The 55,991-nt window shown below is 62.0% G+C and carries 55 protein-coding genes, 1 tRNA gene and 1 pseudogene (1 of these 57 running past the window's edge); 31 read left to right on the forward strand and 26 right to left on the reverse strand.

Going from position 1 to position 55,991, the window contains the following annotated elements:
- The first annotated feature begins 320 nt into the window (after positions 1–320).
- The 5 genes from cysG to ABI_RS03615 are packed head-to-tail and all read left to right on the forward strand — an operon-like array spanning position 321 to position 4,936.
- Positions 321–1,703 carry a siroheme synthase CysG gene (gene cysG / locus ABI_RS03595; RefSeq protein ID WP_006271473.1) on the forward strand — a complete coding sequence of 461 codons (1,383 nt, stop codon included), beginning with the start codon at positions 321–323 and terminating at the stop codon, positions 1,701–1,703.
- Complete coding sequence (locus ABI_RS03600) at positions 1,700–2,017, forward strand: DUF2849 domain-containing protein (protein WP_006271474.1); 318 nt, start codon at positions 1,700–1,702, stop codon at positions 2,015–2,017. The genes cysG and ABI_RS03600 overlap by 4 nt, the downstream gene beginning before the upstream one ends.
- A 13-nt stretch (positions 2,018–2,030) precedes the next feature.
- Positions 2,031–3,674, forward strand: a complete 1,644-nt coding sequence (locus tag ABI_RS03605) for a nitrite/sulfite reductase (RefSeq protein ID WP_006271475.1) — start codon at positions 2,031–2,033, stop codon at positions 3,672–3,674.
- Positions 3,661–4,176, forward strand: a complete 516-nt coding sequence (locus ABI_RS03610) for a DUF934 domain-containing protein (protein ID WP_040308544.1) — start codon at positions 3,661–3,663, stop codon at positions 4,174–4,176. Before ABI_RS03605 ends, ABI_RS03610 begins: the two co-directional genes overlap by 14 nt.
- 16 nt (positions 4,177–4,192) lie before the next feature.
- The gene (locus ABI_RS03615; RefSeq protein ID WP_006271477.1) at positions 4,193–4,936 is read left to right on the forward strand and encodes a phosphoadenylyl-sulfate reductase; all 744 of its coding nucleotides are present in this window, start codon (positions 4,193–4,195) and stop codon (positions 4,934–4,936) included.
- A gap of 130 nt (positions 4,937–5,066) precedes the next feature.
- Here ABI_RS03615 and ABI_RS03620 read toward each other — a convergent pair whose 3' ends face one another.
- Complete coding sequence (locus ABI_RS03620) at positions 5,067–6,083, reverse strand: alpha/beta hydrolase (RefSeq protein WP_006271478.1); 1,017 nt, start codon at positions 6,081–6,083, stop codon at positions 5,067–5,069.
- A gap of 150 nt (positions 6,084–6,233) precedes the next feature.
- On the opposite strand from ABI_RS03620, the gene ABI_RS03625 reads away from it, so the two are divergent.
- The 3 genes from ABI_RS03625 to ABI_RS03635 all read left to right on the forward strand — a co-directional run bounded on the left by ABI_RS03625 (position 6,234) and on the right by ABI_RS03635 (position 8,639).
- Complete coding sequence (locus ABI_RS03625; protein WP_245531291.1) at positions 6,234–7,463, forward strand: multidrug effflux MFS transporter; 1,230 nt, start codon at positions 6,234–6,236, stop codon at positions 7,461–7,463.
- 248 nt (positions 7,464–7,711) lie between these two features.
- Entirely contained in the window at positions 7,712–8,065 is a 354-nt protein-coding gene (locus tag ABI_RS03630; RefSeq protein WP_040308890.1) for a PadR family transcriptional regulator, read from the forward strand.
- A gap of 4 nt (positions 8,066–8,069) precedes the next feature.
- The gene (locus tag ABI_RS03635) at positions 8,070–8,639 is read left to right on the forward strand and encodes an HAAS signaling domain-containing protein (RefSeq protein WP_006271481.1); all 570 of its coding nucleotides are present in this window, start codon (positions 8,070–8,072) and stop codon (positions 8,637–8,639) included.
- A gap of 1 nt (position 8,640) precedes the next feature.
- Here ABI_RS03635 and ABI_RS03640 read toward each other — a convergent pair whose 3' ends face one another.
- The 7 genes from ABI_RS03640 to ABI_RS03665 all read right to left on the reverse strand — a co-directional run bounded on the left by ABI_RS03640 (position 8,641) and on the right by ABI_RS03665 (position 13,321).
- Positions 8,641–9,054 carry a metallopeptidase family protein gene (locus ABI_RS03640; protein ID WP_006271482.1) on the reverse strand — a complete coding sequence of 138 codons (414 nt, stop codon included), beginning with the start codon at positions 9,052–9,054 and terminating at the stop codon, positions 8,641–8,643.
- Positions 9,051–9,224: a hypothetical protein gene (locus ABI_RS25525; protein WP_006271483.1), complete on the reverse strand. Its 174-nt coding sequence runs from the start codon at positions 9,222–9,224 to the stop codon at positions 9,051–9,053. Before ABI_RS25525 ends, ABI_RS03640 begins: the two co-directional genes overlap by 4 nt.
- Positions 9,224–9,796, reverse strand: coding sequence for an ATPase (locus ABI_RS03645; protein ID WP_006271484.1), 573 nt, complete (start codon positions 9,794–9,796; stop codon positions 9,224–9,226). The genes ABI_RS25525 and ABI_RS03645 overlap by 1 nt, the downstream gene beginning before the upstream one ends.
- A 4-nt stretch (positions 9,797–9,800) precedes the next feature.
- Positions 9,801–10,616 (reverse strand): enoyl-ACP reductase FabI, encoded by an 816-nt coding sequence (locus tag ABI_RS03650; RefSeq protein WP_006271485.1) that lies wholly within the window; start codon positions 10,614–10,616, stop codon positions 9,801–9,803.
- A gap of 189 nt (positions 10,617–10,805) precedes the next feature.
- Positions 10,806–12,029, reverse strand: a complete 1,224-nt coding sequence (gene fabB, locus ABI_RS03655; protein WP_006271486.1) for a beta-ketoacyl-ACP synthase I — start codon at positions 12,027–12,029, stop codon at positions 10,806–10,808.
- Positions 12,030–12,077: 48 nt separating this feature from the next.
- Positions 12,078–12,596 carry a 3-hydroxyacyl-[acyl-carrier-protein] dehydratase FabA gene (gene fabA, locus ABI_RS03660; protein WP_006271487.1) on the reverse strand — a complete coding sequence of 173 codons (519 nt, stop codon included), beginning with the start codon at positions 12,594–12,596 and terminating at the stop codon, positions 12,078–12,080.
- Between the two features lie 134 nt (positions 12,597–12,730).
- Positions 12,731–13,321 (reverse strand): SH3 domain-containing protein, encoded by a 591-nt coding sequence (locus tag ABI_RS03665; RefSeq protein ID WP_006271488.1) that lies wholly within the window; start codon positions 13,319–13,321, stop codon positions 12,731–12,733.
- A 183-nt stretch (positions 13,322–13,504) separates the two neighbouring features.
- On the opposite strand from ABI_RS03665, the gene ABI_RS03670 reads away from it, so the two are divergent.
- Together ABI_RS03670 and ABI_RS03675 are read left to right on the forward strand one after the other, a co-directional pair.
- Positions 13,505–14,491: a 2-hydroxyacid dehydrogenase gene (locus tag ABI_RS03670; RefSeq protein WP_006271489.1), complete on the forward strand. Its 987-nt coding sequence runs from the start codon at positions 13,505–13,507 to the stop codon at positions 14,489–14,491.
- 111 nt (positions 14,492–14,602) lie between these two features.
- A tRNA-Gly gene (locus ABI_RS03675) sits at positions 14,603–14,677 on the forward strand.
- 143 nt (positions 14,678–14,820) lie between these two features.
- Here the strand turns inward: ABI_RS03675 and ABI_RS23365 are convergent.
- Positions 14,821–16,728: a caspase family protein gene (locus tag ABI_RS23365; RefSeq protein ID WP_006271490.1), complete on the reverse strand. Its 1,908-nt coding sequence runs from the start codon at positions 16,726–16,728 to the stop codon at positions 14,821–14,823.
- Between the two features lie 114 nt (positions 16,729–16,842).
- Here ABI_RS23365 and ABI_RS03685 point away from each other — a divergent pair, with 114 nt between their 5' ends.
- The 5 genes from ABI_RS03685 to ABI_RS03705 all read left to right on the forward strand — a co-directional run bounded on the left by ABI_RS03685 (position 16,843) and on the right by ABI_RS03705 (position 21,015).
- Entirely contained in the window at positions 16,843–17,103 is a 261-nt protein-coding gene (locus ABI_RS03685) for a hypothetical protein (RefSeq protein ID WP_006271491.1), read from the forward strand.
- On the forward strand, positions 17,100–17,537 hold the full coding sequence (locus tag ABI_RS03690) for a hypothetical protein (RefSeq protein WP_006271492.1): 438 nt from the start codon (positions 17,100–17,102) through the stop codon (positions 17,535–17,537). The genes ABI_RS03685 and ABI_RS03690 overlap by 4 nt, the downstream gene beginning before the upstream one ends.
- A 70-nt stretch (positions 17,538–17,607) precedes the next feature.
- Positions 17,608–18,894 (forward strand): WD40 repeat domain-containing protein, encoded by a 1,287-nt coding sequence (locus ABI_RS03695; protein ID WP_040308545.1) that lies wholly within the window; start codon positions 17,608–17,610, stop codon positions 18,892–18,894.
- A 141-nt stretch (positions 18,895–19,035) separates the two neighbouring features.
- A complete protein-coding gene (locus ABI_RS03700) occupies positions 19,036–20,451 on the forward strand; it encodes a DUF6880 family protein (RefSeq protein WP_006271495.1) in 1,416 nt (471 codons plus the stop codon).
- 84 nt (positions 20,452–20,535) lie between these two features.
- Positions 20,536–21,015, forward strand: a complete 480-nt coding sequence (locus tag ABI_RS03705) for a hypothetical protein (protein ID WP_006271496.1) — start codon at positions 20,536–20,538, stop codon at positions 21,013–21,015.
- A 1-nt stretch (position 21,016) separates the two neighbouring features.
- On the opposite strand, the gene ABI_RS24855 is transcribed toward ABI_RS03705, so the two are convergent.
- The 5 genes and pseudogenes from ABI_RS24855 to ABI_RS03730 form a co-directional block, all read right to left on the reverse strand.
- Complete coding sequence (locus tag ABI_RS24855) at positions 21,017–21,235, reverse strand: hypothetical protein (protein ID WP_006271497.1); 219 nt, start codon at positions 21,233–21,235, stop codon at positions 21,017–21,019.
- A 216-nt stretch (positions 21,236–21,451) separates the two neighbouring features.
- Positions 21,452–25,977 (reverse strand): annotated as a pseudogene (gene gltB, locus ABI_RS03715) (glutamate synthase large subunit).
- Between the two features lie 2 nt (positions 25,978–25,979).
- Positions 25,980–27,461 carry an NAD(P)-dependent oxidoreductase gene (locus tag ABI_RS03720; protein WP_040308547.1) on the reverse strand — a complete coding sequence of 494 codons (1,482 nt, stop codon included), beginning with the start codon at positions 27,459–27,461 and terminating at the stop codon, positions 25,980–25,982.
- 371 nt (positions 27,462–27,832) lie between these two features.
- Positions 27,833–29,176 carry an ammonium transporter gene (locus ABI_RS03725; RefSeq protein WP_006271500.1) on the reverse strand — a complete coding sequence of 448 codons (1,344 nt, stop codon included), beginning with the start codon at positions 29,174–29,176 and terminating at the stop codon, positions 27,833–27,835.
- A gap of 384 nt (positions 29,177–29,560) precedes the next feature.
- Complete coding sequence (locus ABI_RS03730; protein ID WP_006271501.1) at positions 29,561–30,721, reverse strand: DegT/DnrJ/EryC1/StrS family aminotransferase; 1,161 nt, start codon at positions 30,719–30,721, stop codon at positions 29,561–29,563.
- A gap of 348 nt (positions 30,722–31,069) precedes the next feature.
- Between ABI_RS03730 and ABI_RS03735 the strand changes: the two genes are divergently transcribed.
- Positions 31,070–32,503: an aldehyde dehydrogenase family protein gene (locus ABI_RS03735; protein WP_006271503.1), complete on the forward strand. Its 1,434-nt coding sequence runs from the start codon at positions 31,070–31,072 to the stop codon at positions 32,501–32,503.
- A gap of 83 nt (positions 32,504–32,586) precedes the next feature.
- Here ABI_RS03735 and ABI_RS03740 read toward each other — a convergent pair whose 3' ends face one another.
- Positions 32,587–32,937 carry a hypothetical protein gene (locus tag ABI_RS03740; protein WP_006271504.1) on the reverse strand — a complete coding sequence of 117 codons (351 nt, stop codon included), beginning with the start codon at positions 32,935–32,937 and terminating at the stop codon, positions 32,587–32,589.
- Between the two features lie 382 nt (positions 32,938–33,319).
- Here ABI_RS03740 and ABI_RS03745 point away from each other — a divergent pair, with 382 nt between their 5' ends.
- Positions 33,320–33,721, forward strand: coding sequence for a hypothetical protein (locus ABI_RS03745; RefSeq protein ID WP_006271505.1), 402 nt, complete (start codon positions 33,320–33,322; stop codon positions 33,719–33,721).
- On the opposite strand, the gene msrB is transcribed toward ABI_RS03745, so the two are convergent.
- Both msrB and ABI_RS03755 read right to left on the reverse strand, forming a co-directional pair.
- Complete coding sequence (msrB, locus tag ABI_RS03750) at positions 33,708–34,193, reverse strand: peptide-methionine (R)-S-oxide reductase MsrB (RefSeq protein ID WP_006271506.1); 486 nt, start codon at positions 34,191–34,193, stop codon at positions 33,708–33,710. The two genes, ABI_RS03745 and msrB, sit on opposite strands and share 14 nt — an antisense overlap.
- Positions 34,194–34,268: 75 nt before the next feature.
- Entirely contained in the window at positions 34,269–35,285 is a 1,017-nt protein-coding gene (locus ABI_RS03755) for a PseG/SpsG family protein (protein ID WP_006271507.1), read from the reverse strand.
- A 33-nt stretch (positions 35,286–35,318) separates the two neighbouring features.
- Here ABI_RS03755 and ABI_RS03760 point away from each other — a divergent pair, with 33 nt between their 5' ends.
- Genes ABI_RS03760 through ABI_RS03780 form a run of 5 tightly spaced genes read left to right on the forward strand, consistent with a single transcriptional unit; the run spans position 35,319 to position 39,030 of the window.
- The gene (locus tag ABI_RS03760) at positions 35,319–35,969 is read left to right on the forward strand and encodes a class I SAM-dependent methyltransferase (protein WP_006271508.1); all 651 of its coding nucleotides are present in this window, start codon (positions 35,319–35,321) and stop codon (positions 35,967–35,969) included.
- Positions 35,966–37,195 carry an NAD(P)/FAD-dependent oxidoreductase gene (locus ABI_RS03765; RefSeq protein ID WP_006271509.1) on the forward strand — a complete coding sequence of 410 codons (1,230 nt, stop codon included), beginning with the start codon at positions 35,966–35,968 and terminating at the stop codon, positions 37,193–37,195. Before ABI_RS03760 ends, ABI_RS03765 begins: the two co-directional genes overlap by 4 nt.
- Positions 37,196–37,209: 14 nt before the next feature.
- Positions 37,210–37,884 (forward strand): WbqC family protein, encoded by a 675-nt coding sequence (locus tag ABI_RS03770; protein WP_245531292.1) that lies wholly within the window; start codon positions 37,210–37,212, stop codon positions 37,882–37,884.
- Entirely contained in the window at positions 37,877–38,569 is a 693-nt protein-coding gene (pseF, locus tag ABI_RS03775; RefSeq protein ID WP_006271511.1) for a pseudaminic acid cytidylyltransferase, read from the forward strand. The genes ABI_RS03770 and pseF overlap by 8 nt, the downstream gene beginning before the upstream one ends.
- A gap of 23 nt (positions 38,570–38,592) precedes the next feature.
- On the forward strand, positions 38,593–39,030 hold the full coding sequence (locus ABI_RS03780) for an NYN domain-containing protein (protein WP_006271512.1): 438 nt from the start codon (positions 38,593–38,595) through the stop codon (positions 39,028–39,030).
- Here the strand turns inward: ABI_RS03780 and ABI_RS03785 are convergent.
- From ABI_RS03785 to ABI_RS03815, 7 genes are all read right to left on the reverse strand, one after another.
- Positions 39,017–40,819 carry a family 43 glycosylhydrolase gene (locus ABI_RS03785; RefSeq protein WP_006271513.1) on the reverse strand — a complete coding sequence of 601 codons (1,803 nt, stop codon included), beginning with the start codon at positions 40,817–40,819 and terminating at the stop codon, positions 39,017–39,019. The two genes, ABI_RS03780 and ABI_RS03785, sit on opposite strands and share 14 nt — an antisense overlap.
- A gap of 255 nt (positions 40,820–41,074) precedes the next feature.
- Complete coding sequence (locus ABI_RS03790) at positions 41,075–41,698, reverse strand: trimeric intracellular cation channel family protein (protein WP_006271514.1); 624 nt, start codon at positions 41,696–41,698, stop codon at positions 41,075–41,077.
- A 29-nt stretch (positions 41,699–41,727) separates the two neighbouring features.
- A complete protein-coding gene (locus tag ABI_RS03795) occupies positions 41,728–42,282 on the reverse strand; it encodes a glycine zipper 2TM domain-containing protein (protein WP_006271515.1) in 555 nt (184 codons plus the stop codon).
- Positions 42,283–42,426: 144 nt separating this feature from the next.
- Entirely contained in the window at positions 42,427–42,828 is a 402-nt protein-coding gene (locus ABI_RS24140; protein ID WP_040308549.1) for a TM2 domain-containing protein, read from the reverse strand.
- 80 nt (positions 42,829–42,908) lie between these two features.
- Complete coding sequence (locus ABI_RS03805) at positions 42,909–43,340, reverse strand: hypothetical protein (RefSeq protein ID WP_006271517.1); 432 nt, start codon at positions 43,338–43,340, stop codon at positions 42,909–42,911.
- A 190-nt stretch (positions 43,341–43,530) separates the two neighbouring features.
- A complete protein-coding gene (locus tag ABI_RS03810; RefSeq protein WP_006271518.1) occupies positions 43,531–43,935 on the reverse strand; it encodes a hypothetical protein in 405 nt (134 codons plus the stop codon).
- Positions 43,936–44,112: 177 nt separating this feature from the next.
- Positions 44,113–44,598, reverse strand: a complete 486-nt coding sequence (locus ABI_RS03815) for a response regulator transcription factor (protein WP_006271519.1) — start codon at positions 44,596–44,598, stop codon at positions 44,113–44,115.
- Positions 44,599–44,769: 171 nt separating this feature from the next.
- Here ABI_RS03815 and gcvA point away from each other — a divergent pair, with 171 nt between their 5' ends.
- Positions 44,770–45,735 carry a transcriptional regulator GcvA gene (gcvA, locus tag ABI_RS03820; RefSeq protein ID WP_006271520.1) on the forward strand — a complete coding sequence of 322 codons (966 nt, stop codon included), beginning with the start codon at positions 44,770–44,772 and terminating at the stop codon, positions 45,733–45,735.
- A 4-nt stretch (positions 45,736–45,739) separates the two neighbouring features.
- Here the strand turns inward: gcvA and ABI_RS03825 are convergent, their stop codons facing one another.
- Positions 45,740–46,762 carry a cysteine synthase A gene (locus ABI_RS03825; protein WP_006271521.1) on the reverse strand — a complete coding sequence of 341 codons (1,023 nt, stop codon included), beginning with the start codon at positions 46,760–46,762 and terminating at the stop codon, positions 45,740–45,742.
- 162 nt (positions 46,763–46,924) lie between these two features.
- Between ABI_RS03825 and ABI_RS03830 the strand changes: the two genes are divergently transcribed.
- The 3 genes from ABI_RS03830 (at position 46,925) to ABI_RS03840 (ending at position 49,117) form a co-directional block, all read left to right on the forward strand.
- Positions 46,925–47,122: a hypothetical protein gene (locus ABI_RS03830; protein ID WP_006271522.1), complete on the forward strand. Its 198-nt coding sequence runs from the start codon at positions 46,925–46,927 to the stop codon at positions 47,120–47,122.
- Between the two features lie 65 nt (positions 47,123–47,187).
- Complete coding sequence (gene thrB / locus ABI_RS03835; protein ID WP_006271523.1) at positions 47,188–48,153, forward strand: homoserine kinase; 966 nt, start codon at positions 47,188–47,190, stop codon at positions 48,151–48,153.
- Positions 48,154–48,178: 25 nt separating this feature from the next.
- On the forward strand, positions 48,179–49,117 hold the full coding sequence (locus ABI_RS03840) for a retroviral-like aspartic protease family protein (protein ID WP_006271524.1): 939 nt from the start codon (positions 48,179–48,181) through the stop codon (positions 49,115–49,117).
- Here ABI_RS03840 and thrC read toward each other — a convergent pair.
- Complete coding sequence (gene thrC, locus ABI_RS03845) at positions 49,107–50,483, reverse strand: threonine synthase (protein ID WP_006271525.1); 1,377 nt, start codon at positions 50,481–50,483, stop codon at positions 49,107–49,109. The two genes, ABI_RS03840 and thrC, sit on opposite strands and share 11 nt — an antisense overlap.
- Before the next feature lie 141 nt (positions 50,484–50,624).
- Between thrC and proB the strand changes: the two genes are divergently transcribed.
- The 5 genes from proB to phoU form a co-directional block, all read left to right on the forward strand.
- On the forward strand, positions 50,625–51,779 hold the full coding sequence (proB, locus tag ABI_RS03850) for a glutamate 5-kinase (protein ID WP_050808181.1): 1,155 nt from the start codon (positions 50,625–50,627) through the stop codon (positions 51,777–51,779).
- A gap of 14 nt (positions 51,780–51,793) precedes the next feature.
- Positions 51,794–52,402, forward strand: a complete 609-nt coding sequence (locus ABI_RS03855; RefSeq protein WP_006271527.1) for a hypothetical protein — start codon at positions 51,794–51,796, stop codon at positions 52,400–52,402.
- Positions 52,403–52,483: 81 nt separating this feature from the next.
- Positions 52,484–53,761, forward strand: a complete 1,278-nt coding sequence (locus ABI_RS03860; RefSeq protein ID WP_040308550.1) for a glutamate-5-semialdehyde dehydrogenase — start codon at positions 52,484–52,486, stop codon at positions 53,759–53,761.
- A 104-nt stretch (positions 53,762–53,865) separates the two neighbouring features.
- Positions 53,866–55,371, forward strand: coding sequence for a sensor histidine kinase (locus ABI_RS03865; protein ID WP_006271529.1), 1,506 nt, complete (start codon positions 53,866–53,868; stop codon positions 55,369–55,371).
- Positions 55,372–55,567: 196 nt separating this feature from the next.
- Positions 55,568–55,991, forward strand: partial view of a phosphate signaling complex protein PhoU gene (gene phoU / locus ABI_RS03870; RefSeq protein WP_006271530.1) — the 5' portion only. 275 nt of this gene lie beyond the right edge of the window; the window shows 424 of its 699 coding nt (coding positions 1–424); the start codon lies at positions 55,568–55,570; its stop codon lies off the right edge, out of view.

Below are 55,991 nucleotides of genomic sequence, written 5' to 3' on the forward strand. Positions count from 1 at the left end.
TTTTTGGTATGCGCTCTAAGCGCCTTCGAATTGAGATGAATTGAAGGCGCTTCGCGCGGGAGAGCGGTCGACCTGAATTCCGTGCCTTCAGTGTCGCCGCCGCAGGCGGCGCTTCCGAGTTTTCCGTGGTCAACCTTCTTGTTTGCCACAGAACACAAACGTTGTCTGTTTGCACAACAGAAGGTTAGTCGCCCTTAACTCAGGCGTCACAAACCATCGCTTTATTTCAAAGGGCAAAAACCCTACATAGGCTGCGGATACGAAATGGTTTTCGGTTTTGAAAAACCGTCTCTAAGCGCCTGTCCGAGTGAAGTGACCCCATGTTAGCCCTGCCCCTGTCCTGGCCGTTGAAAGACCGCCGCGTCGTGCTTATCGGCGCCGGCGAATGGCTGGTGCGCAAGGTCAACCTGCTGCGCCGGACGCCGGCCCACCTCACCATCTTCACCCCGACCGACCCGACCCACATCGAAGCCGAAGCGACCCTTCATAGTCGCTGGCCCGACACTGCCGAACTGAGCGATACCGCCCTGATCGTGGTCGCCTTCGAAGACCGCGCCCTGGCCGAAAAGGGCGCCGAACTGGCCCGCACCGCGCGCGCGCCGCTCAATGTCGTCGACTTTCCCGACCTGTCGGATTTCCACTTTCCGGCCATCGTCGATCGTGGCCCGTTGAGCATCGGTATCGCCACCGGCGGGGTCGCTCCCGTCCTGGCGCGCGAAACCCGGACCAAGATCGAAGCCGCCATCCCGCCGTCGGAAGCCCATCTCGCCGAATTCGCCCTCAGGCTCAGCCCGAAGCTGCGCGAAGCCTTCCCTAATGTCGATGACCGTCGTCGCGTCTGGGAAGATGTCCTGAAATCTCCGGCGGCCACTTTGGCGCGCGCCGGTCAGGTCGATGAGGCCGTCGAGCAGGCCTTGGTGACGCGTGGCGAACGCACGGGTGTCGTGCACCTGGTCGGCGCCGGTCCGGGCGATCCGGAACTGCTCACCCTGAAGGCCCTGCGCCTGCTGGGTGAGGCCGATGTCATCGTTTATGACCGCCTGGTCGGGGACGCCATCATGGACCTGGCTCGCCGCGATGCCGAACGCTTCTATGTCGGCAAGCAGCGCTCCAACCATTCCGTTCCGCAGGAGCAGATCCACGACCTGCTGGTCGAGCAGGCCCGTCTGGGCAAGCGCGTCGTGCGTCTGAAGGGCGGCGACCCCTTCGTCTTCGGGCGCGGTGGTGAAGAGGTCCAGGCTCTGCGTGAGGCAGGCATCGAGGTCCATGTCACGCCTGGCATCACCGCCGCACTGGGTTGCGCCGCCTCGTCCGGTGTGCCGCTGACCCATCGCGACCACGCCCAGAGCGTCACCTTTATCACCGGCCATTCCAAGGACGGCGATCCTGCCAACCCGCTGATGCTGGACTGGTCGGCCCTTTCGGCCGCCCACCACACCCTGGTCGTCTATATGGGCGTGGCGACGGCGCATGAGATCTCCGGCACGCTGATCCGTCATGGCCGCCTGCCCGACACGCCAGTGCTGATCATCGAGAACGGCACCCGCCCCGATGAGCGCCGCACCCTGACCTCCCTGGGTAAGCTGGAAGCCGATCTCGCGGCTACGCCGCCGCGCGGTCCCGCCCTGTTGATCATCGGCGAAGTCGCCAGCCTTTATGGCAGCGCCGCCGTCACCGAAATCGTCGAGAAAGCCCACGCATGAAACTGCTCACCGCCAACCGTCTGACCGACGGCCTGACCTTGTGGTATACCGGCACGCTGGAGGCCGGGACCTGGGGCGAGGACGCTGCCCTGGCTTCGCGCTTGTCGGATGACGACGCCGACGCCCTGCTGATCGTCTGGAAGCTGCGTGAAACCGATGTCGTTGCGCCGTACCTGATCCCGCTCACCGAAACTGGCACCCCGGTTCAGCGCGAGCACGTCCGCGAATTCGTCCGGGCCAACGGTCCCACTATTGGTCAAACGGCTGACGCGATTGCGTCTGCCCATAATCGTGCCGATATCTTCGAGAACTGATATGTCCGCAAACATGTATAAATATGACGACTTCGATCACGCTTTCGTCCGTGATCGGAATATCGAATTCGCCGACCAGGTTGCGCGCCGCCTGTCCGGAGACATCACCGAGGACCAGTTCAAGCCGCTGCGCCTCATGAATGGTCTGTATCTGCAACTGCACGCCTATATGCTGCGCATCGCCGTGCCCTATGGCGTGCTGTCGTCGAAGCAGATGCGCAAGTTCGCCCATATTGCGCGCACCTATGACCGCGATTTCGGCCACTTCACCACGCGCCAGAACCTGCAGTTCAACTGGGTCAAGCTGGCCGAGACGCCGAAGATCCTGGAAGAGCTGGCCGAAGTCGAAATGCATGCCTTGCAGACCTCAGGCAACTGCATCCGGAACACCACCACCGACCAGTTCGCCGGTGCTGCCCGCGATGAACACAGCGACCCACGTCCGTGGGCGGAGCTGATCCGTCAGTGGTCGTCGAACCACCCGGAATTCACCTTCCTGCCGCGCAAGTTCAAGATCGCCATCACCGGCGCCCGGAAAGACCGCGCCGCCATCCGTGTCCACGACATCGGCCTGCACGCCAAGCCGGAGGGCTTCGACGTCTATGTCGGCGGGGGAATGGGGCGTACGCCGTCGCTCGGTCACTGCATCCGCACCGGCCTGCCGGGCGAGCAACTGCTCAGCTATCTCGAAGCCTGCCTGCGCGTCTACAACCGCTATGGCCGCCGCGACAACATCTACAAGGCGCGCATCAAGATCCTGGTCGCCGCCCTGGGGCCCGACGAATACAAGCGCCAGGTCGAAGAAGAATGGGCGCGCATGGACCAGGCCAAGGTCGATGCCCCGGTCGCCGAAATCGATCGCCTGAAAAGCTTCTTCCCCGATCCTGAGTTCAAGGCGGCCGCCTTCGACCGCGTCGCCTTTGAGCGCGCCCAAACCGCCGACGCGGCTTTCGCGCGTTGGGTCAAGAACAACACCAACCCGCACAAGCGCGACGACCATGCCTCGGTGACCATTTCGCTGAAGCCTGTCGGTCTGCCGCCGGGTGATGCGTCTTCGGCCCAGATGGACGTCATGGCCGATGTCGCGGACGCCTTTGGCTACAGCGAACTGCGCGTGTCGCACGAACAAAACATCATCCTGCCGCACGTTCATAAGGGCGACCTGTATGAGCTGTACCGGCAACTGGATGCGGTGAACCTGTCGACGGCCAATGTCGGCAAGATCACCGACATGATCGTCTGCCCGGGGCTCGACTATTGCTCGCTGGCCAATGCGCGCTCGATTCCGCTGGCCCAGGACATTTCGCAGCGTTTCGAAGACGCCAAGCTGAGCGACAAGATCGGCGATCTGCAGATCAAGATTTCGGGCTGCATCAATGCCTGCGGCCACCACCATGTCGGTCATATCGGCATCCTGGGCGTCGACAAGCAGGGCATCGAATTCTATCAGATCCTGCTGGGCGGCCGTGCCGACGAGAAGGCGGCCTTGGGCGTCATCACCGGCAAGGGTTTGCCGGCCGAGGCCGTGCCGGCCGCCATCGAGCGCGTGGTGCGGCTGTATCTCGACCTGCGCACGTCCGATGACGAACGATTTATCGATACTTTGGAGCGCGTCGGTCGCGAAACCTTCGCCGGAGCCCTGCATGAGCCAGCCTAATTCGACCCATACCCCGCAGTTGGTCACCCGTGACGGCGCCGTCATCCCGGACGGCTGGACGCTTCTGGCCGACGACGACACGACGGGCGCTGACGGGCCTTTTATTCTCGGTTTCGAACGTGCCCTGCGCGAGCTCGACGGCCGCAACGGCCACTACGGCGTGCGCGTCATGCCGGGCGACGATGTCCGCCTGCTGGAACCGTTCCTGGAGAAGATTGCCCTGATTGAGGTTGCCTTCCCCGGTTACCGCGATGGCCGCGGCTATTCGACGGCGCGCATTCTGCGTGAGGATTTCGGTTACACCGGCATTATCCGTGCCGTCGGTGACGTCCTCCGTGACCAGCTTTTCTATATGCTGCGCTGTGGCTTCGACGAGTTTTTGGTCAAGGACAAGGATCCGTCCCAGGCCATCACCTCGGCGGCGCAGCGTTTCACCACCTTTTATCAAGGGGCGGCCGATGCCAATCGCCCCGCCTGGGCCAAGCGACACACGCTGGCTTAAACGAAAGTACCCGACCATGACGGTCCTGATCGATACGCTGAAACAGGCGCCCAGCGAAGGCGTGCAACGTGCCGCCGAATTGAGCGCGCGTTATGAAACCATGACCGCGCAGGAGATCCTGCGTGACGCCATCCGCAACGAATTCTTCGGCGACATTACCCTGTCGTCGAGCTTCGGTGCCGATTCGGCGGTGCTGCTGCATATGATTTCGGAGATTGATCCGGGCCTGCTAGTGTTGTTTCTCGACACCGATCGGCACTTCTTCCAGACCCTGCAATACCGCGACGAATTGGCAAAGCGCCTGGGCTTGACCAACCTGGTCAATCTGAAGGCGGATGCCGAGGAAGCCGCGGCCGAAGATGGCAAGAACACTCTGTGGCGGACCCAGCCGGACCAGTGCTGTGACCTTCGCAAGGTGCGGCCGCTGAACCGCGAAATGGAAAAGTGGGGCGCGTGGATTTCGGGCCGCAAGCGTCACCAGAGCGCGACGCGGGCGAAGCTGCCGATCGTTGAGTTTGATGGCCGGCACTATAAGGTCAATCCGCTGGCGACGTGGAATGCGGACGATATCGCGGCGTACTTTCTGGCTCACGATCTGCCACCGCATCCGCTGGTCGAGCAGGGCTTCCCGTCGATTGGCTGCTTTACCTGCACCAAGCCGGTGGAGCAGGGCGCCGATGCGCGCTCGGGCCGTTGGGCGGGTATGGAAAAGGTCGAATGCGGCATCCACAACCCGATCTACGGCGGCGACGGGATTTAGGGTGTATGGCGCGCCGACGCTGGGGACACCGAATAGTTTGAAGGCGGGGACCGGGACGGCGGTCCCCGCCTTCGTCTTGCCACACGCCCATCCGGGGGAGACTCGCGCGTGGAAACTCAGTAGATGCGCTCTAACGGATCAGTACCCGCTCGAAGAAGGGCAGCAGGTCGGTCGCCACGCGGCCGTCATCGCCCCAGGTGCGGTCGCCAAAGCCTCCGCGATACTCCTCGGCCTCATAGCTCACGCCATATTCGTCGAGGGTGCGGACAAAGGCTTGTAGTGACCAGACATGATCCTGGTTGGCATCGTTGCGGCCCCAGTCGAGCTTGAAACCGCGCAGGCTATTCAGGTTACCGGCATAGGCCGGCACCAGGCTTTCCAGGGCGAAGCTGTCGCCCAGGCGACGGCGTACCGCGGAATCGACCCGTAATTCTCCGTCGACCTCTTCAGCGACAGGATCGAAATACAGGGGTGGACGATCCGGATTGGGAAGATGCGCCTGAAAGATCGACGTGAAGATCTTCGACATAAAGTCATCGCCCAGGTCGTCCACCGATTTCGCTGTTGTCAGCCGATCCCAGTTCGGCCGTGTGTGCATCGGGACCAGGCCGGAGCCGGCGCCGATCGGATGCAGGGCATAGACCGCACCGAAGACCTGAGGATACTTCATGCCGAAGCGGATGGCGCCATGCCCGCCGACCCGGTCGCCGGCAACGCCGCGTGACTCGCGCGTGGCCAAGGTGCGGTAGCGCGCGTCGATATGGGGCACCAGTTCCCCGATCAGAAAGTCTTCCCAATGACCGGTCACCGGCGAATTGACATACCACGAGGTTCCGGCTGGCGTTGTGAAATCGGCCGTCACGACGATGAAGCCGGCCTTATCGAACTGCGTCTTCGCATCCGTAATGGCGAACGGCCGGGTCTCGTCTTCCCAGAAACCGTTGAGATAGTAGATCACGGGATAGCGTTTGGCGCCCGTATCGTAGTCCGCAGGCAGATAGACGGTGATCCGGCGCTCCGCCGCCGTCCCGATGCGGTTGCCGGAAAAGGCCTTTGACACCAAGCGCTCGCTGACCAGCCGGCTCTGGGCGACGGCCGGGGCGGCGCTTCCCAAAAGGACCAGCAGGACAAGGGCGAAACGGATCATGCCGCCACCTTTCCTGGATCACCCGTAGCAGGCAAGCTTGCCCCGCCGAGCGGGTCCCAGGCTTCGGCAAACGGAGGCCCGAGGCCGTAGATGGTTTCATTTATCAGGTTTTTCCTCGCGTCTGCGAGACAATCGGCCTATATCCGGCCTATGTCCGAGCGTACCCCTGAGCCCATTTCTGAGACGAAAGCGCCGCCGTTTGCCGAGTTTGTCGCCCTGATCGCCATGCTGATGGCGCTGGGTGCCCTGGGTATCGACGCCATCCTGCCGGCCCTGCCGACCATCGGCAAGGACCTCAGCGTCGATGTGCCCAATCATCTGCAATGGCTGATTTCGATCTATTTCCTGGGGATGGGCGCCGGCCAACTGACGTTTGGCATCCTGTCTGACTGGCTGGGCCGTAAACGTATCCTGATCGGCGGCGTCATGCTCTATGTCGTCTTCGCCCTGGTCGCTGCCTTTGTCCATGATTTCGGCCTGCTACTCGTCATTCGCCTGTTGCAGGGCTTTGCCGTCTCGACCTCCGGTGTCGTCACGCGATCCATCATCCGCGATCTCTACAGCGGCGCCAAGATGGCCAAGGTGACCTCGATCAGCCTGGTCGTCTTCCTGCTGGTGCCGATCCTGGCGCCCAGTTTCGGGCAACTGGTGCTGCTGGTGGCGCCGTGGCCGGTCATTTTCCTTAGCATGGCGGCCTTCGGGGTCATTGCCGGCGTGTGGGCGTGGCTGCGCCTGCCAGAAACCCATCCGCCGGAAAAACGCCGCAAGCCGGACCTGGGCCACCTTCGCCGGGTCGCCTTCTTTGTGGTGACCGAGCCGGGATCGCTTTACTACACCTTGGGCATCACCTTCCTGATCGGTTCGTTGCTGGCCTATGTGTCGCTGATGCCCCAGATCTTCGAAGACGTGTTCCGCCGGCCCGAGCTGATGGCGGGGATCTTCGCCGCCTGCGCCGCCACCATGGGCGGGGCCTCGATCCTCAATGCCTCGATCGTCGAGCGCCTGGGCACCAAACGTATCTCCCACACCGCCCTGATCGGCTTTATCGCGGTCTCCCTGATCCATCTGGCCTGGACCTTGGCGGGACTGGAAACCATCCTCAGCTTCGTCATCCTGCAATCCCTGACCATGGGCCTGATGTCGCTGACCACGTCGAACTTTGGCGCCATGGCCATGGAAAAGGTCGGCCATGTCGCCGGCACCGCTTCGTCGCTGCAGGGGGTGGTCTCGACTATCGGCGCCGGCATCATTTCCGGCCTGATCGGCCAGGCCTGGACCGGGGGCATCTGGCTGCTGCCGCTGGGTGCTGCCGGCTGCGGCTTTGTGGCCCTGGCCTTCGTCGCGCTGAACCAACGTAGCCGCCTGGTGTCCTCATTCTGAAATTCGCACGATTTTGATATCGGCCTTTATGCGAATTTCAGAATGGAACGGACACCAGCAACTTATTGAATTTTAGTGTCGTTTTGATTTCGAAGTTCGTACCGTGGGCGATATAAATAATCGTACGAACTTCGAAATCACGATACTGGGCCCCGACCGCCTCCTGAATCTAACAGACATTTAATTTGCAAAGCATGCTGCAAAACCATATACCCTGCATAACAAAGTATATGGTTTTGGAAAGCAACATGCCGCCACCTGCCGACAAATCGCCGGAAAGCCGCCGCACCCAGTTGTACAAGGGTGTGCTGGAACTGGCCCTGATGAGCCTGCTGGATCGCGGGCCGCAATATGGCCTGCGCATCCTGGACGAATTGCGCGACGAGGCCGGGTTGGATCTCGCCGAGGGCACGCTCTACCCGCTGCTGCATCGACTGGAAAAGGCCGGATTTATCCAGGCGGAATGGCGCCATGAGGCCGGCGCCTCGCACCCCCGCAAATATTACGGCCTGACAGCTTCAGGCGCGGCGGACCTGGCCGACCAGCGCCAGGTCTGGCTGGACCTGACCGGCCGTCTCAACGCTTTTTTGCAAAGGACCTGATGTCATGACCGACCGGGACACCATCGAAACCTGGCTTAAGGCGCTGGACGCCGCCCTGACCACTGTGCCCGACGCCCAGCGCGCCGATGTGGTGGCCGAGGCGCGCGGCCACTTGGAAGAACGCCTCGCCGCCGGATTATCAGCCGAGTCCGCCCTGCACGGCTTCGGCACAGCCAAGGCCTATGCGCAGGGATTTGTCGATCAACATGCCCTCGACCGGGCGCTCACCTCAAAAAGGATCATTGTCATGGTTACCACACTGGCCGGCTTCACCTCGCGCAGCATCATCGCCTTCTTCGGCCTGATGGGCGCCCTTCTCTTCGGCAGCATCGCGCTGGGCTCGATCGTTTCGATCGTGCTCAAGCTGATCAATCCGGCCGCCGTCGGACTTTGGATGGAAGGCAGCGACAGCTTCATCCTGGGCACCACGTCCCATCCGTCGGTGGCGACCGAACTGGCCGGCAACTGGGTCTACCTGATCTTCTTCGGCCTTATTGTGATCGGCGGCTTCCTGGCGCGCGGCAGCCTGCTGGCCGCTATCCGCAGCATCAAGAACGAGACGATCGTCGGGTAAATCAGTGGGCCGTGCCGCTCTTGAGCAGGTTTTCCATCCAATCCATGTCGTCGTCCGACAGCCCGAAATGGTGGCCGGCTTCGTGGATCAGGATATGGGCGATCAGGTCTTCGAGCGTCACGCCGCCCTCGGCCCATTCATCCAGAATCGGCCGGCGGAACAGGTGGATCATCGACGGCATATCGCCGGTCATGGCCTCCAGTTCCGCCGGCCGTCCGGTATAGAGACCGGTCAGTTCGAACGGATCTTCGATGCCCAGTTCCTGCAACATGTCGGCATTGGGGAAGTCCTCAACGATCACCACGACATCGCGCAGGTGACGGTCAAAAGGATGAGGCAGCTTCTTGAGGGTGCTGCGGGCGACGATCTCGATATCGTCGAGCGTCGGCGCCTCGCCATAGGATTTGATGGTCATTCGGCAGCGGTCTGCTTGGTGTCCGGGTGAACCTCGACCGGCTTTTCGCCATCCCACACAACCCAGTACTGACCGAGCTTGCGCTTGCGGTCGAGGGCGTCCGCCACAGCGTCGCGAAGCGCCGCGGATATCGCGTCAGACTTTTCCTTGGCGTCGGGTGGCACGGGCATCAATTTAGACCTGCAAGTCTTTCAAGCTGACGATACACATCATGATCCCGAACAACGAGTGTTTCGCCATACCGCTGGAAAACCGGATGCGTCAGGAACTCGGTGTTGAGATAGCAATGGCACTCATCAACCTTCATACTATAGTCATTCAGCAAATTTCGCAAACTTCGAGGATAACGGCGCTGGATGTCGGCAGTGGGGATATGGTGTCCGCCATGCGCGACACGTTCCGCTACCCGTTGAATAGACATGTCGGCACTGGGCAACGCCAGGTAAATGAGTTCCACAGTCCAGCCAGATGCCTGTAGCCTTTCGATCATTCTCAGATAGGCCCGGCCGGACAGGGTGGTCTCGAAGGCAAAATCTCGCCCTTCTGAAATGCAGATCTCGATCTGTTCGAGGAATAATCGCCCCGCCGCTGCCGCCTGCTTTTCAGGGGCAAACGGCGACAGACCCGACGCGATCATATCCGCGTTGAGAAAGGTCTCTACCCCGGCGCGCGGCAAGTACTTGAGCGCAAACGTCGTCTTGCCGGCGCCATTGGGTCCCGCGATGACGATACACCGCGGCATCCGCTTACATCTCCATATCGTCGGGGAGGCCGACCACATGGAAGCCGGAATCGACATGGACGACTTCGCCCGTGGTCGTCAGGCTGAGGTCCGAGGCCAGCCACAGGGCGGCACCAGCGACGCCTTCCATGGCGGTATCTTCCTTCATCAGCGAGAAGGCCTTGCCCTTGGCGTGCAGAGCGCGGCCGCCGGAGATGCCAGCCAGGCTGAGGGTGCGCATGGCGCCGGCCGAGATGGCATTGACGCGGATGGCCTTGGGGCCCAGGTCCCGGGCGATATAGCGTGTCGAGGCTTCCAGCGCCGCCTTGGCGACCCCCATGGTGTTGTAGTTAGGGATGACACGCTCGGATCCGAGATAGGTCATGGTGATCAGAGAGCCGCCATTGGGCATCAGTTCCGCCGCACGGCGCGCGCTGTCGACGAAGGAGAAGGCCGACACATTCATGGCCAGCAGGAAGCCTTCGCGGGTGGTGTTCTCAACGAAGGAGCCTTGGAGTTCGTTCTTGTTGGCGAAAGCAACCGAGTGGATCAGGAAGTCGATCTCGCCGTAGATCTCCTTCAACTGGGCAAAGGCGGTGTCCATTGAGGCATCACTGGTGACGTCGCATTCGATCAGGTGCTTGACACCGATCGAGTCGGCCAGGGGCTGGACGCGGCGCAGCAGGCTTTCGCCGAGATAGGAGAGGGCGATGTCGGCGCCCTGGGCGGCCAGTTGGCAGGCAATGCCCCAGGCGATGGACTTGTCATTGGCGACGCCCATAATCAGGCCCTTCTTGCCCTTCATCAGGTCGCCCTTGGGGAAGTTCCATTCATCGGCCATCGTCGTCGTCCTTGTGCTCAGGTGGAGGCGGCATGACCCCTCCACCACTTCGTGGTCCCCCTCCCCATGACATGGGGAGGAGAGGCCGTTAAGAGCAAATAACGCGCGCAAAAGCAAGCCGTTCTGCCGTCAAGAAGGCCAGCTTCGCTTTGGGACGCCCACAGTTGGGGTGGAAGGGCGCGTGTAAACCTACAGGTCTTCGCGGCTGAGGATGATCGAGCCGTTGGTGCCGCCAAAGCCGAACGAGTTCGACATGGCCGTGCCGATCTTTCCGTCATAACGCTGGCGCAGGATCGGCATGCCGTCGAATTCCGGATCGAGGTTCTCGATATGGGCGCTCTCGGCGGCGAAATCGTTCTGCATCATCAGCAGGCAGTAGATGGCTTCCTGGGCGCCGGCAGCCCCCAGCGAGTGACCCGTCAGGGACTTGGTCGAGGATACCATCGGGCCGTTGTCACCGAAGACATTGCGAACCGCGCCCATCTCCTTGGAGTCGCCCACCGGCGTCGAAGTGCCGTGCGGATTGAGATAATCGATCTTGCGGCCACCGGCCTCGGCCAGGGCCAGCCTCATGCAGCGCTCGGCGCCTTCACCCGATGGCGCGACCATGTCATAGCCATCGCTATTGGCGGCGTAGCCGACGATTTCGGCGACAATATTGGCGCCGCGCGCCTTGGCGTGTTCGTACGCCTCGACCACCACCAGGCCGGCCCCGCCGGCGATGACGAAGCCGTCGCGGTCGCGGTCATAAGCTCGTGAGGCGACCGCCGGGCGGTCGTTGAAATTGCTCGACATGGCGCCCATGGCATCGAACATGTCCGACAGGGTCCAGTCCAGTTCTTCCGTGCCGCCGGCAAAGATGATGTCCTGCTTGCCCATCTGAATCTGTTCGGCGGCGGCGCCGATGCAGTGCACCGACGTGGCGCAGGCCGACGAGATCGAATAGTTGATGCCGCGGATTTCGAACCAGGTCGCGAGCGTCGCCGAGGGACCGGAGGACATCGCTTTGGGCACGGCGAAGGGCCCGATGCGCTTGGGCGAGTTCTTTTCACGCGTGGTGTCGGCGGCTTCGACGATGGCGCGGGTCGAAGGCCCGCCCGAACCGAAGATGATGCCGGTGCGTTCGTGCGAGATTTCGGACTTTTCCAGGCCCGAGGCGGCGATCGCCTGTTCCATGGCGATGTGGCCATAAGCGGTGCCGGGCGCCAGGAAGCGGGCGGCGCGGCGGTCGACCAGCTTGGTCCAGTCCTCGATCTTCGGCGCGGCGTGGACCTGGCACTTGAAGCCCAGGCGGGCATAATCTTCGGCAGCCACGATGCCGGAACGCGCCTCGCGCAGGGATCTGGTGACGTCCTCGACACCGTTGCCGATGGAGGAGACGATTCCCATGCCGGTAATGACGACTCTACGCATGCCTAGTCCTTGCAATCCCACCAGTTCTCTTATGACGCGGACGGGGCTTTAGCCCAGGTCCTTGGCGTCGAACAACCCAACCCTGAGCCCCGACGCCGCATAGATAAGCTTGCCATCGGCTTCGACAACCCCGTCGCCGATGCCCATAATCAACTTGCCCGACATGACGCGCTTCATATCGATCTTATAGGTCACTTTTTTGACATCGGGGGTCACCTGGCCGGTGAACTTGACGTCGCCCACCCCTAAGGCGCGGCCGCGGCCGGCATTGCCGCGCCAGCCGAGATAGAAGCCGACCAACTGCCACATGGCGTCCAGACCCAGACAGCCCGGCATGACCGGATCGCCAATAAAGTGGCAGGCGAAGAACCACAGGTCGGGATGAATATCCAGTTCGGCTTCGATATAGCCCTTGCCGTGGGTGCCGCCGTTGTCGGTGATCTGAAGAATTCGATCGAACATCAGCATCGGTGGTGCCGGCAGTTGGGCATTGCCCGGGCCGAACATCTCACCGCGCCCGCAGGCCAGCAGGGCTTCGTAGTCAAACGCGTTGGGGCGATCCGTCATCCGTTCAATGGGCTCCATATTACGTACCCACGCTCCCCGTAAGCGCGATCACGATCTGTAACTTAATTGGACAGTGCGTTACACGACGCCGCGCCACGGCTCAATTGTTTTTTTATCTGGCGTTTTTTGGGCGCTTATCTTTCGGCCAGCGGATTGGGCCGGGCGCAGACCGCTGTCGTCTGGGTTCCCCACAGAACAGTCTTCGGTGCCCACCCGGTCTGGCCGGCGACCGAAATCTTGCACCAGTCGTCTTTGCAGGTTTCGATGGTGGCGATGCTGCGCGGCCGTACGATCGCTCTGACATCCGCATCGGCCTTGGGGTCGGTGCGAATCTCCAGCTTCTGGGTCGGGGTGATGACGTTGCGCGGCGACCGCAGCATGCTTTTCTTCACCCAGGCCACGCCACCCGCCGGATCGCAGATCAGCCGCCAGTCGCGGGTCTCGGAAATGATCTGCACCGGCACGCCCGCTTTGCGATAGGTCCAGACCTTGCGGTTGTCGAGACTCGGACCATTACGGGCATTGACCTCGTTCTTGCCCAGCATGGCCCAGCGCGGCACGACGGCCTTGGAGGGGGTATCATATTCCACCGGGTCAGCCGCCTGCGCCGGCACAGCCAGCATGGCCAGCAGGGCGAAAGCCGCTGCGGCATGGCAAAAACGGTCGGGAAGGGCTTGAACTGACTGGGTCAACGCGTTTATGTCGGGGCGGCGGTTGTCAAACATGGCTTGGATAAGCTGGGGGCGCCGGATCGGACGCCGTGTCGCGTGCCATTCTTGGCGGGCAAGGTTCAGATTTGGTTAACCCAAAGATAATTTAGCCGACCACATGCACAAAGCATCATCGCTTCCGCCGGTCTCGGGAAAGGATCGGTTACGGGCGCGGTGAAAAAGATATAAAAGGCTTTCATGAGCGCTGCGAAACTCAAGGTGGTCCTCACCGTCAAGTTGCCGGAACCGGTGGAAACACGGATGCGGGAGCTGTTCAACACCACCCTGTGGTACGACCTGTCGCAGATGCCACGCGACAAGCTGCTACAGGCGGCTCAGGACTGCGACGTCCTGGTGACGTCGATCAACGACCGCATCGATGCCGAATTCTTCGACGCCGCCCCGGAGCGGCTGAAGATGATCGCCAATTTCGGCGTCGGCTACGACCATATCGACGTGGTCAAGGGTGCTGAAAAAGGCATCATCATCACAAACACCCCGGGTGTGCTGACCGAAGACACCGCCGAAATGACCATGGGCCTGATCCTCGCCGTCTCCCGCCGCTTCGTTGAAGGCGCTGAGATCGTGCAGAGGGGCGAGTTCTCGGCCTGGTCGCCGACATTCCTGCTGGGCCGCCGCGTCTATGGCAAGCGCTTAGGCATCATCGGCATGGGCCGCATCGGCCAGGCCCTGGCGCGCCGTGCGCGCGCCTTTGGCATGAGCGTCCACTATCACAACCGAAAGCCGGTCTCGGCACGCATCTCGGACGAGCTGGGCGCCACCTACTGGGACGACCTGGACCAGATGCTGTCGCGCATGGACGTGATTTCGATCAACGCACCTGGTGGGTCCAGCACCTATCACATGCTGAACGCTGAACGCTTGGCAAAGCTCCAGCCGCACGCCCTGCTGGTCAATACGGCGCGCGGTCAGATCGTCGACGAACAGGCCCTGGCGGCCATGTTGCGTGAAAAGCGTATCGCCGGTGTCGGGCTGGACGTCTATGAGCGTGAGCCGGCGATTAATCCGGAGCTGATAGGTTTGCCCAACGCTATCCTGCTGCCGCACATGGCGTCGTCGACGATCGAAGCGCGGACGGACATGGGCGACCGGGTCATCCTGAATGTGAAGACCTTCCAGGACGGCCATCGGCCACCGGATAGGGTTATTCCGGCCATGCTGTGAGGCCCGGAAAGTTTTTCACAGGATTCGGAAAATAAGCACTTGCGCGCTGTCGGGCCTTCTGGCTATAAGGCGCGCCTCTCCGGCGGGTTTCTCCCGCGTTTACGGACATGAGCGGGCGTAGCTCAGCGGTAGAGCGCCACCTTGCCAAGGTGGATGTCGAGAGTTCGATCCTCTTCGCCCGCTCCAATTCCTCCTGACATTTCAAAACCGTCGCGTTTTGACGCTTTTGCTCGCAACGCTGTCGTCAGCACACGGACCATGTCGTGCCGCCGTTCAACAGGACCGGCCGCGGCAAATGCCGTGCTCTTCGACTTGCTGTAGGTGAGGTTCTAACCCGCCGGCATCGACTTCAATTGCTGCGCCGCCCAGGCGTGACCGCCCTTGCCCGCAAGGTCGTACCAGTACCGCGCCGATTTTAAATCCACCGGGCCGCCCAGCCCGTTTTGCTGCATCATTCCGACATTGGCCATGGCGTTGACATCACCGCGACGCGCCCCGGCATCGAACCATTGCCGCGCCTTGACCAGGTCCTTGGTCACGCCGGTGCCGTTGTAGTAGAGGGTTCCCAGGGAGGTCATGCCACCGGCATCGCCGGCCGCGGCCGCCTTTTCATACCATTCCCGCGCCAGGTTGGCGTCCTTGGGCTGCAGCAGGCCCTGTTCCGCCATCAGGCCCAGGCTGTTCATGGCCGGGGCATAGCCCATGTCGGCGGCGCGCTTGAACCAGCCACGCGCCAGGATATAGTCCTGGTCACCGGCCTGACCATAAAAGGCCATGCCGCCAAGCGCTGCCGTCGAATAGGGTGAGCCCTTTGCGGCGGCCTTTTCGTACCAGGCCTTGGCCAGGGCCGGGTCCTGCGGATGTCCGCCGCGCCCGTAGCTGTAGAAGATGCCGACATACTCCATGGCCTCGGCATTGCCGAGTGCTGCCGCACTCAGCAGCCACGGCCGGGCAGCTTGATCACCCGCCGGATCCTGGCCGCCCTTGTTGGCGATCATTGCGAGCTGGAACATGCCCTGGGCGCTGCCGGCATCGGCGGCCTTCTTGAACCACTGTTCGGCCAGTTCGAAACTGGAACCGGCCAGGTAGCCGCGGCCCAGATTGACCATCATCCGACGGTTCTTGGGGTTGGAGTCGACCGCTTGCTGGCACACCGAGACGGCATCGGCCGAGACGATGCTGGCAAAGGCCATGTAGCCGTTGGCGGCCGGCCGGTCGTCGTCGAACTGTCCGCCCGCCTTGGCGTCGCACAGGGTTTCCGACACGGAGGTCAGGGCCGGCGCCAGGCCGGCGTCGAACGAGGTCGGGTTGCGCGAGATGTTGCAGAGCGGTGCGCCCAGCCGAGTGCGGGCCATTTCTGCGAATTCGCCGTTGGGGTATTTGTTGAGATAGGCGCGATAGTCGCCGCAGTCCTTGGCCGAGGCCCAGAAGGTCTGTTCGATCGATTCGGGCTGGGTCACCACCTGGGGGGCGGTGACATTGATGTTCACCGTGCAGCCGGCCAGGCAGATGACGTCATAGATGCGGTTGTTCGACCACGGGCGCTGCTTGCGGCCGGTCTGTTTCGACACCTCGATCTGGACGGCGTCGAAGACCTGGGTGACGCTGAGACCTGGCTTGACCATCTCACGGGCCAGGACAGGCGCGTAGACGCCCACCGAGGCGATATCGCCGAGATCCGTGGCATAGGCCACCAGGGTGTTGGGCTCGGCCGCCACGGCGACCAGGCCCTTGGTGCCGGCCTTGCCGAGGCTGGGGGTATTGCGGCAGGCGTCGACGACGATGATCACCGCCGAGGCATCGGTGCGCGACATCTGGTTGACCAGGTCGCTGAGCTTGATGCCTGAGGCCGGCAGGTCGGCGACCACCTGGACATCGGCATCGATCCCCAGCAGGTAGTTGTCGCCCTTTTCATCGGTCGGGTCGGCCATGCCGTGGCCGGTATAGTAGATAAAGCCGATGGCGCCGGGGGAAGCGGCCAGCTTACGACGGAAGTCCTTCAGCGTGGTCTGCAGGCCGCCCAGATTGACATTGCGCACGGTGGTGACCTCAAACCCGACCTTCTTCAGCGCGCCGGTGACCTGGGAGGCTTCCTTGTCGGTGTCGGGCAGAGGCGTCAGGTGGGTGTAACCGACCTGGTTGATGACCAGGGCGAACTTGGCGGGTTCGGCGGCATGGGCGACGGTGCCCAAACACCATAGCGTGAAAGCGGCCACAAGGCTCAACCACAGCTTCATCCCTGTACTCCCCTTTTTTAGTCCGCTATTCCATGAACCTTTGAAATGTGGTGCCACAAATGGGGTCTGGATACAAGTTACAGCCTTTGTCACCTTGACTCGGAAATGTTATTTATGTACCAAAATAACATGAAGCAGGTTGAACGTGTCCAGACCGGCGTGCGCATTGAGGCGCGATTGCTGAAAGTTTTAAAGGCGGTGGCGGAGCTGCGCGACATCAGCCTGGGTGACCTGATTGAGGGCATCGCCCTGCATGCCTTCGAAGGCAAGACGCCCTTTGGCGAGGACACATTGCAACACATTGCCGCTCTGAAAGCTGTCTATGGCCTGGATCTGACAGCCGACGATGCCCACAAGCTGCGGGAAGAAACATGACGCCGTTCGACAGCGAAGCTGATTTGCAGGCTCTCGCCGATAGGTTTTTGGACCATTCCCTGCCCGCCGACCTGTGGCGGCATGACGCCCACTGTCTGGTTACGGCGTGGTTACTGCTGCGCCGGCCGGAGATCGATCTGAAGGCGGAATTGCCAGATTTGATCCGGGCGTACAATGTCGCCACCGGTGGTCAGAACACGGACAGTTCGGGTTATCACCACACCATCACTCTGTTTTACCTCGATGCCATTTCCGCTTTCATGGCGGGACCGGATACGACGGATGCGGCGGCGGCCTGCCGCGCCATGCTGGCGTCAGACATCGGTGATAAGGATTATCCACTGCGATTCTATAGCCGCGACCGGCTGTTTTCGCGGGAGGCGCGGTTGGGGTGGTGCGAGCCGGACCTTCAGGTGCGTGCTGTCCACGCGTAAGGTCGCGTAAAGATACTTGCCTTCAATAAGGGAGTGCGGGAGTATGTCGCGCTTGATCTAGGGGGGTATCATGCACTTCAGGCACGCCGGTCTTGCCATAACAGGCTTCCTCGCCATGGCCAGTAGCACACTGGCTGAAGCGCCTCCGTCCTTGTCCGCTGCTGCGGCAAGTGCGCTGGACCGTGGAGATGCCGTCACCGGTGCGCGTCTGGCTTTAGCTGCGCTGCAAACTGACGCCCCACTGGCCGAAGCCCTGCTATTGGAAGCCGTGATGTCTGAACGGCCTGTTCTCGTCGAAACGGGCCGGGCAGCCTTCCCGAAGTACGAATCGAGAAGCGATGTTATTCCGGCTCACGCCCTGATCGCCGCCGATGGTTCAAAAATAATGATCCTCACAAACGAACAGGACAGGGACGTAGAGGTTTCAGAGTTATACGCGTTGCCTTCAGGCCGATTGCTGTCGCGTCAGACGATCCCGCCTTGGAGTTATCTCGCCAGGTCACCCGACCTGGCGACTCTTATCGTTTGGGAACACGATCAGGTGACGTTGAAAGACGCTGTCTCCGGAGAAGGTCTGTTCGGTGTCACACTTGCTGAGCCCTACATGTACAGCTGGCAGGTTCCAAACGATCGAAGCCGGATGACAGCCATCGGCGACGACATTCTACATATCTGGGATCCGGCGACGGGAAGCCATCACACAGAGAGCTTCCCTGAAAATAGCATTCGCGACCGGTCCTATCTTTCGCCCGACGGTCGTTTTCTTGCCGGAGAGCCGCAATGGAAGCCAGGATCCGATTTTTCCAAACAGATTTGGGATGTCGGCAGTCGCACTGTTAGACTAACCCTCACAGATAACGGACCTATACGTGCTGCATTCACACAGGATAGCCGTTTCCTGGTCTCGTCAGAAAGTTCAGGTCGTTCCCGGGACTTTGGATGGGATTACGAGGTTCAGGTGTGGAATCTAGAAACCTTTGAGCCTGTGGGAAATCCGGTTATCCTAAAAGATGTCGATCAGGCTCAAACCTTGGATGGTGGTCGTTTGATTGCCCTTACACTTTACAAGTCCGTGCGTATCTTCGACGTTCGCACCCAGCGCATTGTGGGCGCGCCAGGCGCCATCTCCAATATCTCGCAGCCCGGTTGGCGTGACGAAGGTCCGGTGACGATCGATGGCCTACATGTCGTTCATACCTACAGACTGGATCCGCGCTTGAGGATGGCCCCCGCCGACCTTGTCGAGCAAGCCTGCCACCGGTGGGGCTTAAACAATCAACTGGTGCTCTCGCCTGCCGAGGCGTCCACGTACGGCGTCAAGAAGACGACGGACCCCTGCGAGCAAAAGGCCAACTGACCTTGGCCCGCGCTGAACATCGCCTGGATAATTTCGAAAGGTTCGGGAATTCACCCGCCTTTCAGTGGGAAAAGGCGAACGTCGTTGCAAAAGCGGAAATCTTGTTTGCCTTCTGATCCGGCATGAACGACTCTGCTGTCCATGGCCTCCAAGACGACTCTCAACGAAAAGAACCTCGAAGCGCTCGGCGCCGAACGTTTGGCCGCGCTTCTGATGGAGATCAGCGCCGGTAACGCCAATGCCAAGCGCCGGCTGCGCATGGAACTGGCCGGCGTCGAAAGTCCGGACAAGCTGGTCCACGAGATCCGCAAACGTCTGACCTCGATCGGCAATGCCACCACAAATATCGGTTGGCGCAGTCTGAAGGCCTTCAAGGCCGACCTGGACAGCCAGCGTCGGCTGATCGTCGATCAGGTGGCCAAGGCGTCGCCCGCCGACGCTTTGGACCTGTTGTGGCAATTCATCTTCTTCAGTGCGTCGGTGCTGGAACGGGCAAGCGACAAGTCCGGTGACGTCTTTGCCATCTTTCAGCAGGCCTGCGAGGACCTGGAGGCCATCGCCACTGCTGTTCGCCCGGAGGTGTCGGGCCTGATTGAAAAGGTGTCTTTCGCCGTGCTCATCAACAGCTATGGCCAGAACGACGCCCTGATCCCGATCCTGGCGCCGTTGTTGGGGCCTGACGGTCTGCGCGAAGTCCGTACACGGCTTCTGGCCAGCGGAAAGGCGGTTGAGGCCCGGCCTGCCGCCGGCACGCGCCGCATGTCGCGGTGGCGGCGTGGGCGGGTGCAGCAGCGTGAGGCGCTGCGCCGTTCGCGCCCGCGGATCCTGCATCAGGCCCTGCTGGAGATCGCCGACGCTCTGGGCGATGTCGACGCCTATATCGCTCTGCAGCCCGACATCCGTCAGCCCGACGTCGCCGCCGAGGTGGCGGAACGGCTGTTGGGGGCTGGGCGTGCTGAAGAGGCCTTGGCGGTGCTGGACAAGGCCAGGGGCGACCCAACAGCGGAATGGCAGACGCAGCGCCTCCAGGCCCTGGAAGCGCTGAATCGCGGTGAGGAGGCCCAGGCTTTCCGCCTCAAGGTCTTCCATGACAGCCTGAACCGCGATGTTCTGAAGGCCTATTTGAAGCGGTTGGCGGACTTCGACGACGTTGAAGCCGAGGACGCGGCCATGGACTTTGTCCTTGCCTATCCCGACGTGCATGCCGCCCTGGAATTTTTGATCGCCTGGCCGTCGCTGGACCACGCCGCGCGGCTGGTCATCGCACGGTCAGGTGAGATCCGCGGCAAGGGTGAGGACATTGTGCCGGTCGCCGCCGAAAAGCTGACGGCGCGGTATCCCCTTGCGGCAACCCTGCTGTTGCGCCGGATGCTGGATGCCAATCTGGCCAACTACCGTGAGATCGATCTGCTCCGGGCCTCAGAGCATTTCGACGAGGCTCGGCGGCTGGCGGCGCGGATCGAAGACTATGCCGGCTTCGAAACCCAGGACGCCTATGTCACGGAGCTGCGTATCCAGCACAGCCGCAAGCACGAGTTCTGGACCCTGGTGACATAAGCCATCTTGGGTGGTGAGCAATGAGCGCTTGCCAGATGACGAGAAGTGGCGCGAAGCTGAAAAAACAGCGAAGGATACCTGCCTATGCGCGCCCATCTCTCTGTCGCTGTCATGGGGCTATGCGCCCTGCTGGCGGCATGCAAGGCCCCGCCTGTGACGTCGCCTGACGAGGTCAAGATCGACGGGAAAACCTCGTCACAATGGGAAGCTGAGGCCGACAAGGCGATTGCCGAAACCGATGCCACGCCGCCGCCGGAAAGCCAGCAAGCGCCAAAGCCGGTGACGACAAATCCCGGCACGATTTCGGCCGGGCCTTACCTGTGCGCTGTCTTTGTCGATCGCCTGCAAAACGCACCGGGGTTCACCGTTAATGGCGACGGCAGCTACACCCATGACCAAGGCTCAAAGGGCGCGATCTCACGCGATGCGACGGGTCTGGTCCTGTTCTCCGGCGGGGCGCTGGACGGGCGGGCGGCGAAGTACGAGGTTGACCTGGGTGGCCGTCCGACGCTGCGGCTTTATGACGAAAGCCGCAGCCGGACGGTTATCGATTGCCAGAAATAGCTTAAACGTGGCGTGGACGGCGCTTGGCGACCATCAGGCCCAAGGCAGCGAGGGCAGCGATACCAATGGCCGTGCCGGGCCGGCGTTCGACGAAATCGCGTATCGGCGCGGGGAGTTTACTGATCAGGTGACCGCCGGGGAGCTTGTTGAGGAAGCTCTCGCGCGGGGCACCGGACTGGGTCGGCGCGGGGGTGGCGGCAGAGGTTTTTTGACCAAACATGAGGGAGCTCCTGTGTATCGGGCCGCGTTGCACGGCCTTCCGCGACAGGACTACCATGCCCCCCAATAAGGCTTCCGCGCGTAATCCGGCGGTTTGAATCAGGATGTCATCAAGAAAAAAGGCGGCGCCTTGCGGAACCGCCTTTTTGTCTTGCAGACGCCTCATGTTTATCCAAAAAGTGCGAAGAACGTTCCTGGCACTTTTTGGCATGAGGCTTTAAGCCGACGCCTTTTCCAGTCGTTCCTGGATGGCCAGGATCTCGTTCGGCATGACCTCGACAAAGGCCGCCAGGCTGTGCTCCCAGTCGTCCAGGATAGCCTGGCCGCGCGGCGACAGGGTCTTAGCGACATGCTTGGCGATCAGCGCCTTCAGATTGGCCGCGTTCTTGTCCGGCACGGCGCGCAGCGTGATGCCTTCGTGGTTCACGTAGGCTGTCAGCGTCTTGTCCGGGTCGTAGACATAGGCGACGCCACCGGTCATGCCGGCGCCGAAGTTCATGCCGACCTTGCCCAGGATCACCACCTGGCCCCCGTCATATATTCGCAGCCGTGCGCGCCGACGCCTTCGACCACGGCGGTGGCGCCGGAGTTACGGACGCAGAAGCGCTCACCGGCGGCACCGGCGATGTACAGCTGGCCCGAGGTCGCACCGTATAGGATGGTGTTGCCGGCCAGGGCCTGGTTGTCGTGCCACACCTTGGGGCGGACCACGATGGTGGCGCCCGACAGGCCCTTGCCGACATAGTCGTTGGCTTCACCGATCAGGTTGATCGTCAGGCCCTTGACGGCAAAGGCGCCCAGCGACTGACCGGCCGAACCGCGCAGGTCCAGGGTCAGGTGACCTTCGTCCAGCGTATTCCCGAACTTGCGCACCAGCTCCGACGAGGTCCGGGTGCCGACCGCACGCATGGTGTTGCGTACCTCGTGGGTCAGTTCCATCTTCTCGCCGCGTTCCAGCAACGGGCCGGCATCGCGGACGATCTGGGCATCCAGCGTATCGGCGACCGCATTGCGTTCGTCGGCCGGCGTGATCGGCGCGGTCGGGTCCATCTCGACCTTGACCAGCAGCGGGTTGAGGTCGAGGTCGTCGAGGTGGGCGCCACCGCGCGACACCTGATGCAGCATGTCGGTGCGGCCAACGGCTTCCTGAAGACTGCGCAGGCCCAGCAGAGCCAGGATTTCGCGCACTTCCTCGGCGATGAAGGTGAACAGGTTGACCACCTTGTCCGGCGTGCCGGTGAACTTGGCGCGCAGGCGCTCGTCCTGGACGCAAACCCCGACCGGGCAGGTGTTTGACTGGCACTGACGCACCATCAGACAGCCCATGGCCACCAGAGACGCCGTGCCGATACCGAACTCTTCGGCGCCCAGCATAGCTGCGATCACGATGTCGCGGCCGGTCCGCATACCGCCATCGGCGCGCAGCCGGATCTGGCCGCGCAGGTTGTTCAGGGTCAGGACCTGGTGGGCTTCCGACAGGCCCAGTTCGAACGGCAGGCCGGCGAACTTGACCGAGCTGAGCGGCGAGGCGCCGGTGCCGCCGACATTGCCGGCGACCAGGATGGCGTCGGCCTTGGCTTTGGCGACGCCGGCCGCAACTGCGCCGATGCCCGACTGCGACACCAGTTTCACGGTGACGCGGGCGATCGGGTTGATCTGCTTCAGGTCATAGATCAACTGGGCCAGGTCTTCGATCGAATAGATGTCGTGGTGCGGCGGTGGCGAGATCAGGCCGACACCTGGCGTCGAGTGACGCATGCGGGCGATGAATTCGGTGACCTTGAAGCCCGGAAGTTGGCCGCCTTCGCCGGGCTTGGCGCCCTGGGCGACCTTGATCTCGATTTCGCGGCACTGGTTGAGGTATTCCGCCGTCACACCGAAGCGGCCCGAAGCGATCTGCTTGATGGCCGAGTTCGGGTTGTCGCCGTTGGGGCGGCGGTTGTAGCGTTCCGGATCTTCGCCGCCTTCACCCGACACCGAACGGGCGCCGATGCGGTTCATGGCGATGTTCAGCGTCTCGTGGGCCTCAGGCGAAAGCGCGCCCAGGGACATGCCCGGTGTAACGAAGCGCTTGCGGATTTCGTTGACGCTTTCGACCTCTTCGATCGAAACGGCGGCGTTCTTGGTCTGCCAGTTGAGCAGGTCGCGCGGCGCCGTCGGGTGCGTCTTCGACATCTTGTGGACCAGCTCGGAATAGCGCTTGAAGGTCTCATAGTCCTTCTTGGTCGTGGCTTCCTGCAGCAGGTGGATCAGCTTGGGCTGGTAGTAGTGGGTCTCGCCGGCGGCGCGCATCTTGTAGAAGCCGCCGATATCGACGATCGGACGCTTGGCGCCGAAGGCCTTGGCGTGCAGCTCGGACAGCTTCTGCTCGATGCCGCTGAGGCCGATGCCCGAGATGCGCGAGGTCACGCCCGGGAAGTATTCTGCGACCAGGGCGCGCGACAGGCCCAGGGCTTCGAATTCATAGCCGCCGCGATAGGACGAGATGATCGAGATGCCCTTCTTGGCCAGGATCTTCATCAGACCGGCTTCGATCGACTTTTTGTAGTTTAGGAAGGCCTTGTGCTCGTCCAGGCCGGCATAGCGGCCGGCGGCCAGACGTTCCTGCAGCAGTTCCAGCGACAGGTAAGGGTTGATCGCCGTGGCACCCACGCCGACCAGAACCGCAAAGGCATGCGGGTCCATGGTTTCGGACGAACGGACGACCAGCGACACGAAGGAGCGCAGGCCCTTCTGGACCAGGCGCGAATGGACGGCAGCGGCGGCGAGGATCGCCGGCACGCCGATGCGGCCTTCGCCCAGGGCTTCGTCGGTCAGCACGATCATGCTGGCCTTGTCGTCCGCCACGGCCTTGACGGCCTCGTCGCGCAGACGTTCCAGTGCGCCCTTCAGACCCTTGCCGGCGCCGACCTCGTCGGTGGCGAAGGTGGCGTCCAGCTTGGCGACCTTGCCTGCCGTGTCGAAGGTGATCATGCGCTCGTACATGAGCGTGGTCAGGAAGGGGCTTTCCAGCACGAAGACATCGGTCTGGGCCTCATCCTCGGCCAGAATGTTGCCGAGGTTCTTGAAACGCGTCTTCAGGGACATGCCCTGGGCTTCGCGTAGTGGGTCAATCGGCGGGTTGGTCACCTGGGCGAAGTTCTGGCGGAAGAAGTGGGCCAGGGGGCGCCACTGTTCCGACAGGACGGCCAGGGGCGTGTCGTCGCCCATGGAGCCGATGGCTTCCTTGCCATCCTTGACCATGGCGTCCAGCACCGTGTCGAGGTCTTCCAGGGTAAAGCCGGCGGCGATCTGGCGGCGGCGTAGCTCTTCGCCGTCATAGGACCGCGGCTCCGGACCCGGTGCGATCAGTGGCTCCAGCTCGATCATGTTGTCCAGCCAGCCACGGTAGTCGTGCTTGCTGGCCAGGGCCTCGATGATGTCGTTCTCGGAGAAGAACTTGCCTTCCTGCAGGTCGACACCAATCATCCGGCCGGGTGCGATGTGGATGCGGCGCAGGATGCGGTCTTCGGCCACGCCGGTCATGCCGGCTTCGGAGCCGACGATCAGCAGGCCATCACGGGTTTCGGTGACGCGCAGCGGACGCAGGCCGTTGCGGTCCTTGCCGGCGATGACCCAGCGGCCGTCGGTGGCGCAGATGGCGGCCGGGCCGTCCCACGGTTCCATGACGGAGTTGCAATAGGCATAGAGCGCCTTGTGCGAATCCGATACGGTGGTGTCGTTGGCGACGGCTTCGGGGATCAGTAGGGCCTTGGTCATCGGCGCCGAACGGCCGGCGCGGACCAGCAGTTCGAAGACGTTGTCGAGCGCGGCCGAGTCGGATCCACGCGGCTGGATGACCGGCTTCACGTCAGAGGCCTGGTCGCCAAAGGTGGTCGCCGCCATGCGGATCTCGTGCGACTTCATCCAGTTGACGTTGCCGCGCAGGGTGTTGATCTCGCCGTTGTGGGCCAGCATTCGGAAGGGTTGCGCCAGGCGCCATTCCGGGAAGGTGTTGGTCGAGAAGCGCTGGTGGAAGATGGCCACGCTGGAGATGAAGCGCGGGTCCTTCAGGTCGAGATAGAAGTCGTCGACCAGTTCGGCGCGGAACATGCCCTTGTAGATCAGGGTCTTGGCCGAGAAGGAGCAGAGGTAGCAGTCGAGATTGGCTTCATCGACGCGCTTTTCGATGCGGCGGCGGCACAGGAACATGGCGCGTTCCAGCGCTTCGCCTTCCAGGCCGTCGGGGGCCGCCATCATGATCTGCTCGATTTCCGGGCGCGTCGACATGGCGCGGCTGCCCAGTTGCGAGACGTCCACCGGCGGCTGACGCCAGCCATAGAGGTAGAAGCCCGAACGCAGGATTTCGGATTCGACGATGGTCCGGGCCGATTCCTGAGCGCCGATGTCCGAACGCGGCAGGAAAACCTGGCCGACCAGAACCGGGCCCGAGCGCGGGGTGTGGCCGATATTGCGGACCTGCTCGCGGAAGAAGTCCTGCGGCACATTGATCATGATTCCGGCGCCGTCGCCGGACTTGCCGTCGGCGTCGACAGCGCCGCGGTGGAACAGGGCCTTCAGCGCCTTGACCGCCAGGTCGACGACGTCGCGTCGGGGCTGGCCGTCGATGGCGCAGACCACGCCGACGCCGCAGGCGGAGATTTCGGTGGCCGGATCGTAGGCGTGGCCGTCTATGAGACGCTGACGCTGGTCCTGGTAGTGCTTGTAGGAATCAAACACTTGTTGGTCAGAAGAATTTTGCATAACTATTCCGCAGCTCCCGCATGAAGGCTCTCTGGGAGCGAAGTGACATCATCATTGGCCGGCTGTGCCAGCAGTTCGGTCGAGAGGTAGTGGTGGATATCGGCGGCGGCGTCCTGGCCTTCGCGCACGGCCCACACGACCAGCGAAGCGCCACGGACAATATCCCCGGCAGCGAAGACACCCGATACCGTGGTCTGGAACTCACCGGCCATGGTTTTCAAGGTGCCCCAGCGGGTAACCTCCAGGCCGGGCTCATTGAACATGACCGGCAGGTTTTCCGGCTCAAAGCCCAGGGCCTCGATGATCAGGTCGGCCGGCAGGTCAGCCTCGGCGCCATGGATATCCTCGATGCCCTGACGGCCTTGGGCGTCCGGGGTGGTCAGGCGCATGCGCTGGATGCGCAGGCCAGCGACCGTGCCGTGGTTGTCCAGAATGGCCTTGGGCGCCGACAGCCATTCGAAACGCACGCCTTCTTCTTCGGCGTTCGACACTTCACGGTCTGAGCCCGGCATGTTGGCGCGGTCGCGGCGGTAGACGCAGGTGACGGACTTGGCGCCCTGGCGGATGGCGGTACGTACGCAGTCCATGGCGGTGTCGCCGCCGCCGACCACGACGACATTCTTGCCATCGGCGTTGAGCTTGCCGCTGTTGAAATCGGCGATGTCGTCGCCGAAGCTGATCTTGTTGGCGGTGATCAGATAGTCGAGCGCGGCGATGACGCCGGTCGGATTGGCGGTGGGAACGCTGAGGCGGCGCGCCTTGTAGACGCCGGTGGCGACCAGGATGGCGTCGTGCTTTTCGCGCAGTTCTTCAAAGGTGATGTCCTCGCCGATGTTGCAGTTCATCACGAATTCAACACCCGACTGGGCCAGGCGGTCCGTGCGGCGGGCGACGACGTGCTTTTCCAGTTTGAACGACGGAATCCCGTAGACCAGCAGGCCGCCGGCGCGGTCGTAGCGGTCATAGATGGTGACCTTGTAGCCGAGCGTGCGCAGACGGTCGGCCGCAGCGATACCGGCCGGCCCGGCGCCGATGATGGCGATGCTCTGCGACCGCTCGATTTCCGGCTCGATCGGTTGAATCCAGCCCTCTTCGAAGGCCATGTCGTTGATGTAGCGTTCAACGCTGCCGATGGTGACGTTTTCCCAGCCCGACTGTTCCAGGACGCACGAACCTTCACACAGGCGGTCCTGCGGGCAGATGCGGCCGCAGATTTCCGGCAGGGTCGATGTCGCCGCCGACAGCTCATAGGCTTCCTGCGGGCGGCCCTCGGCGGTCAGGCGCAGCCAGTCGGGGATGTTGTTCGACAGCGGGCAGCCGTGCTGGCAGAAGGGCACGCCGCACTGGGCGCAACGCGAGGCCTGATGCGAAGCATGTGTGGGTTTGAAGTCCGAATAGATCTCATTGAAGTTGGCGACGCGTACTGTCGCATCGGTCTTCGCCGGACCCTTTTTGACCTCGACCACAAAGCGGTTCGTATCCATCGCATAAACCCTTAACTATGCCGTATTAGTCGGCTGTGACAGCCGCCGGCGGCTTTAAGCCGAAAAGCCCCGGCGGTGAAAGGAAAAATTGTAACTGTCGCCACCCTGCCGCGCCGAATTATCCGGTCTATGACAAAAATGCCGTGGTGGTATCGTGAGATACCATGTCTTTAGCAGGGTTATTTGCCCGATTGAGCAAAAATCCTGCCATTTCGTTGTTCGGCCGCAAGTTTTCACCGCTATGGGCCATGCTATCCGGGCTTTGCGACCAAAATCCGCCCCCGCCCGCGGGGTATCTTAACATGCGAACCCCCTCGTCGCTGGGTAGCGCGAGGGGGACCTTTTGAACTCGGCACTGATGTCGTTTCGGACTATCCGTGCAGGGTCTCCCCGTGCTGTGACATGTCGAGACCTTCGATCTCTTCCTCATCTGTTACGCGCAGGCCTGTTGTGTATTTGCAGACCATCAGGATGAGGAATGTGAAGACCGCGCTCCAGGCGATGACAACCACCAGGCCGATGAACTGTTTGAGGATGGTCGCGTCCTTGCCCAGGGCATTGATCGACGGATCCGCGAACACGGCGGTCAGGATGGCGCCGACGAAGCCGCCGACACCGTGCACGCCGAAGGCGTCCAGCGAGTCGTCGTACTTGAACATGTTCTTCACATAGGTCGAGGCGATGTAGCAGATCGGGCCGGCGATCAGGCCGATGGCCATAGCGCCAGTCGGATTAACGAAGCCGGCGGCCGGGGTGATGGCGACCAGGCCGACGACGAGACCCGACACCAGACCCAGCAGGGTCGGCTGCTTGCGCTCGATCCATTCCGGCACGGTCCATCCGATGACGCCCGTCATGGCGGCGACGATGGTGTTCAACATGGCGACCGCGGCAACGCCGTCGGCAGCCCACCACGAACCGGCGTTAAAGCCGATCCAGCCAACCAGCAGCATCGAGGCGCCGATCATGGTGTAGCCCAGATTATGCGGCGCCATGTTGTCGCGGCCGAAACCCTTGCGCTTGCCCAGGACCAAGGCGGCGACCAGGCCGGCGACACCGGAGTTGACGTGAACCACGGCACCGCCGGCGAAGTCGAGCACGCCCATGCCACCGAGGAAGCCGCCGCCCCACACCCAATGGCAGATCGGCACATAGACCAGCAGCGACCACAGAGCGGTGAATAGGATAAAGGCGGAGAACTTCATGCGCTCGGCGATCGACCCGGCGATCAGGGCCGGGGTGATGATGGCGAACGTCATCTGATAGGCGATCCAGAGATATTCCGGCAGCGCCTTGGTCAGGCTGTGGGCGGTGTTGAGCGTGACGCCCTTCAGCATGGCGGCATCAAAGCCACCCAGGACGGCGTTCCAGCTATCGTTGGGACCCTTGCCGAAGGCGAGCGAGTAACCGATGGCGATCCAAAGGACGGTGACGATGGCCGAGACGGCGACCGATTGGGCCAGGGTCGACAGCAGGTTCTTCTTGCGGACCATGCCGCCGTAGAACAGGGCCAGACCGGGCAGGGTCATGAACAGGACCAGGACGGTGGACAGGATCATGAAGGCGGTGTCGCCTGAGCTCAGTTCCAGCTTGACCTGATGGGCCAGGCCGACAAAGGCTTCCGCCGACGCCGAGACGGAGCTCGCCGCTTCCGGGGCTGCCGGAATGGCTGCTGGTGCTGCTTCCGCTGCGCTACTGACCGTTGCTGCCGTCATGTATTCCGATCCCAGCCTGTTAACCTAAAAAGCCACATGGCACCGCGACGCCGGATAACCGATCCAGTGTGCAGGCGCGAAATGTGACGCATGTGTGTCCATAACAGCAGTGTGGCATCTTGAAAAGTCAAACTTTTCGCGCCCGGTCACTATTTTTCGGAAATTTTCCCGCGCCTTAGGAAATTTCTACGTTATCCTCCACCGCTTGCGGGGGAGGTGTCGAGCGAGTGAGCCTACTTTAGGCGAAACGCGTCGAAACGGAGGGGGCGTGACAAGGTTTGAGTTCGCGGCTCCCCCCTCCGCTTCGACGCGCTACGGCTTCGCCTTCACTTGCTCAGCACCTCCCCCGGCCTCGCCGGCAGGCAAAGCGGTGGAGGATAAGTCTTATCCGTTGAACGAGGTCACGGCGGCAACGATCTGATCCTGCGTCGCTTCGTCGAGATAGGGGCTGAATGGCAGTGAAATCACCGTCTTCGACTTGGCTTCCGAAACGCTCAGGTCCCAGCCACCGGCCGTGTACATCGAATAGCCCGGCTGCTGGTGCAGGGGGATCGGATAATAGACCGCCGACGGCACGCCCAGGGTCCGCAGGTGCGCCTGCAAGCCGTCGCGATTGTCGTGCTCGATCGTGTACTGCGCCCAGGTCGAGACATAGCCGTCCTTCACGAAGGGCACGCTCTTCACCTTGCCGGCCAGCAATTCGTTATAACGCGCCGCTACCTTCTGGCGCAGTTCGATCTCCTCGCCGAAAATCTCCAGCTTCTCGATCAGCACCGCCGCCTGGATGGTGTCGAGGCGCGAATTCATGCCGACACGGACGTTGAGATACTTGGCTTCGTGCTCGAAATTCATGGTGGCGACATCAGTCGGGGTGGCGCCGCCGTGAACCCGGAAGGAGATCATCTTCTCCATAAGGGCGTCGTCATTGGTCACGACCGCGCCGCCATCGCCGTAGCAGCCCAGAGGCTTGGCGGGATAGAAGCTGGTCGCCGTCGCCACGCACCATTCCAGCGGCTGACGATCGTCTATCGTACAGCCAAACCCTTGCGCCGAGTCGCAGATCAGCGGCAGGCCGTGCTTGCGGGCCACCTCGGCCAGGGCCGGATAGTCGGCCGCCTGGCCGAACAGGTCGACCGCGATAATGGCGGCGGGCTTTAAGCGCCCTTCGGCGGCAACGCTGGCGATGGCGGCGTCCAGCTTGACCGGATCGATATTGTAGGTGTCGCCCTGGATGTCGACGAAGACGGGCTCGGCCCCGGTCATCGGCACGACCTCGGCCGTGGCGACAAAGGTAAAGGCCGGTACGAACACGGCATCGCCGTCGCCGATGCCCAGACCCAGCAGGATCAGTTCGATGGCATCGGTGCCGTTGGCGCACGACAGGCAATGCTTGGCGCCAGCAAAGGCGGCCATGTTGGCTTCGAAGGTCTTGACCTCCGGTCCCATAATATAGGCGCCGTGCTTGATGACCTTCAGCACGTTCGCTTCGATTTTGGCGCCGATGCGCTCGCGCTGAACGCCGAGGTCGATGAACGGGATGGCCATGGGAGGGCGCCTTTGGGATACAAATGAACTGTCCCTGCGCTTTAGCAGGCTGAAAAATCCATGCACCTCAAAAGGCATTTCCCAAAGTTTCAATAAAAACGAAACCTTGCATGCCTGACGGGGTGACAAAGAGCATTTGTCTGACTATATAGGCGGCAGAAATTAGAGCGCAATCCGATAAAGTGTGCAGCACTTTTCGGATAAATTGCGCGTCAAAACAAAGATCTAGAGCGGCGTTTTGACTCTGCCAAAACGCATCTCGCTCTAGCGTCTTGTTAACGCTACCACAGTGGCTTATAGAGCCCGCAACAAATGCCAACCCCAAAATGCCAACCCAAGGAGAACGTCATGTCGGCAAAAGGTAACCTGATTAACGGTGAGTGGGTCTTCACGGACAAGACCTTCAACGACATCAACCCCTCCGACACCAACGACATTATCGGCACCTATTCGACCGCCGGTGAAGCCGAGGTCAAGGCCGCCATTGCCGCCGCCAAGGACGCTTTCCAGACCTGGCAATATTCGACGCCGCAGCAGCGCTTCGACGTGCTCGACAATGCCGGCACCGAAATCCTGGCCCGCAAGGCCGAGCTGGGTGCACTGCTGTCGCGCGAAGAAGGAAAGACCCTGCCGGAAGGTGTCGGCGAAGTCACCCGCGCCGGCCATATCCTGAAGTATTTCGCCGGTGAGGCCCTGCGCGCCCACGGTCAAGTGCTCGACTCGGTCCGTCCTGGCGTGAAGGTTGAAATCACCCGCGAACCGGTCGGTGTCATCGGCCTGATCTGCCCGTGGAACTTCCCGATCGCCATTCCGGCCTGGAAGATCGCCCCGGCCATCGCGTTCGGCAACACCGTCGTCTTCAAGCCGGCTGAACTGACCCCGGGCTGCGCCTGGGAACTGAGCGACATCCTGAACCGTGCCGGCCTGCCCAAGGGCGTGCTGAACATGGTCTTCGCTCGCGGCTCGGTCGCCGGCCCGCTGATGATCGACGGTTGCGACGCCATCTCCTTCACCGGCTCGGTCCCGACCGGCACCCGCGTCCGCGATCAGGCCGTTGCCAAGGGCAAGCGCGTCCAGTGCGAAATGGGCGGCAAGAACCCGGTCGTCGTCCTGGATGACGCCGACCTCGACAACGCCGTCAACTCGGTGCTTAACTCGTCCTTCTTCTCGTCGGGTCACCGCTGCACGGCGTCCTCGCGCATCATCGTCACCGAAGGCATCGCCGACCGCTTCGTCGAAGCCCTGGGCAAGGCCACGGCCGCGATCAAGGTTGGCGACAGCCGCGCCGACGGCGTCCAGATGGGGCCGATCGCCAGCCAGGAGCAACTCGACATCGCCCGTGACGCGGTCGCCAAGGCCAAGGCCGAAGGCGGCGTCGTCGTCGCCGGTGGCGAAGACCTGACCTTTGGCACGCCTGGCTACTATTACGCCCCGACCCTGATCGACAAGACCACGGCCGATATGGCGATCAACAAGGAAGAGGTCTTCGGGCCGGTGGCTTCGGTCATCCGCGTCAAGGACCTGGACGAAGCGATCGCCGTTGCCAACGACACCGAAATGGGTCTGTCGGCCGGCATCTGCACCAAGTCGCTGAAGTCCGCCGAGACCTTCAAGCGCAAGATCCAGTCGGGCATGGTCATGGTCAACCTGCCGACCGCCGGCGTCGACTATCACGTGCCGTTCGGTGGCCGTAAGGCGTCGTCGTTCGGCCCCCGCGAACAGGGCGCCTATGCCGTCGAGTTCTACACGATTGTAAAGACGGCCTATCAGCTCCCGCTGTAGGCTGAAGCCATCGCAAAAATGTAAAAGCGGCCCCGGATCACTCCGGGGCCGCTTTTTTCATGTCCAGGTGATAACGAGGGGGATCAGTTATCGGCGCGGGCATGATCCTGGGCTTGGACGTCGTCGCTGGCGCGGCTGATGATCAGGCGGTCGACGCGATCGTAGCGGCCGACGGCGCGACCCTCGACCCAGCTATTCTGTCCGTCGTGCTCAACACCATAGCGGAAACGGGCGTCAAACCGGGAACCGCCGCCCTCGCACCGTGGCAGGTCGACATAGCGTTCGCCGCCGCTTTGCGGAACATAGTCGCGGGCCGCTTCAGCGATGGCCTTGGCGACCTCGTTTTCCTGCTTGGCGTCGCAATCGGCGAAGGCCGCGCCCGCGACGAAGGTACAGGCGCCGGCTACAGCGGCAAAAATCACGGATTTGATCATGGGGAGTACTCCAAATTTTTTCTTGCTTTTGGGTGTCAGCCTGGTCGAGGCGCAACCGTACCCGCGGGACTGCCACTTGAAGATGCGCCATTTCGGCGAACTTTCAACTCTTTTTTGTCAGGGTTCGGACTTTTTTTAAGCGCGTGTGGATCCGAGTTAATGATCCGTACAAAGATTATATGCGGTGCACAAACCCATAGATTAACGAATTCTATACGATGAAGGCTGTCACAATTCCCGCAGAATTAGAATTTTCAAGGCGTGTTGAATTTCGACGTTTTTGATTTGGATTCACATCTGGCGTGATTTGGACATTCCCGCATGCGCTGTGTTGCGATGCGGTATAGACTGTCGCTCTCGTCACAATAGGGAGATAGAGTGAATGTCCGCCTTGTTCCCCTGGCTCGACTGGCCGTCGACCGCCGTACCCAGCAGCCTGAACCAGCCGATTTTGCCGGGCTGGTCGTTTCTCACCGTCAACGAAGCCAATTCCTCGGCGCCCGATACCGAAAAACGAATCGTCGCTCAGGACTCCTATGGCCGCCAGATCGGCCGGCTGATGGATGTCGTCGATCTCCTGGTGCGCGAAGCCGAAAAAACCCATCCGGACCTGTCCGGCGTCAAATGCGTTCAGGACCTGGCCGAGCTCAAGGCGCGCATCGACGAGGCCAAGGCCGAGGCGCAAAAGAATCGCCAGGACCGTTTGATCGAAGATCTGCTGGCGCTAAAACGGCAGGACGGCGGCAAGTTCGCCGCCGTTATAAAGGCTGTCAGCCTGCCTTGATCGGTTCGCCTTCCGGTGCGCCGCGGTGCAGACGGTCGGTTAGGGGCTCGCCCTCAGGCACGAACTCCATGGCGACCGAATTCAGGCAATAGCGCTGGCCGGTCGGGCGCGGCCCGTCTTCGAAGACGTGGCCCAGGTGCGAGTCGCAGCGGCCGCAGCGGATTTCTGTCCGCACCATGCCGTGGGAAACGTCGCGCAGGTAGCGGATGTGGTCCTTGTCGACCGACTGGTAGAAGCTGGGCCAGCCCGAGCCGGAATGAAACTTGGCGCGCGAGGAAAACAGCGGCAGATCGCACAGGTTACAGACATAGGTGCCCTCGTCCTCGTACTCATCGAAGCGGCCGCAGAAGGGCGCTTCGGTGCCGTGGTTGAGCAGGATGCGGCGGGCTTCCGGATCGAGCCGGGCAGCGAGGTCCTGAATCTGGGCAGGGGAGGGCGGGGTCAGGTCGAAACCGAGGGCGGACTTGGTCATGGCGAGGTTCTTTCAAGCTGTCGTGTCTATATACGTGCTTGGCGTGGATTTGTTACCGGGGAGACGGACTTTATATTACCTCTCCCCGCTGTGATTGAAGAGCGCGTCAACGACCCTCTTGGCCCCCAGACCGTCTATCATTGCATGTGCATGACGGGCGTTGCTCTCAAGACGTTGAGAGTCGGCGACGAGATCGCGTACCCGTTCTCCAAGATCGTTCGGCAACCCATCGCGAAGATCGACCACGGGGAACGGGCAGACCTCCAGTTCCGCCTGTTGATTGTCATAGGCGACTATCGCCAGACCCGGCATTCCCATGGCGGCGACCTCATTGAGACTGGCGCCGGCACCCACGACCACCAGCCGCGCACCGGCCAGCACCTCGGCGACCGATGGCGGCGAGACGAATAGCTCCATCTGCCGTAAATCCAGGGCTCGCAAGTTTTCGATCTGCCGGTTGGCCGGGCCGGCGATGACGCGAAGGGCCATATTCGGGATGGCGTCGTGGATTTGCCGCGCCACCGGCCCGGTCAAACCCGCCGGGTCGCTGCCGCCCAGGGTCACGGCAATAAAGGGTTCCACATTCGGTGTCGTAAACGTCCGGAACTCCCGCCGGATCAGGGCGTACTGCGGCCCTAGCAACAGTTGCGCTGCCGTCCTGCCGGCGTAGGTTTCCGGCCTTGCCGCCAAAGCCGGATTGACGATGACGGCACAGTCGTAGCGGTCAAGGCTTTCGAGATCATCGATGACTGTGACCGGCGCCGCGATGCCGGAAATAAAGGCAGCCGTCGCCTTGTAGCTGTCGATCACCACCCGATCGCCAGGATTTACGGGTAGTGCGTCAAACCCGTTCACCACGTCTGCCGTTGCCCCGATCGCCGCGCACCGCGTGCGCACAGCGTCGCTGATTTCATTGATTAGGAAAACCACGGGGATGCCGCGCGTCCGCGCTTCCTCGGCCAGCGCAAAGCAGCGCATGAAATGGCCCATGCCAATCTCAGGGCCAGCTTCGGTGCGGATGAGCAGACGTGTCATGGCCGTCCAGAAAAGGTTAACCACGTTAACATTAGGTTGAACCTTGTCACCTAACATCGACATCCTGTCCACCAAAGACCGGCTATGATCATGCGTGCCTTACAAGATATCCAGGGCCTGAAGTTCCCCGACGACTATGTCATCCGGCATTTCTACAAGACCGGACTGCATAACCGTAAGGGCCATGTGCTGGAGGTCGGCTGCGCCGCCGGCAACAATCTGATGCTCTATGCCGACTATGGCTGGCAGGTCACCGGCGTCGATATCCTGCCTGAGGCCCTGGCTCAGGCCCGGCATAATCTGGGCCCTGACGCCACCCTGATCGAGGCCTCGGCCGACGACGGCCTGCCTGCAGGCATCACCCAACCGGTGGATGTCGTGCTGCTACCCAATGTGCTGTGCTACCTGCGTGATGAGGGTGTCGCCGCCTTGGCCAAGGCCGTCTGTGCCCACGCTGCGCCCGGCGCCAGTCTGTTCGTCCGTACACGGCTGATCGACGACTATCGTTATAGCAAGGGTGAACCCGCCGGTCCCGACAGCTTTATCCTGGACACGGTCGAGACCGGCGAGGCGGGCCTGTTTCACCGCTTCTACAGTCGTGATGCCCTGGTCGATCTGATCACCGGCGCGTTTGGCGTCGTCAACCCATCGATCTTTCATATTCGCTTCGACAACCATCAGGCCGGGCAACTGATCGCGAACAACAGCGACCTGGTCATCTGGGGGGAGATGGCGTCATGAGCATCCTGCATATCGTCGGCGGGGGCTTGAGCGGACTGACGGCTGCCCTGATGGCGCATGACCAGGGCTGGCGTGATATTCGACTCTATGAACGCACGGATGCGATCGGTGGCGTTGCCCAGAGCCGCATGGCCGAGGGCCACGAGATCCGGACGGGCACCATCTATTTCGCCGACGACCGGGATGCCCAACTGCAACTCCTGCGTCGCTACGGTCTCAATTTCGAACCCTTCGAAAACCGCTTTGGATCGGTCAGTGTGGTCAAGGATAAGGACCATTTCCAATCCGGCTTTGGCAGTCCCTTGGTTACGGCGTCCGATGGCGATATCGCGCTCACGCCCGGTGAGATGATATCGCTTCAGGACCGTTTTAATCGCTATCCGGCACACATCGCGCAACGCCTGACCGCCATGGCGCGCTGGCACATCAATGCCGACCCGGCCACGCTCGACAAGGACGTCGCCATTCCCATGGCGATGAACCGCGTGATTGTCGCCGATGCCGACATCGACACGATGAAACAGCTCAAGTGTCACGACGCGCTGTATGACGAACTGTACGGCCTGCCGCGCGACGCGTGGGGCTATACCGCCAATGCGACGGCGCACCTGCCCGTTGGTGGTTTTCCGCGCCTGTTTGATGATATGCGCCGTGTACTGAGCAATCTGAACATTGCCGTCTGCGACCGCAGCCTGATCACCCCCAAGATCGCCCATGACCTCATGACTCGTGGCGAGCGGGTCTACTGGTCGGCCAATCCGATGCCGCTGTTTCCGCACGCCGGCATGAAGGCGCCACAATTGCAGCGCGCCGATTTCCACGTCGTCAGCCTGACCTGCGCCTATGGCCTGAACGCGCCCTTCTATATCCAGAACTTCACCTGCGATGGGGCCATCTTCCGCCTCTACGCCTATCCGACGGCGACTGCCTCGATCGTCACCCTGGAATGTGTCCGCCCGGCCAACGAGAGCGACGTGCGTCTGGAGGCCAAACGCCTTGTGGCTGATACCCCCATCGCCGATCTGCTGACCGGCGACGTCGTGCTGGAAGAACGCCAGCCGCGCTGGCTGTTCCATACAGTGGAGACGGTGGCGGCACTGGGCGTTTTGCGGGACCACATGGCCGACCGCTATGGCGCGGCCTTCGTCGCCGGCGGCTGGGAACAGTACGCCAAGGCCGCCAAATACGCGGCGCTACAGACGGCGCTCGACCGGATCGCCGCCTGATGCGGGCGGCCATCATGCAGCCAACCTATCTGCCCTATATCGGCTATTTTCATCTGATGCGCCGGGTCGATGTCTTTGTCTTCCTCGATGACGTCCAGCTGGAACGCCGGTCCTGGCAGACGCGCAACCGCATCTGTGCCGCCGGTGAAGAACAGATGCTTAGCGTCAGTTTGAAGAAGCACAACCAGACCGACCGGCTGGATGAGGTCTTTCTCAATGACGAAGGCGACTGGCGGCGCAAGCATCTCGACGCTATGGACAACGCCTATCGCAAGCGGCCGGGGTTTGCCGAGGGAATTGATTTTATCCGGCCGCACCTGACACCACAGCCGGATCAAAAGCTCAGCGACTTCAACATCGCGATTATCGAAGATGCCGCCCGCCGGCTGGGCATCACGACGCTGGTGCGGCGCGCATCCGCGTTAGGCTGCGGCGGTAAGCGGTCAGAACATCTGCTGGCCATCTGCCGGGCGGTGGGGGCAACGGCGTACGTGTCCCCAACCGGTTCCCGCGAATATATGGAAGAGGAGGGGGTGTTTCGCGACGCGGGCTTCCCCGTTGCCTATTTCAGCCACGCGCCGAAGGTCTACCCGCAGGGCTTCGAGCCGTTCGTACCCTATATGGCCTTTATCGATGCGGTGATGAACATCGGCTTTGCAGGCCTTACGGAGTTGCTGGCCGATGCGTAAGCTGTGCGTCATTCCCGCCCGCGGTGGTTCCAAGCGTATCCCGCGCAAGAACGTCAAGCCGTTTCATGGCCGGCCGATGATCAGCTATTCGATCCAGGCAGCGTTGGACTGTGGTCTGTTTGATGCGGTGGTGGTGTCGACCGACGATGAGGAGATCGCAGAGGTTGCCCGTGTCTTTGGCGCCACGACGCCGTTTGTACGTCCTCCGGAGCTTTCCAACGATCATGCGGGTACGGACGATGTCGTCGCCCATGCCATCGCCTGGTTCCGAGATCAGGGTGACGTGTATGACGCCACCTGCTGTATCTATGCGACGGCACCGTTGCTCGATGCGGCGCGGTTGGTCGAAGGCTGGGAACGGCTGCGAAAGCCGGGCAAGCGCTTTGCCTTCAGCGTGACGTCGTACGCCTTTCCGATCCAGCGCGCCCTGTACCGCACCGTCGATGACGGCGTGGAGATGTTCCAACCGCAACACCTGATGAGCCGATCCCAGGACCTGGAGCCGGCTTTTCATGACGCGGCTCAGTTCTACTGGGGCTGGTCGGACGCCTGGATGGCCGGTGAGAACATGTATTCGCCGATCGCCGCGCCGGTGGTCCTGCCGAGGACGCAAGTGGTCGATATCGATACGCCCGAGGACTGGGACGTGGCTGAACTCGCTTTTGAGGTCTTAAAGCGGCGGTAATCGGCCTGTGGTAGCGTCGCGCCATGACAATTAAGCTCGCCCTTCTCGTCGATGGTGACAATATCGGCCATCAACTGATCGCTCCCTTGTGGAAGCAGGTCGTTACGTTGGGCATGCCGAACGTCCAGCGTGTCTACCGGGACTGGTCGCGCGGGCCTGACTGGAAAGACGTCCTACTGAAATACGCGCTGCAACCGATGCACCAGTTCAATTATGCGCCGGGCAAGAACGCTACCGATATAGCCATGGTGATCGATGCGCTCGATCTGGCTCAGACGGGGTTGTATGACGGCTTTTGCCTCGCGTCATCGGACAGCGATTTCACCCCCCTTGCTATTCGTCTACGGCAAAGAGGTTTGAAGGTCTACGGTTTCGGCGAGACCAAGACGCCCGCTACTTTTCAGCAAGCCTGCGACCGTTTCATCATTTTGCCGTCCGCGCCGAAGTCTAAGGCAGCTTGACGACTTGACTCAGCACCGACACGCCGGATTCGTTGAACGCCTCGACCGCCACATAGTATCCGACGCCCACGGTCAGGGCCCGAAGGTCGAAGGCCGTGCCTTCATCCGCCCATTTCTGATAGGTCAGGGTCAGCCGGTCCGGCTTGATGCCCCAGCGGACATTGTAACCAACCGCGCCCTTGACCGGCTTCCAGCTGATCCGTGCCTGGCGGGGATCGGCATCACGCACAACCGTCAAGCCGCCCGGTTTCATCGGCGCTGCCCCCTCCGCTGAGCCGAAGACGCGCAGATCGCTGATTGCCAGGTTCGGTGCAGCGATATGGCCATGGACATAGCGCACATAGCGCGCCTTGACCGGTGCCGGCAGCTCGAAATAGGCGTTGGGCCGGTCGCGCTTGTCCTCACCCGTGTCGGCCAGGTGAGTCCAGGTCTTGCCGTCCAGCGAGCTTTCCAGCTTGAACTCGGTATAGATGCCGGTCCGGTCCTCATAGATGCCCGACTTATAGTCAGTGTAGTTGACCTGGATGGCCCGCACGGTCTTGGCCGCGCCCAGGTCAAGCGTCAGAGTCTCGCCCGGCTTGGCGCTGCCGGCCAGCCAGAAGGTGCGCGGGTCCTCGTCCGTCGTCCGGTCGGCGGTGAATTCGCCCTGGACTGACGAGGCGACGGCCGTCTTGCGGTAGGACAGCAGCATCCAACCGGTGAACAGAGCATCCGGGTCGTCGATCTTGGCGGTCGGCATATATTGCGGGAAATCGGCGAAACGCGCCGACACCGCCATCTGACCGTCGTCGTAGAATTTCGCCGGCATCATGTCGATACGGCGCTCAAACGTCCAGTTGTAGCCGATCCACGGCGTACCGGTATTCCAGTAGTTGCCGTACTTGTCCTGGAAGGTCGAACCATGGCCGGCGCCTTCGACAAAACCGCCCGGTTTGTAGGCCACCGGATTGTAATCGGCATAGGTGAACGGCCCCAGCGGGTTGTCGCCGACATAGACGCCGTTGCCGTAAACATTATATTCCGTACCCGGAGCACCGTACTGCAGATAGTATTTGCCGTTGACCTTGTTCATCCACGCCCCCTCGGTAAAGGGCTTAATCGGCGTGCCGTTGGCCAGTGTGCCGCTATGGTCCTGGCCGAAGCGTTCCCAGCCATGCTTTTCTGGTTGCAGCCAGATGAACTTCTTCGGCTCGCCCTTATAGGCAAAGGGTTCCGGCGTCATTTCGATACCGTAGATCGGATAGACGTTGGACGACCCCCAGTACATGTACCACTTGCCATCGTCATCGATGAACAGGCCGGGGTCCCAGGGTGATGGCTGGACCTGATCGGGGCGGATCTTGTCCTCCTGGCCTTCGGGGACCGCGGTCGGCACTGGCGGGGTGCGGCGAACCCAGAAGTCGAGCTTGCCCGAGGCCGGGTCGGTGCTTTTCAGCAGGCTCGAAACACGGGTATGCGACTGCATGATGTAGAGGGTCTCACCGTCGGAAATCACAGCCGGTGCCACAATGCTCTCGAACGGCCAGCGCGACGGTGTGACAAAGTCCCATTCGATCAGGTTGTCCGACTTCCAGTAGCCGTCCGCCAGGGTCTGGAACAGGTAGTAGGTTCCCTTGTGCAGGACGATCACCGGGTCGGCGCCGGTGCGGTAGGAAATCTTCTCGTTCATCTGCTCGAAATTGTAGCGGTAGTCGATGTCGAGCGGATTGATGTAGGTGGTGCGTTCGGACGCCATGACGGGCTGCGCAAACAGCAGCAGGGCCGCGAGCGTGCAAGTCGTTCTGATCATGACTTCCTCCGTCTTTTCGGCTGTCTTAGCCTCCGGAACAATCCATGTAAACGTTTACTTGGCTTAAAGACTTTTTGTAAACTCCACCAGGCTGGCCTGCAAAAGGCTGTTTTCTGCGCTTCCGGTGCTCACGTACAAAGTTTTAGTTGTGCTAACGCTTCGCTCTTTGAGCACTGTACGCTCCGCTCCGATTCTCGAAACCAACCCTTTTCGGCTCAGCCTTGAAGGCGAGCCTGATGGCTTTCCAAAAAGTCTTTATTCCGCCTTGCTTCCGGGAAAGCCCGGCAGGGCGAGATGATAACGGATGGCGGCGGCGCGCAGGGCAAAGGCGGCGCCAAAACCGATCAGAGCGGACGGCCAGAAAGGCAGTCCAAGCCCTTCCGCCACGACGAAGACGATGGCGCCCAGCAGGGCCGCCGTGACGTAGATTTCGCGTCGGAGCAGCATGTTGGGTTCACCGGCCAGGACGTCGCGGATGACGCCGCCGAAACAGGTCGTCAGCACGCCCATAACGACCGATGAAATGGGGTGAACGCCCAGCGACATGGCCTTGGCGGTGCCGACCACGGCATAGGCGGCCAGGCCCAGCGCGTCGAGCCACAGCAGGGCGCGGAACCGCCAGCCGCGCTTGCCCAGGCTCCAGACGATGATCGCCGCGACCAGGCAGACGATGAGATAGCCCGGCCGTTGCACCCAGAAGACCGGCGCCCCGATCAGTAAATCGCGCAGGGTGCCGCCGCCAACGCCCGTAATGGCGGCGAAGAAGGCAAAGGTGATGATGTCGTGCTTGCGTTCAGCCGCCGCCAGCGCACCGGTCGCCGCGAAAACGGCGACGGCGGCGTAGTCGAGCCAGAACAGGGCGGTGGCAAAAGCGTCCATGGCCGCCTCTTACACGGACGACGCGGCGGTTACCAGTGGCGGCGATGGACGCGATGGCCGTTATAATGCCCGTAATGCGGTCGTGAGGTGAAGTAGACGGTAGCGTAACCGCGCGGCGCGGGCGGCGGCGCGTAGTAACCGTCATCGTAGCTATAATAGGCGTCCTGATAACATTGGACACTGTCGTTGCCGAGCGATCGGCCCATCATGCCGCCGATCATGGCGCCACTCAGCGTGTTGCTGCCGCGATCCCAGCGATGGGACAGGCTGTTGCCGAGCAAACCGCCGGCAATGGCTCCGACAATGGTACCGGTGGTGCGTGACCGGGACTTGCGCTGATAGCAGTAGCCGTCGGCGCGTTCGCCGTCTTCGTAAACGTCCTGACGGGCATCGGAATGCCCCTGGGAACGCCCCTGCGCGTAGGTGCGACCAGAAGCTTCGTCGGCGCGGCCCTGTTCATAGGCGCGTTGTTCGGCTTCGACCTCGCTGTAGGGGCGGGTTTCGACAGATTGCGCGAGAACGGGCTGGGCCAGCGCCAGGACGGCGCCGGCAATCAGGGTGGCTTTCGCCAGCACCTTGGTCATGGGGACTCTACTCCGGGAGACGCAACGAAGTTTTGTCTTTACCTGAACCGTCATGAACGGCGGCTGAACGAATTGTGACCGGCGCGGACGCTCACGCGTTACGGGGTGCAAGGGGGCTGTCAGGCCTCCTGCACGGCACCGAGCCTAACTGTTGTACTTTTTGTTGAAATCTTCTTCGCTCATGGCGGCATAGAGGATGCCTTCAATCAGAGCGATGATGGCGGGGATGAAAGTCCAGCAGAACAAGAGGTAGACAATACCCCAGACCGTGCGTCCCAGATAGAATTTATGGATCCCGATTCCGCCGAGGAGCAGAGCAAAGAGAATCGCGGCCAGTCTTGTCCGGCCATTGGCGTTCGCGGACTTCACCACAATGATTTGTGTTGCCGTTTTGTCGACAATTTCGAAATCGACCGTCAAGCCAACCCGGGGTTCGACATTGCCGGTTGTCCAGTTAATACGTGCAAAGCTGTAGCGGTTACCATCGAACCCGCTGATAAAACCGGTATTGGTTTCCCGCTCGTACTGGAGAACCGTGCCTTGCATTGTCATACCCCTGAATGAATAGCCCTGTGCGAAGCCTTAAGGATTTATCAAGAGCGCCGCAACTGAAACTTGCGGTATATTCAGCGACGGGATTCGACTCGCTTCGGCGTGGCGCGGGGTTGCCATTCATGAACTGCAAACGCCACTGCCATGCACAGCAACAAGCCGTACCCGCCCAGCAACCCGGTCACCGTGACATAGGTCCAGTGGTTGACGTGGGTAATGCCGGCAGCGAAATGCAAAGCGACGGTGGCGATCTGCAAGGCCGAGGCAATCAGGATCCATAGCCGGCGCGACCAGAAGGACAGGACGATCAGCAGGCCCATCGCAATGATATCGATAACGACCACGACGCGTTCGGGACCGGCGTAATTGCCCCACTGATGCAGCAGCAGGCTGAGACACCAGGCGACAAGCACGATCGCGGCGGCCAAGCGATTCGGCCGGTCACCGCGCCACAGACCCCAGCCGCAGATCATCAGGCACAGGACAAAACCGACCCAAACCCACACGGATTGCGCTCCTCGAAAGTTCCGGCGACGAAAATGCCGGGTTTCGTGGCGCAGCGATAGCAGAATTTGCAACCTTCGCGTCTTCGCGTGAAATTTTTTCTTCGTTCCGGTACGCGGTGGTTGAGTAAGAAGGTTCACGCGAAGACGCGAAGACGAGAAGGTGGCGACGGCACTGCCGGAGCCTGTACCTTTATCCCACAGCGCTCTTCACGTCGGCTGTTTGAGCTTGTCGCAATCGGGCCGCCTCATGGTCGAAGATGCCGGCGACCAGACACAGCAACAGACCGAAGGCACAGATATAGCCCAGGGTGTCGACAACATCGATATCGCGGAAGGCATAGAGGGCCACCCGGTCGATCATCAGCGCACCCGCCGGCAGGGTCCACAGTCGCCGCGATTTCAGCGACAAAGCCATCGTGGCCAGCATCAGGGCGATATCGATCGGGAACAGAATTTGCTCAGGCGGCGGGAAGACCAGGCCCAGTCCAGTGGACGCCAGAGCCAGGGTGGCCGCGATCCGCAAGTCGGCATTGCCACGCCACAGGGCCCAGCCGCAGACGATCGGGTATAGGGCAAATCCCACAATCAACAGCATCGGTGCCTCCCCTGAATCCGAAGGGCGCTGCAGATTCCGTCCGCCCGCTGTGACGCGAACGGACGGACCGCACCCCCATGCCCCCCAGCCTCCACCGAAGGCGCAAAGCGCTATCGGCGGAATCTCGAATTCCGTCGTGCCGAGTCTGCTACACCCCTCCCGCCATACCCCTTTGGGTCATTGCGGCAGAGCGCGCATGTTCTGAATGCCCTGCAACAGGACCGTGACCGACGCCAGAAGCACACCGGCGATCAACGGAATGAGGATCGCGGTCAGCAGCATCAGTCCCAGCCACTGCAGGTGGCTTAGCCGACGAAGACGTTCGGCGAAGGTCTGCGGCAGCGTATCGGGCGGGCGGACCGGTAAGGGCTCCGCCTCGGATGACACTGCGGCATCGGTGGCGGGTTGGTCCATGCTCCCTGACGGGTATCCCCCTTGAGGGGGGAGGGGGGCAACCGGGGCGGACGCGCTCTCCTGAGCCGCCAGATACCGCGCGGCTTCGCGGCTGGTGGCAATGCCTAATCGCCGGCGGCCTTCTTCCATATGGGTTTTGACTGTGCTCTCGCTGATGCCGAGTAGGCGCGCGATCTCCTTGGCCTGGTGGTTTTGTGCCACCAGGCGCAGGACCTGCTTCTGACGTTCCGACAGGGTCTCGATGCCCATGTCTGTTCTCCCCGGCGCCGGGCACCACCCGGCACCGTCATTTACGCCGGGAAAGCGGTTGGGTTCAAGCGGTATGGTTGAGTTCGGTATCCGTCATGAAATTATTTTCAGATAGTTTTATTAAACTGCAAAACGGGTTATGACGGCGCCCGCATCAGCAAGGGTCAGGTTATGTCGCGCGATCGATTGCCGCCGTTGTCGGCGCTTCGGGTTTTCGAAGCGGCGGCGCGGCACGAAAGCTTCAAACAGGCGGCGGAAGAGCTGTTCGTCACGCCGGGCGCGGTGTCGCAGCAGATTCGTCTGCTGGAAGACCATGTCGGCGTCGAGCTGTTCGTGCGCGACGGCCGCCGCGTGGTGCTGTCCGATGCCGGCAAGGCGTCGGCCCAGATCCTGAAGGAAGCCTTCGAGAAGATGTTCGAGGCAACGCGTCTGATGAAGTCGGGTACCCAGAAAGGGCGGGTGACGGTTTCGGCCGCTCCCAGCTTTGCCGCCAAGTGGCTGATGCCGCGCCTCTATGAGTTTAGTGCCGCTAACGAGGACATCGATGTCTGGGTCAGCGCCGATATGGCGCCGGTCGACTTTGCCGTCAGCGATATTGACCTGGCTGTGCGCTATGGCAACGGTCACTATAATGGGCTGCATGTTGAGCATCTGCTGCCCGAAGCGGTGGTGCCTGTGTGCTCGCCCTTGCTGTTTGACGCGGCGCCGATCCGCAAGGCTGAGGACCTGGCGCATCACGTTCTGCTGCACGATGTCGGCGCCGAAGCCGATCCGTCCTGTCCCGATTGGGCGATGTGGCTGAAGGCACACGGGGTCGAGGGTGTCGACGCCAGCCGCGGTCCGCGCTTTAACCAGAGCTCCATGGTCATCGAGGCGGCGGTGGCCGGACGGGGGGTCGCCCTGGCCAAGCGCACGATTGCCGAGGCCGATCTGCAGGCCGGCCGGTTGAAGGTGTTGTTCGACGAAAAGGACAAGCCGCTGGACTATGGCTACTGGCTGGTCTGGCCGCAGACGCGCGAGCCCACGCCGGCGCAGGTCCGGTTCATGGACTGGCTGCGTGGTCAGGCGAAGGCCAGCAGCGATGCTGCGCCCAAGCGCGCCGACGAACGGCCGGTCTTCGCCGCGCAGGATATTTGAGAAATTACGACAGGTCGTACCACGGCGGGGTCGGCAGACCCTTTTCCTTGAGGAAAGCCGGGTTGAAGATCTTCGACGCGTAGCGGTTGCCGTAGTCGCACAGCACGGTGACGATCGTCTTGCCGGGACCCAGGTCCTTCGCCATCTTCATGGCGCCTACAACGTTCAGCGCCGCCGAGGTCCCCAGACATAGGCCTTCGGTCTGGATCATGTCGTAGAGTACGGGCAGCCACTCGTCGTCCGCCACCTGATAGGACCGGTCGATGGTGATGCCATCCAAGTTGGCCGTGATGCGGCCCTGGCCGATGCCTTCGGTAATCGAGGATCCCTCTGACTTCAGTTCGCCGGTGGTGTAATAGCTGTAGAGCGCCGCACCGTATGGATCGGCCAGACCGATCTGGATGTCCGGGTTCTGCGACTTGAAATAGAGACTCAAGCCACCCAGCGTCCCGCCGGAACCGACCGCACAGATAAAGCCGTCCAGCTTGCCACCCGGTGTGTCCAGGATTTGGGCGAGGATTTCCGGGCCGGTGCCGTCGATATGGGCCTGGCGGTTGGCGACGTTATCGAACTGGTTGGCCCATACCACGGTAGAAGAACTGGCAGCCCCCAGCTCCTGGGCCAGGGTGCCGGAATAGCGGACATAGTTGTTCGGATTGGCATAGGGGACCGCGTCGACCTCGATCAGTTGCGCGCCCAGTTGCCGGATGGCGTCCTTTTTTTCCTGGGCCTGGGTGCGCGGAATGACGATGACGCATTTGTAGCCCAGTGCGTTGGCGACCATGGCCAGGCCGATGCCGGTATTGCCGGCCGTGCCTTCAACAATGGTGCCGCCGGGCTTCAAGGTGCCCTTCTTTTCGTGGTCGCGGATAATCCACAAGGCGGCGCGATCCTTGATCGACTGGCCGGGATTGAGAAACTCCGCCTTGCCATAGATGTCGCAGCCCGTGGCCTCGGAGGCCGCCTTCAGGCGGATCAGCGGGGTATTGCCGATCAGGTCGACGACGGAAGAAACGGTCTTGGCCATGGCGGGGGCTCCGATAAGGGTGGCGCTTGCTATCAAATCTCACGCCGCAACCCAAGCGATGGATTCTAATCGCGCGATTTAGCCCGTCTGCGGGAGGTTTAACCCTATCGCCTTTTTATTTGTCTCTGGCATAAGGTGACATGGTTTTAAGGAGAGCATGCAATGGCATTTGCAGGTTTCATCGCCATTCTGGCCGCCTTGCTCTGGCTTGGCTTTATCTATGTCGTCATGCGGGCGCGCGTTTCGGGTAACGGCCTGCGCGAAGAGGCACGCGCGATCGTGTTCGACGCCTTTTTTGGTTTCCTCACCTCGCGCCTGGGCGGCCAGATCGCGCGCAGCCTGACGGCGCAAAAGGCCTGAATTCAGTTGTCATTCGCCGTGCAGGTCCGTAAGAGCGGTTTTTTCGCCGCTCTTCAGGATTCGCGATGGCCGTCTTTACGCCTGTTTCCGATGACGATGCCCGGGCCTATCTGCGCGCCTATGACATCGGCGAGCTCATCCACCTCGAAGGCATTGAGGAAGGCGTTTCTAACACCAATTTCAAGGTCGAGACCACGACCGGTCTGTACGCCCTGACGCTGTTCGAAGCGGCGACGCCGTGGGACGATCTGCCGTGGTTCATGGACTATACCCTCTATCTCGACCGCAAGGGCTATCCGGCACCGGGGCCTGCGCTGAAGCGTGACGGCTCCAGCCTGGGGGAAATCAACGGCAAGCCATGCGCCCTGATCCGGTGGCTGCCCGGTCGGTGGCCGCGCAATCCGGATGTCCGCCACGCTGCGTCGGCAGGGGAATACCTGGCGCGGCTGCATATCGATGGCGGGGATTTTCCGCAGATTCGCGGCAACAGCATGGGCATCGACATGTGGCCGCATCTGATTTCGCGCTGTGATCCGGCCGCACAAGGTTCGCCGCGCGCCCAGGCGATCCTGGAAGATTTCCGCGGCGAACTGACCTGGCTGGAACAGCACTGGCCGGCGGACCTGCCCAGGGGCGCCATCCACGCCGACTACTTCACTGACAATGTGCTGATGAACGAGGACGGTCAGGTGACCGGCGTTATCGACTACTATTACGCCTGCACAGACTTCTATGCCTATGATCTGGCGGTGGCTCTGAACGCGTGGGGCTTCACGCCGGGTGGCCAGCCTCTCCCGCACATGATCCACGCCTTTGCCAACGCCTATAACGACCTGCGGCCTCTGTCGCCGGCGGAGGTCGACGCCCTGCCGCTGTTGGCGCGTGGTTCGGCGATGCGCTTTACCCTGACGCGGCTGTATGATCTGCTGAACCACGACCCGTCCTGGGTGGTGAAGCCCAAGGACCCGGAAGCCTTTTACCGGCGGCTGGACTATCACCGCGCCGTTTCCAGCGGTTCGGACTACTTTTGACGCAATCCGGTGGCAGTATGCCGCCATGATCGATCGTCGCACATGTTTCCTGGGTGGACTGGCGTTGTTGCCCGGTGTGGCGCGGGCTGAAACGGTCACCGTGTTGCCGATCGCGCTGGCGGCTATCGGCACGCCCACCCTGTCCCTGACCCTGGGCCAGCATGGGCCTTTTCGTTTCATGATCGATACCGGCGCGTCGCTCAGCGGCATGCATGACGCCCTGGCCCAACAGGCCGGTCTGCGCCGCACGGGCGAGGTCGGTGTCAGCGCCTACGGTGGCCAGTCCATGGTCAGCGTCTATCTGGCCGAGGACGTGCTGTTCGCCGGCTTGCATCGGCAAGACAAGCTGATCGTGACCGGCTACACCCAACTGCCGTTGAAGGACGCCGATGGCCTGCTGGGCGCCGGATTTGTGACACGACGGCCTTCGGTCATCGATTTCGAACGGCGGCAGGTGCGCCTCCATGAGACCCTGCCCGACATCAAAGGGTTTCATCGTCTCGATACCCAGGCTGTGGCCGGGCCGGCCGGTGTCGAACAGCGGGTCCTGGTCCGGGTGATGCTGGACGGGCGGCCCTTTAACCTGATGGTCGATACGGGCTCAGCGTCGGAAATCACTCTTTACAGCCACGTCGTACGGCAACAGAAGCTATCGAGCCGCTATCCGTTTCTGGCGGACGGCGTGCGCCGTGGCCTGACGGGCCAAAGGGTCCAGCAACGGATGGTCCGGATGGAGGGCCTCGAACTGGGCCCATACGGCATGGCCGACACGCCGGTGACCCTAACGCATCCGGACGCCGGTCCGTCGGATACCAGCTATGACGGGCTGATCGGAATTCGCACCTTGCGGCAGTTCACCCTGGCCTTTACCGGCGGTCACGGTTTGGCCGTGAAAGCGGCGCCGGGTTTCCAGCCGCGCAAGGTCGATTCCTGGGTGCAGGCGGTCCCGAAGCTTACGCGGTAAAGGCCGTGACGGCCTTCAGCGCTTCGGCCTGGTCGTTGGGGATGGCGGTGATGGTTTCCTTCATCCCCTGCAGCCGCGCGATCGCGTCGGGCACATCGGGCTGGAAGCCCAGGGCACCGGCGACGAAGTCCGGGAACTTGGCCGGGTGGGCGGTGGCCAGTGCAATGTGAGGCCCCGAGCCCTTGCGCTTGAGCGCTGCGGCGACCCCCACGGCGGTGTGCGGGCAAATCACCTTGTTCCAGGTCTTCCAGGCATGCTGGATGGTGGCGGAGGTTTCGGCCTCCGAGATCGTGCTGGCGGTGACTTCCTTCAGGCAGGCCGACTGAAGCTCGCCGGATAGACGTACCTCGCCGCGGGCGGCGAAGGTTTCAAAGAAGCCGCGTGTGCCGGCCGCCGAGCGGCCCGAGGCTTCGAAGATCAGCCGTTCGAAGTTGGATGGCGCCTGGACGTCCATGCTGACCGAGGCTGACTCGACAGCTTGACGGCGGATATATTTGCCGTCGTTTAGCGCCTGGCTCAGGGCGTCGTTGCGGTTCACGGCGGCGTGCAGATGACCAATATTGCCACCGATCTTGCGCCCGGCCCAGCCGGCGAAGGCGTCGCCGAAATTGCCGGTCGGCACGACGAAGTTCGGCCGGTCGGCCCCTGACGCTGCGCTGGCGGCGAGATAATAGGGCACCTGGCCCAGCAGGCGGCCCCAGTTGATGGAGTTCACGCTGGAGATCAGGCCGCGCGCCTTGAGGCTCTCGTCGCCCAGCAAGGTCTTCACGATGCGCTGGCAGTCGTCGAAGTCGCCTTCGACGCCGATATTGAGGACATTGTCGGCCTCGACCGTGGTCATCTGCAGGCGTTGCACCGGTGAAACGCGGCCGAGCGGATGGAAAACGACCAGACGGACGCGGGTCGAGCCGGCAAAGGCGCGCACGGCGGCGGCACCGGTATCGCCCGAGGTGGCGGTGACCAGGGTCAGGTGTTCTCCGGTCTGGGCCAGGGCGGCGTCGGTCAGCGCCGCTATCATCTGCATGGCCATGTCTTTGAAAGCCAGGGTAGGGCCGTGATACAGTTCCAGCAGCCAGAGATTGTCCTCCAGCTGGGTCAACGGGGTCTGGCCATCGCGCAGGAAGGCGGCGCTGGTGCGCTCAGCCGCTGTTCGGACAGCGGCAGCACCCAAAACATCGACGCCGAACAGGTTCAGCAGCTTTTCGGTCAGGTCGGCATAGGGGCCGGCGGCCGCGGCATTCAGGTCGAAATCGGGCACCGGGTAGACGGCCGGCACGTACAATCCGCCATCGGGGGCCAGACCGTCCAGCAGAGCGCCGGCAAAGGTCTTGGGACCGGTGAATCCGCGCGTACCTATATAGTTCATTTTGTTACCAAATTTCCTTGGCGGAGTTACAACTTGCGGCCTGTTGCGCTTGTGCTACAAGCCGCCCCCGATCACTCCGCTTTACGCATGTAGAGCTTTGGGGCGGCCTAACATTTTCAGGCAGGCGAGAAAAGAGCCTTCATGTCAGCGAACGCCACTATTCCCGTTTTGCCCGATATATTGGCGCAGGCCCGGCGCATCACCATCAAGGTGGGGTCGTCCCTGGTCATCGACGCGACCTCAGGCGAGTCCAATGCCGCCTGGATGGCCGGGCTGGCGGCCGATATCGCCGTGCTGACAGCCGAGGGCCGGTCGGTCATGCTGGTGTCGTCGGGCGCCGTCGCCCTGGGCCGGCGTTATCTGGGTTTGACGCGGGCCAAGCTGAAGCTGGATGAGAAACAGGCGGCTGCGGCGGCGGGTCAGCCGCGCCTGATGAGCGCCTGGGAAGTGGCCTTCGCGGCGGTCGGATTGAAGACGGCCCAGGTCCTGCTGACGCGGGAAGATACCGAAAAGCGCCGACGCTGGCTGAACGCGCGCGCCACCGTCGATACATTGTTCGATCTGGGTTGCGTACCGATCGTCAATGAGAACGACACGGTGGTGACCGAAGAGATCCGTTATGGCGACAATGACCGGCTGGCGGCGCGGGCGGCGCAGTTGATGCGCGCTGAGGCCCTGGTGCTGCTGTCGGATATCGACGGGCTGTACACGGCCGATCCGCGCAAGGATCCGGACGCTGAACATATCGCCATGGTCGACAAGCTGGACGCGCGCATCGAGGCCATGGCCGGCGGCGCCAACCTACAGGCCGGGGTCGGTACCGGCGGCATGGCCACAAAGATTGCCGCCGCCAAGATCGCGGGTTCCGCGGGTTGTGCGACCCTGATTGCCCTGGGTTCGGGGATCCGTCCGCTGTCGGGTCTGGCCGGGCCGATGGGGGCGCGGTTTACCCTGATCAAGCCGCAGGCCTCGCTGTCGGCGGCCTATAAGGCTTGGATCGCCGGGACCGTCGTGCCGGCCGGCAAGCTCATGCTGGACGAAGGCGCGGTGCGGGCACTGCATAATGGAAAATCCTTGCTTCCGTCCGGGATTGTCGAGATTATCGGCGCCTTCGACAAGGGCGATACGGTGTCGATTACGTCACCGGCCGGCGTCGAGGTCGCACGCGGAATTGTCAGTTACGGCGCCGACGAGATCCGCCAAATTCGCGGCCGGACCAGTCGCGACATCGAGACGATACTGGGCTATACGAGTGGAGACGAGGTCATCCATCGCGACGATATGGTCCTGGTCTGACAGAGGGAAGTGACATGACCACAGAAACTGGACCGTTTATCGAGCTTCTGCGTCCGCACATGGACGAGCCGGCCCAGAGCTACTATTTCGACCTGCTGGAACAGGCATCGGTCTATCTGGAATATGGCAGCGGCGGCAGCACGGTCTGCGCTGCCCACAGCGAGAACATCTCGACCGTCATTTCGGTGGAAAGCGATCCGCAATGGATCGGGCATGTCCGGCATAATCTGGGCGAGGTCGCGCACAAGGTTCATCTCGAACATGCCGATGTCGGCCCGGTGGTCGACTGGGGCCGGCCGCGCGATCGCGGCGGGATCGACACCTATCACAACTACGCCACCCAGCCGTGGGAGATCGCCTGGCGCCTGGGCGTGATGCCCGACCTGATCATGGTGGACGGCCGTTTCCGCGTTGCCTGCTTCCTGTACAGTCTGGTCTGCGCGCCCGAAGGGGCGACCCTGATTCTGGACGACTATGTCGGCCGTGACCATTACAAGGTGGTCGAGGATTTCTGCCCGCTGTTTGAGATGTCAGGACGGATGGCGGTCTTCAAGGTGACCAAGACCTACGAACTGCCACAACTGATGAAGCAGTTCGCCCGACATTCGATACTGGCGGATTGAGGCGCAACCGGAAGATTTCTGATGAAACCGTCGCGTTTTCTCGCGTTTGCGGTATAAGGCGGGCGAGATAAGGAACTTCCGATGGCCGACCAGTCCCGCACCCAGACCCTCAATGACCTGATGTTCGCCATGGCCGACAAGGCCAAGCAAGGCGCCGAGGCCCTGCGTCTGGCCGGGCCAGAGGTGCGCACACAGGCCATCCTGGAATCGGCCAAGGCCATCCGCGCCCGTGAGGCCGAGATCCTCGCCGCCAACCAGGCTGACCAGGCCGCCGCGCGCGACAAGGGCCTGACCGACGCCATGATCGAGCGGTTGATCCTCAATCCCGCCCGTGTCGAAGCTATGGCCAAGGGGCTTGAGGAAGTGGCGGCCCTGCCCGATCCGGTCGGCCGTGAACTGGCGCGGTGGAGCCGGCCTAACGGGCTGGATATCGCCCGCGTCTCGACCCCGATCGGCGTCATCGCCATCATCTATGAGTCGCGGCCCAATGTGACGGCCGATGCGGCCGCCCTGTGCATTCGTTCGTCGAATGCCGCCATCCTGCGGACGGGTTCGGAAGCGTTGAATTCGGCCCTGGCCATCTATGCCGCTTTCGAAGACGGTTTCCGCGCCGCCGGGTTACCGGATTCGTGCGTGCAACTGGTGCCGACGTCGGATCGTGACGCCGTCGGCCTGATCCTGGGCGGTTTGGGCGGTGCCATCAACCTGATCATTCCGCGTGGCGGCAAGTCGCTGGTCGCCCGCGTCCAGGCCGAGGCGCGTGCGCCGGTTCTGGCGCACCTGGAAGGGCTGAACCATACCTATGTCCACGCCTCCGCCGATCCCGAAAAGGCCGTGGCGGTGACGGTCAATGCCAAGATGCGCCGCGTATCGGTGTGTGGTGCGACCGAGACCTTGCTGATTGATCGCGCTGTCGCCAATGACCTGCTGCCGAAGATCGCCGAAGCCCTGGTGGCCAAGGGCTGCGAATTGCGCGGCGACGAGGCGGCGCAGGCCATCTTCGCCATGACCGCGGCGACCGAGGACGACTGGAAGACCGAATATCTGCTGCCGATCCTGGCGGTAAAGGTGGTCGACGGGCTGGACGACGCCATTGCGCACATCAAGACCTATGGTTCAGGGCATACCGAAGCGATCATCACCGAAGATGCCAAGGCCGCCGAAACCTTTCTGAACGAGGTCGATTCGGCCATCGTCATCTGGAACGCGTCGACGCAATATGCCGACGGCGGTGAGTTCGGTTTGGGGGCGGAAATCGGTATTTCGACCGACCGGCTGCATGCGCGCGGTCCGGTGGGTGCCGAGCAACTCACAACGTTTAAGTACGTGGTTCGCGGCGAGGGTCAAACACGGCCTTAGTCGCTTTTCAGGCGAGTTGTCACGCGACTGTCGTGAAATCCGTTTAAGAGCGCCGTTCTTTCAGCTTATACAGGTCCTTAAGGGATCTCAGGTGTACTCGGCGTATGGACAAGCGCAAATCGGTTTGGAACGTGGTGCCGGCAGGCGGTGTGATCGGTATGGTCGCCCTGGTCGGCATTGCCATGGTGCCGGTGTTGCGGCCGTTCCTGATCTATGCCGCCCTGCTTGTCGTCGCCTACACCATGTACAAATACCTGGTGATCATCGGCGAGGCCGAGGGGCGCATCAAGGCGCTGAAGCTTCCCGAAAAGCAGATCAAGGTCCAGCCGCAAGGACCCAGCTTCCAGGAAGTGTTACGCGCCATCCCCGATCCGGTTATGATTGTCGCGGGCATCGAGCCCGATGACATCGCCGGCCGCTGGATCGTTTTCGCCAATACCGCTGCGCAAGGGCTATTCCGCATGGACGGGGAGGGCGGGCTGCTGGTCAGCACCATCCGCAATCCCGAAGTGCTCGAATGCGTCGATGAAGCCCTGTTCGGCGGGATTTCGACCTCGACCTTTTACGACCTGGCCGGTGGCGCCCGTGACCAGATCTGGCGTGCCTATGCCAGTCCCTTGCCTGTCACCGGTCCCCAGCGTCTGGCCTTGCTGACTCTGCGTGACGAAACCGATGCCCGCCGTATGGAGCGCATGCGTGCCGACTTTCTGGCCAATGCCTCGCATGAGCTGCGCACGCCGCTGGCTTCGCTGGCCGGCTTTATCGAGACCCTGCGCGGGCCGGCGAAGGACGACGAAAAAGCACGCGAAAAGTTCCTCGACATCATGGCCACCCAGGCCGAGCGCATGCGCCGGCTGATCCAGGACCTGCTGTCGCTGTCGCGCATCGAGCTGAACGAGCACGTGCCGCCGTCGGGCGAAGCCGACCTGACCCTGGCGGCACGCGACGTCGTCGATTCGGTGTCGTTGATGGCGCGCGACAAGGGCGTCAGCCTGATTATCCGGGCGCCGAAGCCGGGGCTCTATCCCATTCTCGGCGACCGTGACCAGATCTTGCAGGTGGTGCAGAACCTGGTCGACAATGCGCTGAAATATGCCGTGCGTGGGTCGGAGGTCACGGTTGATATCCGCTACGACCTGAGCCTGGAACAGGCCGTGGCCGGCAGCAATTCCGGCGCGGCGCGTCTGGTCCTGCTGCGGCCTGACCGCAATGTCCACGACTTCTACGCCCAGGTGACGGTACGCGATGCCGGGCCGGGCATCCGGCGCGAATTCCTACCACGCCTGGCGGAACGCTTTTACCGCGTCGAAGGCCAGAAGAGCGGCGACAAGCTGGGCACGGGCCTGGGTCTGGCGATCGTCAAACACATCATCAATCGCCACCGCGGCGGGCTGGTAGTCGAAAGCCAGAGCTCCGTGACATCGGATGCGGCCGACGTTCTGGAACGGACGCCGAACGAGAAGGTGGCCACCTTGCCGGCGGCGACTCCGGTGACCTTTACGGCCTTCAGCGCCTGTTTCCCGCAGGCCCGCGCCTATGGCCTGGGGGCAGATACGCCGCGTCTGGTCATTTCCGACGGCGTATCACGCGACCTGAAAGACGCAGTTTAGTCTGCAATCCCAAGGATTTGACCGTTAACCACGGATTATGACGCACCCGCGTCATCACATAATAAAACCGTCACAAAATTCCCCTAAAGGCCCTATAATTCTTGGTTACACTTCAGGTTTAGGCTGGCGAATCACTCGCGGGGCATAACCGTCCGAATGGAACCAGGAAAAGGATTTTCAGGTGGCACAGTTCAAGATGGGCGCACACATCGTCAAAACCTACCAGGAGGAGCTGGATCAGCTCAGCGCCGAGGTGGTGTTGATGGGCGGTCTGGCCGAGGCCCAGGTGGCTGACGCCGTCGAAGCCGTCGCCCGCCGCGATGTTGGCCTGGCCCAGAGCGTGGTCCAGCGCGACCATAAGCTGGACGAGCTGGAAAAAGACGTCGAGCGCAAATGCATCCGCCTGATCGCCCTGCGTCAGCCCATGGCAGACGATCTGCGCAAGACCGTAGCCGCCATGAAGCTGGCGACTTCGCTGGAGCGTACCGGGGATCTCGCCAAGAACATCGCGAAGCGCGCCATGGTTATTGCCGAGGCCGAACCGATGACGCCGCTGACCCGCTCGATCGAGCGGATGGGCAAGCTGGTATCGTCGCGCTTGCGCGACGTGCTGGACGCCT

The organism is Asticcacaulis biprosthecium C19 (assembly GCF_000204015.1).
GTDB lineage: Bacteria > Pseudomonadota > Alphaproteobacteria > Caulobacterales > Caulobacteraceae > Asticcacaulis > Asticcacaulis biprosthecius.

Bases quoted from the DNA above. Each gene is read 5' to 3' on its own strand.
- ABI_RS03630 (WP_040308890.1), top strand. From the start codon at position 7,712: ATGCCGCCACCTGCCGACAAATCGCCGGAAAGCCGCCGCACCCAGTTG.
- ABI_RS25525 (WP_006271483.1), bottom strand. From the start codon at position 9,224: ATGCCCGTGCCACCCGACGCCAAGGAAAAGTCTGACGCGATATCCGCG.
- msrB (WP_006271506.1), bottom strand. From the start codon at position 34,193: ATGACCAAGTCCGCCCTCGGTTTCGACCTGACCCCGCCCTCCCCTGCC.
- ABI_RS03640 (WP_006271482.1), bottom strand. From the start codon at position 9,054: ATGACCATCAAATCCTATGGCGAGGCGCCGACGCTCGACGATATCGAG.
- ABI_RS03690 (WP_006271492.1), top strand. From the start codon at position 17,100: ATGACGCCGTTCGACAGCGAAGCTGATTTGCAGGCTCTCGCCGATAGG.
- ABI_RS03625 (WP_245531291.1), top strand. From the start codon at position 6,234: ATGTCCGAGCGTACCCCTGAGCCCATTTCTGAGACGAAAGCGCCGCCG.
- ABI_RS03645 (WP_006271484.1), bottom strand. From the start codon at position 9,796: ATGCCGCGGTGTATCGTCATCGCGGGACCCAATGGCGCCGGCAAGACG.
- ABI_RS03840 (WP_006271524.1), top strand. From the start codon at position 48,179: ATGATCGATCGTCGCACATGTTTCCTGGGTGGACTGGCGTTGTTGCCC.
- ABI_RS03620 (WP_006271478.1), bottom strand. From the start codon at position 6,083: ATGATCCGTTTCGCCCTTGTCCTGCTGGTCCTTTTGGGAAGCGCCGCC.
- pseF (WP_006271511.1), top strand. From the start codon at position 37,877: ATGCGTAAGCTGTGCGTCATTCCCGCCCGCGGTGGTTCCAAGCGTATC.
- ABI_RS03615 (WP_006271477.1), top strand. From the start codon at position 4,193: ATGACGGTCCTGATCGATACGCTGAAACAGGCGCCCAGCGAAGGCGTG.
- fabB (WP_006271486.1), bottom strand. From the start codon at position 12,029: ATGCGTAGAGTCGTCATTACCGGCATGGGAATCGTCTCCTCCATCGGC.
- ABI_RS03855 (WP_006271527.1), top strand. From the start codon at position 51,794: ATGACCACAGAAACTGGACCGTTTATCGAGCTTCTGCGTCCGCACATG.
- fabA (WP_006271487.1), bottom strand. From the start codon at position 12,596: ATGACGGATCGCCCCAACGCGTTTGACTACGAAGCCCTGCTGGCCTGC.
- proB (WP_050808181.1), top strand. From the start codon at position 50,625: ATGTCAGCGAACGCCACTATTCCCGTTTTGCCCGATATATTGGCGCAG.
- thrB (WP_006271523.1), top strand. From the start codon at position 47,188: ATGGCCGTCTTTACGCCTGTTTCCGATGACGATGCCCGGGCCTATCTG.
- ABI_RS03795 (WP_006271515.1), bottom strand. From the start codon at position 42,282: ATGACCAAGGTGCTGGCGAAAGCCACCCTGATTGCCGGCGCCGTCCTG.
- ABI_RS03865 (WP_006271529.1), top strand. From the start codon at position 53,866: ATGGACAAGCGCAAATCGGTTTGGAACGTGGTGCCGGCAGGCGGTGTG.
- ABI_RS03665 (WP_006271488.1), bottom strand. From the start codon at position 13,321: ATGTTTGACAACCGCCGCCCCGACATAAACGCGTTGACCCAGTCAGTT.
- ABI_RS03830 (WP_006271522.1), top strand. From the start codon at position 46,925: ATGGCATTTGCAGGTTTCATCGCCATTCTGGCCGCCTTGCTCTGGCTT.
- ABI_RS03815 (WP_006271519.1), bottom strand. From the start codon at position 44,598: ATGGGCATCGAGACCCTGTCGGAACGTCAGAAGCAGGTCCTGCGCCTG.
- ABI_RS03860 (WP_040308550.1), top strand. From the start codon at position 52,484: ATGGCCGACCAGTCCCGCACCCAGACCCTCAATGACCTGATGTTCGCC.
- ABI_RS03725 (WP_006271500.1), bottom strand. From the start codon at position 29,176: ATGACGGCAGCAACGGTCAGTAGCGCAGCGGAAGCAGCACCAGCAGCC.
- ABI_RS03600 (WP_006271474.1), top strand. From the start codon at position 1,700: ATGAAACTGCTCACCGCCAACCGTCTGACCGACGGCCTGACCTTGTGG.
- ABI_RS03670 (WP_006271489.1), top strand. From the start codon at position 13,505: ATGAGCGCTGCGAAACTCAAGGTGGTCCTCACCGTCAAGTTGCCGGAA.
- ABI_RS03810 (WP_006271518.1), bottom strand. From the start codon at position 43,935: ATGCTGTTGATTGTGGGATTTGCCCTATACCCGATCGTCTGCGGCTGG.
- ABI_RS03650 (WP_006271485.1), bottom strand. From the start codon at position 10,616: ATGGCCGATGAATGGAACTTCCCCAAGGGCGACCTGATGAAGGGCAAG.
- ABI_RS03610 (WP_040308544.1), top strand. From the start codon at position 3,661: ATGAGCCAGCCTAATTCGACCCATACCCCGCAGTTGGTCACCCGTGAC.
- ABI_RS03685 (WP_006271491.1), top strand. From the start codon at position 16,843: ATGTACCAAAATAACATGAAGCAGGTTGAACGTGTCCAGACCGGCGTG.
- ABI_RS24140 (WP_040308549.1), bottom strand. From the start codon at position 42,828: ATGCAAGGCACGGTTCTCCAGTACGAGCGGGAAACCAATACCGGTTTT.
- ABI_RS03740 (WP_006271504.1), bottom strand. From the start codon at position 32,937: ATGATCAAATCCGTGATTTTTGCCGCTGTAGCCGGCGCCTGTACCTTC.
- ABI_RS03720 (WP_040308547.1), bottom strand. From the start codon at position 27,461: ATGGATACGAACCGCTTTGTGGTCGAGGTCAAAAAGGGTCCGGCGAAG.
- ABI_RS03755 (WP_006271507.1), bottom strand. From the start codon at position 35,285: ATGTTAGGTGACAAGGTTCAACCTAATGTTAACGTGGTTAACCTTTTC.
- ABI_RS03825 (WP_006271521.1), bottom strand. From the start codon at position 46,762: ATGGCCAAGACCGTTTCTTCCGTCGTCGACCTGATCGGCAATACCCCG.
- ABI_RS03700 (WP_006271495.1), top strand. From the start codon at position 19,036: ATGGCCTCCAAGACGACTCTCAACGAAAAGAACCTCGAAGCGCTCGGC.
- ABI_RS03695 (WP_040308545.1), top strand. From the start codon at position 17,608: ATGCACTTCAGGCACGCCGGTCTTGCCATAACAGGCTTCCTCGCCATG.
- ABI_RS03605 (WP_006271475.1), top strand. From the start codon at position 2,031: ATGTATAAATATGACGACTTCGATCACGCTTTCGTCCGTGATCGGAAT.
- ABI_RS03705 (WP_006271496.1), top strand. From the start codon at position 20,536: ATGCGCGCCCATCTCTCTGTCGCTGTCATGGGGCTATGCGCCCTGCTG.
- ABI_RS24855 (WP_006271497.1), bottom strand. From the start codon at position 21,235: ATGTTTGGTCAAAAAACCTCTGCCGCCACCCCCGCGCCGACCCAGTCC.
- ABI_RS03745 (WP_006271505.1), top strand. From the start codon at position 33,320: ATGTCCGCCTTGTTCCCCTGGCTCGACTGGCCGTCGACCGCCGTACCC.
- gcvA (WP_006271520.1), top strand. From the start codon at position 44,770: ATGTCGCGCGATCGATTGCCGCCGTTGTCGGCGCTTCGGGTTTTCGAA.
- ABI_RS03635 (WP_006271481.1), top strand. From the start codon at position 8,070: ATGACCGACCGGGACACCATCGAAACCTGGCTTAAGGCGCTGGACGCC.
- ABI_RS03735 (WP_006271503.1), top strand. From the start codon at position 31,070: ATGTCGGCAAAAGGTAACCTGATTAACGGTGAGTGGGTCTTCACGGAC.
- ABI_RS03760 (WP_006271508.1), top strand. From the start codon at position 35,319: ATGCGTGCCTTACAAGATATCCAGGGCCTGAAGTTCCCCGACGACTAT.
- ABI_RS03780 (WP_006271512.1), top strand. From the start codon at position 38,593: ATGACAATTAAGCTCGCCCTTCTCGTCGATGGTGACAATATCGGCCAT.
- ABI_RS03785 (WP_006271513.1), bottom strand. From the start codon at position 40,819: ATGATCAGAACGACTTGCACGCTCGCGGCCCTGCTGCTGTTTGCGCAG.
- ABI_RS03765 (WP_006271509.1), top strand. From the start codon at position 35,966: ATGAGCATCCTGCATATCGTCGGCGGGGGCTTGAGCGGACTGACGGCT.
- ABI_RS03790 (WP_006271514.1), bottom strand. From the start codon at position 41,698: ATGGACGCTTTTGCCACCGCCCTGTTCTGGCTCGACTACGCCGCCGTC.
- cysG (WP_006271473.1), top strand. From the start codon at position 321: ATGTTAGCCCTGCCCCTGTCCTGGCCGTTGAAAGACCGCCGCGTCGTG.
- ABI_RS03770 (WP_245531292.1), top strand. From the start codon at position 37,210: ATGCAGCCAACCTATCTGCCCTATATCGGCTATTTTCATCTGATGCGC.
- ABI_RS23365 (WP_006271490.1), bottom strand. From the start codon at position 16,728: ATGAAGCTGTGGTTGAGCCTTGTGGCCGCTTTCACGCTATGGTGTTTG.
- ABI_RS03730 (WP_006271501.1), bottom strand. From the start codon at position 30,721: ATGGCCATCCCGTTCATCGACCTCGGCGTTCAGCGCGAGCGCATCGGC.
- thrC (WP_006271525.1), bottom strand. From the start codon at position 50,483: ATGAACTATATAGGTACGCGCGGATTCACCGGTCCCAAGACCTTTGCC.